The following is a 55426-nucleotide window of genomic DNA, read 5'->3' as shown; positions in this document are numbered from 1 at the left end:
AAATTTCAGGATGTCAGAAACCTCCCCCAGCGTTTCGCTACAAAGGATATTTTGCTGCCCGGAGATCAGCCTTTCATAATTTCTCAAAACGTCCAGAAAGATCTTTCCTTTTAGCTCCAATGTGGGGATAGGGGTGCCATCGGGGTGTTTTATTTCCTTGTCGTGTTCATAGACCACGTGGAGTATCACGCTTTCGTAGCGCCCATCTGTTTGATGTTCGTGGGCCAGCCAGTCTGAGGACTTTAAGTGGATTTCAATATGGCCATAATAGGTTAGCTTTCCGATGTCGACCTGAGCCTCAAGAAAATCCGGGCCTTCATGGAAGTTGTGAAACCCTATCTTTTTGATGGATAAAGGAATGCCCAAAGTGCTTCTTAGGTCATTTTTGTCAAAGTATTGGTATTTCCATACCAATTGGAGGAAGTTTTCTTGAAAAACCATATAAGAAAAAGTATAAAGGTTTGGTCTAAAAATCTGGTATTGAAACCTTTATAAAGATAAGTTTAAAAAATAAAGAATGGAAGGGCTTATCCCATATATTTTTCTATCAAAGCCGCCATCTCTTTTTGAAGGGATCGAGCCGCCTTCTGTGCCTTTTCGGCAAAATCTTTTCCGTTGGAGGCATATATTATTCCCCTTGAACTGTTTACCAATAGCCCGCAGTCCTTCGTCATGCCATATTCTGCCACTTCCTCAAGACTTCCGCCTTGCGCTCCTACACCTGGAACCAGGAAAAAATGGTCTGGCACTTCTTTTCTCACTTCCCCGATCTTTTCGCCGCGCGTTGCGCCCACTACGTACATGAGGTTGTCCTCATTGCCCCAGTTTTGGCTTGTTCTCAGCACATTTTTAAACAGTGGCGTCTCGTTCTTGTCAGTTAGCAATTGAAAATCCTGGCTGCCTACATTGGATGTCAAAGCCAATAAGATTACCCACTTGTCCTCAAATTCCAGAAAAGGCTCCACGCTGTCCCTCCCCATATAGGGAGCCACGGTGATGGAGTCAAAGTCCATTTGCTCAAAAAATGCTTTTGCGTAAAGTTTGGAGGTGTTTCCGATGTCTCCCCTTTTTGCATCAGCAATCGTGAATATTTCCTTTGGGATATAATCAAGGGTTTTTTTCAGGCTTGCCCACCCCTTTGGCCCCAAGGCCTCATAGAATGCGATGTTTGGCTTGTAGGCAACCGCAAACTCAGCCGTGGCATCTATTATAGCCTTGTTGAATTCAAAAATAGGGTCTTCTAGTTCTAAAAGATGTGCTGGGATTTTCTCCAAATCCGTATCTAGTCCTACACAAAGGAAAGAGGATTTTTGTTTGATCTGTGCAATAAGGTCGGCCTTGTTCATGATGCTGGGGTTTGAGGCAAAATTAGAAAAATTTGCCATACTCTCCAGTTTTGCCTGGCCAAATCCTGCGGAGGAAGATTGCTACTACCTCCTAGTAAAAAGTGTTTGATGGTTAATCAACCATCTATTTTTTCATTGTAAAGGTCCCAAATTGGAAAAATAAGATCATGATCGTTCCAATTGAGATTGCCGTCTACGATATCAAAGGCTGAGAATTCTTTTTCATTTAAATATTTCTTTATGGATGGATGGGTTGATTTACACAAAAACGCCTTAAAGTCAACTAGTTTTTCAGCCCCGTTATTAAACTTTAATCTAATCACATAATCTGCTAAATATTTGGCTGAAGAGATTTTCAATTGCTCTTGGCTTTGTACTTCATTTATATAATCAACAGAGATCTTCATGATATACGCTTTGTTATTTTCTCAAATTCAATTTCCTTATGATATACGAAATAGCTAACCCATTTATCAACTATTTCATAGGAGTATTTTTCCAAGAAAATTTTGAAATCTTTCAAATCTTTTCCCTTGAGCGGTTTGACTCCTTTAATATTTGTAATTTTTATCTCTTTAATTTCCCCATTCAATATATAGAACTCTGCTTTACTCTCATATCCTCCTTTTTTAGCATGGACATGAATTGGCTCATGCTCATTGGAGTAGAAAAAAGCAAAATCCCTAAGTATTCAAAAATTTTTGGCATCCTGAATTTTATTAATGTATCAATTTACAAAAAAAATACCAGTATTGGGTTGGAAATCAGGGTGCAAGTCTGTGATACTTGACAGGTTTGAGTCTCCTTTACCTTAGGCAAGGCTTTTACGAGTTACCATATTCTATAGGCCAGCTTCGCCCCTCCAGTAGGCAAAATGGTGCCTGAGCCAGCGTGGAAATCATTTAAATAGCCTACTCCAATCTTGACAGTATAAAATAGCCTTTCAGATAAATTTCGCTGGATGCCCCAGTGAATTTCCGCTATTACCACATCGTTTATGGCAGGGTGGGAGGGGGCAATGTCAAAATCTCCCGACCGCTGAATTAAACCGCTGCTCACGTATTTTAATTGGGCCCCAAAGAAATTTCCGGCATTGTTTGCAGAAAAATTCCTAGCCCTATTCAGGTTATAATACCTCCTGATTCCTGTAGCCAGATGAATGGACGGGAATTCTCTATAATGAAAAGAAACCTCATTGGAGGTGTTAAGATTGAAGCCGCCCCCAGCGTGCAGATTGAATTCACTCACCCAAGCATTGTTCAGAGGAAGCTCATAACCAATACCCAAACCATGGACTCCCACTTCAATTTTAGCGACTGGAGAGAGGAGGGTTTGGGAATAAGATTTTGTATGAAGGGAAAATGAAATACCTACAAGAATGAATAAAAATTTTAGTTTCATAAGAAAATGAGATTAGTTAAACAGATTGATTTGTCTAAACTAATAATTTTTTCCTTGTGAACTAGAATTGCTGGGTGTTTAAACCTGTTTTAAATAAAAAAAAGCCCTCTCTTTCGGGGGGCTTGTCATTTCTAGTGATGATAAAATCTCTTTTAAAAGCTATTCAATTTTTCTCCGCGATGAAGANAAACCTGTTTTAAATAAAAAAAAGCCCTCTCTTTCGGGGGGCTTGTCATTTCTAGTGATGATAAAATCTCTTTTAAAAGCTATTCAATTTTTCTCCGCGATGAAGAAAACTCCGTGAAACTCTCCCGATTCGCTTTGCTGCTCGGGACAGGCTGTGCTAAACTCTGTGAAACCCTAATAAAATTCAGTGTCCCCTTCTTTCCGCGATGAAGCTTTGTGCTACTTCTTTTAAACTTTGAGTCCTTTGTGGCCAATTTTTTTACTTATTCCGTCTCCGGTCTTCACCGCAAGTCTATAATCTCCACTCCCGGATGCTCTCCTTTGTGGAACACAAAGTGACTGTCCGGAAGATTGGCATCTGTTTTTAGGTCCTTAAACTGGTAATCCAAAACCCCACCAGAGTTGTCCCACATTTTCCAGCCTTGGATGTTGTTGTTGCCCTTATCTATATAAAGAATAATTCTCTGAAACTGGTTATTCTTGTTTTCAGCCGTCAGTTCAACCTCCTGCACACTCTTGCCATTCAGTTTTTTCTCATCTTTCAATTTGTAATTATATCCTTTTTTGTAAAGGTTATAAACATTGGAAGGGGTCAATTCATCGATGTCTCCATCCACCTCGCTTATGGTCACTTCTTGGAAGCCATCCGACTTGATCAAAGTCCAAGAGGTTTTTCCGTCGTTCCAAATCTCCTGATTGGGGAGCGTTAGGCGGTACATGTTGCCCTTCAAGGAAACCTTGCCTGAATTGGTTTGATCTATATCATCCTGATCATGGGTGAAAGTATATTCAAATTTACCCTCCATGCCATTCATGTTTTGATAGCGCTTACTCACCGCATCCAACAAATTTTTGGCTTGTTGGTCCTTTTGGGCAAAAGCCCCAAAGAAAATCCCGGCAAATAAAACAAATGTTAAGAAATTAAACTTTCGCATGGATAATATTTTTTATTTATAAACTGTTCAACAACTGTTCCAAACTTTGTTCGTCGTGAATCAGTACTTCTCTCGCTTTACTGCCTTCAAATGGCCCCACTATACCCGCTGCTTCAAGTTGATCTACTATTCTGCCGGCTCTGTTATAGCCTAATTTAAGCTTCCTTTGGATCAGGGAGGTACTTCCCTGCTGGTGAAGCACGATCAATCTAGCCGCGTCATCAAACATCGGATCACGGTCTGCCAAATCCACATCTCCAACACTGCTTTCTCCATCTTCTCCTACAAACTCAGGAAGGAGATAAGCATCGCTATACCCGTTTTGCTCCCCGATCCAGTCGCAGACAGCGTCTACTTCCGGAGTATCAAGGAAGGCACACTGGATTCTGGTCACTTCAGATCCAACCGAAAGCAGCATGTCACCCATACCAATCAACTGTTCTGCCCCGCCAGCATCCAAGATGGTCCTACTGTCAATCTTGGAGGTCACCCTGAAAGATAGTCTCGCCGGGAAATTGGCCTTGATAATACCCGTGATCACGTTTACCGATGGCCTCTGGGTGGCAACCACCAAGTGGATACCAATGGCCCTGGCAAGTTGCGCAAGTCGGGCTATTGGAGCTTCTACTTCCTTGCCCGCCGTCATCATCAAGTCTGCCAACTCATCGATCACCAAGACAATATAAGGCATGTAGCGATGGCCCTTATCAGGATTCAGCTTTCTTGCTACAAACTTCCCGTTGTATTCTTTCAAGTTTCTGCAACCTGCATCTTTTAGCAGATCATAGCGGTTGTCCATTTCGATACAAAGAGAGTTCAGCGTGTAGATTACTTTCTTTGTATCTGTAATAATAGCCTCTTCCGCATCCGGTAGCTTGGCCAGGAAATGCCTTTCTATTTTATTGAATAGCGTCAATTCCACCTTCTTGGGATCCACCAGCACAAACTTCAACTGGGAAGGGTGCTTTTTGTAGACCAAAGAAGCCAAGATCATATTTAGCCCGACAGACTTACCTTGTCCTGTGGCTCCTGCCATCAGCAAGTGGGGCATTTTGGCCAAGTCCATGACAAACACTTCGTTGGAAATGGTTTTGCCCAATGCTACAGGCAGCTCCTTGTCGCTTTTCATGAACTTCTCGGTACCTAGAACCGCACGTGCCGGCACGAGCTCCCTGTTCTTATTGGGAACCTCGATACCAATGGTGCCCTTGCCCGGAATAGGGGCAATGATCCTGATACCCAGTGCTGCTAAACTCAACGCAATGTCATCTTCCAAGTTCTTGATTTTGGATATTTTAACGCCCTTGTCCGGCACGATTTCATACAAGGTAACAGTTGGGCCAATGGTGGCCTTGATCTCCTGAATTCCGATCTTAAAGTTGACCAGCGTCTCTACGATCTTGTTTTTGTTTTCCTCAAGCTCCTGACGGGTTACCGTCACCTTCTGCAAATCATATTCATTGAGCAGGTCCAGGGTTGGGTATTGATAACGAGGCAGGTCCAGGGTCGGATCATAGGGATCCAGGTTTTGAACCTCTTCCTCAGTTTTTTCCTCTACGGGTTTTTCAATGCTGAATTTCTTCTCTTCCTCCTTTTCTTCGACTGGCTCGTCCTCTACTGCTCCCAAGGTGTCCTCAATATTGAAGGCGGGCTCGGAAGTAGGCTTGGTTGGCTTGGGCTTGTTTTCGTCCTTTACCGTCCAGCTGCTCCCATCATCGATAGCGTCATTCTCTTCTTCCAGACTTTCCTTGATCAGCTTATCCATCACTTCCTCTTCATCCTCAATTACCTCTTCCTCTCTCGACAATGACTTAATAGGAGCTGGTTCTTTGGCTGGAATTACCTCCTCGCCTTCAGCAGAAGAGGCATTGAATGCGGTGATATTAAAGTAAAAGATCACAAAGATCAGCAGCGATCCGAAAATCAGGATAAAGGTGCCCCAGCCCAGAAAATCATCGGCAAACTTGGCCAGCTCATAACCGAACCCTCCGCTCAAGAAACCCAAATAGGAATAATTATCGGCCAAATGGACCACATAACCCATCAGAAGACCCAGCCAAAAGATGAAAAACAGGGCAAATGTGCTGTAGCTCGAAAGGCTCATCAGGGATTTCTTGAAAGAAAGCTTAAAGCCCAAAAGAAACAGGTAGGGGGGCAACAGAAATGCAGCCAAGCCAAACCACCTGAATATCATGTAATGGGACACCATCGCGCCTGTGAAGCCCAGCCAGTTTCTGGCCTCGGCGGCATTTTCCCTAGATGCCATGTCCTCAGAAAGCACCACGCTCTGGTCGGCCTGCCCGCTGAAAATATAGGCCAAAAAGGCAAACAACAGAAACAACGCCACCATCATGAACACCACCCCAAGGGATAGCGCCAGTTTTTGGTCCTTAATAAACTTAAGTGAAAAATTGAACTTGGTCTTCTTCTTCGAAGCGGACTTATTGCTGTCCTTTTTCTTAAAAGTATTAGTCTTATAGGTATTCGTAGCCATTTAACCAGTTGGTTTTTTGATAAATAGAACTGAAATATAAAAAATCTCAGCCTTTGTAATAACGGAGCAACCCTTTTTTAATTTCCTTCACGATGCCCGGCCCCTCGTATATCATGCCTGAATAGACCTGCACCAACGATGCGCCAGCCTCCAACTTCTCAATGGCATCCTGGGCGGTAAATATGCCACCCACCCCGATGATAGGGAAAGCCTTCCCTGACTTTTCTACCAAATAGCGGATCACTTCTGTACTTCTGTTTTTCAAAACCTTGCCACTGACTCCACCTGCCCCTATGGATTCCACTTCGTTTTTGGAGGTTGTCAGTGCGGATCGGTCGATGGTGGTGTTGGTGGCTATCACACCGTCAATCTTTGTTTCTTTGACAATATCAACGATGTCGTCAAGCTGCCCATCCGTGAGATCAGGGGCAATTTTCAGCAGAATTGGTTTAGGGTGAGGTTTCTTGTCGTTGGCGGCCTTTACGGTGAGTAGCAGTTTTTTCAACGGCTCTTTTTCCTGCAGGTCACGCAAATTGGGGGTGTTTGGCGAGCTTACATTCACCACAAAGTAGTCCACGTAAGGATGCAATGCCTCTAGGCAGTACAGGTAATCCTTGTCAGCATCCTCGTTTGGAGTCACCTTGTTTTTTCCGATGTTGCCGCCGATGATTACGTCTGATTTGCGTTTTTTAAGTCTTAGAATTGCCTCGTCTACACCTCCGTTGTTAAAACCCATGCGGTTGATGAGGGCTTCGTCTTGAGGCAGGCGGAAAAGCCTGGGCTGAGGGTTGCCCTCCTGCGGTTTAGGCGTCAGGGTTCCAATCTCGATAAAGCCAAAACCCAGCATGGCCATTTCATCAATCAATTTGGCGTCCTTGTCAAACCCGGCAGCCAAGCCGATAGGGTTTTTGAACTTCAGTCCAAAAACCTCCCTTTCCAAAAGCTTGTCCTCCAAAGAATACTGGCTTTTGACCACCTGCTTGATTACCGGAAGGTTGAAAACCCTCTTGGTCAATGAAAACGTGAAATGGTGGGCTGCTTCGGGCTGTTTTCTGAATAAAATGGGCTTAATAAGGGATTTGTACACAATGCAAACGGGTTTATCTCTGACTCAAAATTTCGCCTTGCAAGTTAGGCCAAATTTAAAAGACTTCCATCATTCAACCCCACCAATATCCTTCTCCCGTCTTCGGTCCTTTTTTAAAAGTTTCTCGCAAAGACCGCCAAGGAATCGCAAAGATCGCAGTTTTCATTTTCTCCACCCCCTCTCTCTCTGCCTCGGAACCTTTGTGCTTTTTTTCTTTCGTCTCCGGTCTCCCTTCTTGGCGGGAAAGAAACTTTGTGTAACTTCTTTTATCCTTTGTGTCCTTGGTGACCCTTGTTTTTGCTCCGGTCCTGCCTCTGCCGAGTTAGGTTTACCTCCCCAAAGGGATGGCAGGCTTCCACCTCTTCCCCTAAATCTCCGGTTGAGAAATCATGATATATAAAAAGAAGGCCAATAGGGCAAGGATGACAAAGCCCAAAATGTAAAGTAATGGCTGGAATTTACGCTTATTGCTCATGGGTACGGTATGGTTGTTTGGTTAAAAAGTTTTTCCTCTCGGGTGGAATTCCGTCAATACCTGCCTCAAATAATCCCTGTCCAGATGGGTGTAGATTTCCGTGGTGGTGATGCTTTCATGACCCAGCATATCCTGCACGGCTCTCAGATCAGCGCCACCTTCTATAAGATGGGTGGCAAAAGAATGCCTAAAGGTGTGCGGACTCACGCTTTTGCGGATCCCGGCTGCTTCTGCAAGCTTCTTAATAATCAAAAATACCATCACTCTGGAAAGCTTCTTCCCCCGATTGTTCAAAAATACAAACTCCTCATGTCCCTTGGCAGGTGTGACTTCCTTTCTGCTGTGCTTCAAATATAGTTCCAAGTATTTCAAAGCCTCTTTCCCAATGGGGACCAGCCGCTCTTTGTTGCCTTTTCCGATAACGCGGAGAAAGCCAATGTCTTTATAAATGTTGCCCAGCTTCAGGTCGGTGAGCTCCGACACCCGCAGCCCGCTGGCATACAGGGTTTCGATCATGGCCCGGTTGCGGTGGCCTTCCTTTTCGCCAAGCTGTATGCATTCCAGCATTTGGGTGATTTCCTCATAACTGAGCGTCTCAGGCAGTTTTCGGCCCAATTTGGGTGCCTCCAGGAGTTGGGCTGGATCTTCGGTGATGAGGTCCTCATACATCAAAAACTTATAAAATGCCTTGATCCCGCTTATGATCCTGGCCTGCGTAAAAGCCGAAATGCCCATCTTTCCAAGCTCGATCGTAAAATCCTGCAGATGCCTGTACGTCAAGGTGAGGGGGGTGAGATCCGGGTAAAAATTTTCCGCAAAAGATTTCAGCTTGAACATATCCTGCTTATACGCCAAGACAGAATTCTTGCTCAATGACTTCTCGATCTTGAGATAATATTCAAATTGCTTTATTGCTTTTTCCCAGTTCATGGTGTAGTTAATAGTTGATAGTCCATAGTCCACAGACCACAGTCCACAGACCATAGTCCATGGTCCATAATATATTGTTCACGGTCCACAGACCATAGTCCATGGTTCACGGGAGCATGCTGTCACTCTTGATTTCAGTCAGCCCCTTTTTCCTTAATCAATTTTGCCGCGTGCAACTCTGCCTGGCCGCCGTCGCGGGCGTCCCCTTGCTATCCGCGAAGAAGCCTTTGTGTTCCTTCTTTTAAACTTTGTGTCCGTAGTGGCTAATTGCCTCCTCTAATACACGCATGTCACGTCCTAATTTTACATGTAACTTTTTTCTCCGCGAAGTGGCCTTTCCCGATCCGCTTCGCTACTCGGGACAAGTTGTGAAACTTCGTGAAAACCCTGACTGCCATCAGGCAAGTTTTGTGCACTTTGAGGCCATTTACCTCCGCGGAGAGAAAAACTCCGTGTAACTCCTTTTAAAAACTCTGCGAAACTCTGTGTCCCTTTCTTTCCGCGAAGAGCTCTTCGGTCTCCCTCCATTTTTTAATCTCCTTTCCAATCCCTAAATTTAACCTATGGAACGTTCCTAGTTTCAATCTTTTCACTTTTCTTTCAAACCGACCTAGCGCATTATGCTCAAAATCCTGATCATCAACGGGCCAAACCTCAATCTTTTGGGGACACGTGAACCGCATATTTATGGAAGCCAGACTTTCGAGGAGTTTTTCGAAACCCTCCAGGCTGATTTTGCAAATATGGAGCTTCACTATTTGCAAAGTAACATTGAAGGGGAGCTCATCAATAAAATCCATGAGGCAGGCCGTGATTTTGATGGTGTTTTGCTCAATGCTGGTGGTTATACGCATACATCTGTGGCCATATCCGATGCCATTGCGGGGATAAGCGTGCCCGTGCTGGAAATTCACATCAGTAACATTTATAAAAGGGAAACCTTCCGCCACAAAAGCATCATCAGCCAGGAGTGCGCAGGCATGATTTCTGGACTGGGGCTTCAAGGCTACCGTTTGGGCCTTCAATATTTTCAGGATCTAAAAAAATAAACCGATGATTTCTTTTTCCCCAGGACCTTCACAGGTTTTCCCCCAGCTGCCAAAATATTTTCAGGAGGCCTTTGTTAAGGACATCCTGAGCGCCAACCACCGCAGCCGGACCTTTATGAACATGTATCAGGAAGTGATACAGCTGTTCAAAGAAAAACTGCACATGCCCGATGATTATCAGCTGCTTTTTACCTCTAGCGCCACAGAAAACTGGGAAATCATCTCCCAGTCCTTGACCATCAAGGGCACCTTTCATTTGTATTCGGGAGCTTTTGGCAAGAAATGGTTTGATTATGCAAAGCATATCCATAAATCCACCGAAGGGATCAAATTTGATCCAGAGCAGGGCATCGAGCCTTTTAAGGTGGATATACCTCTGGACACGGACATTGTCTGTCTGACGCAGAATGAGACCAGCAATGCCTCCGAAGTGAATATGGAAACCCTGACGGAAATTAGGGAAAAGGCTGCAAATAAATTGCTGGCAGTGGACGCCACCAGCAGCATGGGCGGGATCGAGTTGGATTTCAGCTTGGCGGATATCTGGTTTGCCTCCGTTCAGAAATGTTTTGGCCTTCCTGCAGGCTTGGGGGTGCTGATCCTTTCCCCCAAGGCCGTACAAAAAGCCGAGCAGATCGGGGAAATCGGGCGGTACAATAGCTTGAATTTCATGCTCGAGAATGCCAGACAGTATCAGACCCATTACACCCCAAATGTGCTTGCCATTTACCTGCTCCAAAGAAGCCTGCAGGACCGTGAAGAAATCCAATTTACCGACAGGAAGCTGCGCGGCCGGATGCAGGAACTGGAAAACATCGTGGCCTCCAAGGATAAGTTTAGGTACCTGAACAAGTTTCCGGAACAGCGGAGCAGAACCGTCCTGGGCATTTCCGGGACCGAGTCCATGATCTCAGAAATCAAGGCTGCTGCCGAAAAGCAGGGGCTGGTCATGGGGAGTGGCTACGGAAGCCTAAAGAATATCAGCTTCCGAATCGCCAACTTCCCTGCTATCGATGATGAGCAGTTTGAAAAACTTAAGGGTTTCTTAAAAGAATTTTAATTTGCCTTGTTGGAAATATCAGAATTAAAAAAGTTAATTTCGCGCAAAATTTAAATTATGCTCGATTTTAAAGAAATTCTTTCGGTGACGCTGATCCTGTTTTCAGTGATCGACATCTTGGGTTCAATTCCCATCATCATAAATCTTAGACAGAAGGTCGGGCATATCCAGTCAGAAAAAGCCACCATTGCTGCAGGGGTCCTGATGGTTTTGTTTCTCCTGGTGGGGAAATCAATTCTGAACCTCTTTGGAATTGGGGTGGATGACTTTGCCATTGCCGGGGCCCTGATCATTTTTGCCCTGGGTGCCGAGATGATCCTTGGGATAGAAATCTTCAAGCCAGATCCTGAGGCTACCAACAGCGCATCGATTGTGCCCATCGCCTTTCCCCTGATTGCTGGTGCGGGGACACTTACCACTATTTTGACGCTCAAGTCGGAATATACCCAGCTCAATATCGGGGTGGGAATCGTGATCAACCTGATCATTGTCTACATCGTCCTGAAAAGCACCAACTGGCTGGAAAGAAAACTCGGAAAAACCGGGTTGGATGTGTTGAGAAGAGTTTTTGGCATTATTTTGCTATCCATTGCCATTAAGATTTTCAAGAGCAATTTATTTGAAGGAGTTTCCTTCTAAAGAAATATAACATGATCGTAATTTACACCGATGGAGCGGCCAAGGGGAATCCCGGGCCGGGAGGGTACGGGACAGTTTTGATGTACAAAGACCACCGCAAAGAACTTTCTGAGGGCTTTCGGCGGACTACCAACAACCGCATGGAGCTGCTGGCAGTGATCAAGGGGTTGGAGGAGCTAAAGGTGCAGGGCATCCCGGTGACCATCTATTCGGATAGTAAATACGTGGTAGATGCGGTCGAAAAGGGCTGGATCTGGTCATGGCAGAAAAAAGGCTTCAAAGACAAGAAAAACGTGGACTTGTGGAAGCGTTATATCCCACTACATCTGCGCTTCAAGCCAAAGTTTGTCTGGGTAAAAGGCCATGCGGGCAACAAGGAAAATGAAGTGTGCGACCAACTTGCCGTGGAGGCCTCCATGGGGCGGAATCTGCCGCCAGATGAAGGCTATGAAGCCCTGTCATGAAAGTAGCCAGGCCCTTCCGGTTTAAACAATTCACCGTAGAGCAGGACAGGTGTGCGCTGAAAGTGAATACGGATGCTGTTTTGCTTGGGGCACTTGCTTCTTTTGACCAACCTGAAAGAACCTTAGAAGTGGGGACGGGCAGCGGGGTGATCTCCCTGATGCTTGCCCAGCGGTACCCAAGCACTTTAATCACTGGGGTTGAAATCGAGGATGGCGCTTTTGAGCAGAGCAGAGGCAATTTCCAAAACTGCCCATGGTCGGATAGGCTTCAGGTTTTTCACCAGCCCTTCCAATCTTTTCGCCCTAAGGAGAAGTTTGACCTCATTGTCAGCAATCCTCCCTATTTTGAAAACCACCTGCAGAGTTCCAAAAAGAATCGCAACTTGGCCCTTCATACCAATAGCCTTTCTTTTGGGGAGCTATTGGACGGTGTGAAAGCCCATCTTTCCCAGCAGGGTAGATTTTTTTTGATCCTTCCGGAAAGGCAGATGGAGGAGCTGAATAGTCTTGCAGTTCAACTGGGATTCAGCCCAGTTTCCTCTACCTGGGTTTATGATAAGCCCGGTAGCCAGGCCCTCAGGGTTATACGTTCTTTTGGCCTAGGGGAAATTGGCAAGATTAATGAAGGCACCCTCACTATAAAAAATGCCGACAATGAGTACTCGCAGGAATATGCCTCCCTGCTGAAGGACTTTCTTTTGATATTTTGAGGTATATTAGAGGTAATAAATACTTTTTTTAGCCAATATGATCGTAAGCAGAAACCTGAAACCCGGACTGATCCTTCATTATACTTGGAGGCAGCTGTTGTATTATACCACCCTTTCCACGCTTATAGTGATCCTGCACGATGTGTATGAGATCGTGTTTTTCAACATCCCCTCTTACACCATCGCCGCCCTGGGGACTGCTCTAGCCATCTTTTTGGGTTTTAAAAATGATCACGCTTACGACAGATGGTGGGAGGCCAGGAAAATTTGGGGGCTAATGGTCAATTATAGCCGTGCCTGGGCAAGGCAGGTAATTACCATGATCATCCCACAGGATAACGCCGAGTATGCCGAGATGGCTGCTTTCCATCAAAAACTTGTCTATCGGCACCTCGCTTTTGTAAACGCATTGAGAGTGTTTTTAAGAAAGAGACATCTTTATAATGAGCCCCGACAGCGGGAGCTTTTTGAGGATGAGAACACTTATTTGGACGCAAAGCCTTTTTTGGAACCTGAAGAATATGCCGAGTTTGTCAAGAAAGATAACCCACCCAATTTTCTGCTTCAAAGACAAGGGGAGGACCTCAAATGGGCATTCCAAAAAGGCTGGATCAGTGATTACCGTTTTGTGAAAATGGAAGAAACCCTGGTGGACTTCAATGATATCCAGGGGATGAGCGAAAGGATTAAAAACACGCCATTACCAAGACAGTACACCTTTTTCTCCAGAGTTTTTGTTTTCATTCACTGTACCTTGCTTCCGATGGTCTTTATCAGCGAACTAGGCTGGAAAACCATTCCGGTGGCGTTGGCGGTTTCCTTCGTATTCTTGGCCCTTGATCTGATAGGGGAGAGAACTGAGGATCCGTTTGAAAACAGGCTTGAAGACACGCCAATGTCGAGTTTGAGTGTGGCGATTGAAATCAACCTGAGGGAGCAATTGGAGGAAAGTCAAAACAACTTCCCTCCAAAAGTAAAACCTCAAAATGGGATCGTATTTTAGGCAGGTATGGCCTCAGACTTTTCGTTGAAGACAATGCCATGCTTTTCGAGTTCCCCAAGGATTGGAAGATAGATTTCCGGTTTAATGGGCAGTTGTAGGCCCTTAATGTCAAGTTTTCCATCCATGAATAGATCCACTGCGATAGCTAAAGGCAGGCCTACAGTCTTGGCCATAGCCGTGTAATCCTGGTTTTGGCCTTTGATCACCAGACTGGAGGTGATCTTTTCCACCCCTTCGGCAGTTTTGACTTCAAATTGATGCTGCATCACGATCATGTCTTTGTCATCAGCTTTCAAAGCCCATTTTTCCTCCAAAAGCGTCTGTAGAATTTTGGCCGGACTTCCCTTGAAGATAGGCAGGGGCTCATCGGAAAACATGCCCAGCCACTTAATCTTATCGATCACCTCATCGTCAATCCATGGCAGGAGTTCATGCAGTTTGTCCTCCTCCATTCGGCTTTCATGATTGGGGAGAAAGCTGTTGAAAAACATCCTTTTGGTGAAATTATCGGGAAGGTCCATCTGGAAACTATCATCCGTTAAGCCCAGCTGTACAAACACGTCCCAGCTTTTGCAGAAACCTGCCCTTCTCAACGTTCCCCGCAGGATGGTAGGAATGTTTTCAAGGCCATAAGTTTTCCTGTAACTTAGGGAGTCCCGGTTAGGGTAGCCATCAAATTCCCCAACCTCATCAAAATGGATCGGCTCAGTCCTTCGGAACAGCATGTGGTAGGGGATAAACTTCAGCTTGCCGTTACGGATAAATCTGGACACCCCTTGCCCAGCCAATACCACATTTCTGGGGTTCCAGGTGAATTTATATTTCCAGGGGTTGTCTTCACTTTCTGGGGCCAATAGCCCGCCGGTAAAGCTTTTAAACATCGTAATCTCATGCCCCTTTTTCTTCTCTTCGTCAATAATCTTCATGGCCGACATGTGGTCAATTCCCGGGTCAAGGCCGCATTCATTCAAAAAGAGCAAGTTTTTATTTTCGATCTCCTCTGCCATGGCCCGGAGATCATCGGATTCATAGGATGCGGTGAAGAAATGCTTGCCAAATTTCAGGCAGTCCCTTGCCACCACCGGGTGTAAAAAGGCGGGCAACATGGAGATCACCAAATCTGCCCGTCGTACCAGCGCCTCCCGTGCTGGCTGGTCGTGGATGTCAAGTATGGCCGCCTCGGCATTGGGCTGCCCCTTGGTTTTCTTCTCGGCTAGTTCCAAAGAAGTATCGGCTAAGATGATTTTGCGGTTTTTTAAATTTGCTTTCTCTATTAAATAATCAATCAGAACCGTAGCAGATTTTCCGGCCCCGATTATGAGGATGGTTTGCATAATAGTTTGGTTAAAAGGATCAGCTTGAAGATGGCCAATAATTTGTACAGGAAAAAATAAATCACGAAAAATAAGCGCTATAGGCTCGATTTGTAAATTTTTTCGTTAATTGAATCCCTTTTGAAATTCACCTTTTTGTATGAGTAAGAAAATAGAAAAAACCGTTAGCCTGGAATCTTTTGAGTGGAATGAGCTGGATGAAAACATCCAGGATCTTGTGGAGCAGGCCCGCCTTTCAGCATTGAAAGCCTATGCCCCCTATTCCAAATTCCATGTAGGAGCCGCACTTTTATTGGATAACGGCAAACTGCTTTCTGCCAACAATCAGGAAAACGCCTCTTTTCCCGTGGGCAACTGTGCCGAAAGGGTAGTGCTGGGTTTTGCCCATGCCAACCACCCGGAAGCCAAGCCGCTCAAGCTGGCCATTGCTGCCAGAAAAGGGGATGAAAAGAAACCAGTCTCCGTGACGCCCTGCGGGTTTTGCAGGCAAACCATCACTGAGTATGAGCAGCGGTACGGGCAACCTATTGAGATCTTTATGTTGGCCGCTGATGGGAGCGTGCTCAAAGCGGCAGGCATAGACGAGCTCCTGCCTTTTGGTTTCAAAGACCTCAACGGCTGATTATTTCCCGCCCCTTGGCGGCGTACCATATCCCTCCCATTAAATGCTGGAGAAAAATCTGGCTCTGGTAGGCATGATTCACATGGCCAAGGGCGGTGTAAAATACCCTGCCGCCATCATATTCATGGTGCCAGGCTATTGGGTGGTGGGTGATGTTCTTATCGCCGGTATCATAGGATTCCGGATCCACTTCCAGAAGTACTTTTACGTCTTCATTGAAATTTTTGAAATTATACCACTCATCGGTCCATAGCCATTCAGCAGGCAGATGTAAAGTGGAGGCATGGCTGTTGTCCTTGGTTTTTACTTTGGCAGTCTGGATCTCCGGATGGCTGGAAAACTGTGCCCCAATCAACTTGGTAAACCATTCCCATTCATAAGCGGTGTCAGTGGCGCTGTGGATGCCTACTACGCCCTTGCCGTCTCGTACAAATTTCTTGAAACCCTCCTGGTGGGGTTCAAGAAAGATCTCCCCGGTAGTATTAAGCAAAATGATGACGTCATACTCATGGAGGCGCTCCGAGGCGAAAATGTCTATGTCTTCGGTATGATCCAGTAAGAAAAAATTTTCCTTGGCGAGCTTTCTCAAGCCTTCCACCCCTGATTCTATGGATTCATGGCGGAAGCCCTCCGTGGTGCTGATGGCGATGGCTTTAAACTGAAAGTGCTGGGCCATGCCCAACACCGGCAAAAGGGAGGTTAATAATAGGATAAAAAGCTTTCTCATAAAGGTATTATTCTACAATTTCAAATTTTTCTGCCGCCTGCTTGCGGGTATAGGCATTAAAATGCCACCACTCGCTGCCTATGCCGTGGAAGCCAGCCTGTTTCATCACCTCCCTCAGCAGGCGCCGATTTTCAATATGTTGTTTGGTGATTTTGCCTTCTCTGAGCATCTGATTCTCTCTGTCCGGATAGGCCGCATAGCCAAAATGATCATACTTGGTGCCCATGTCGAGTGGCTCGCCACTGTCTTTATGGGCCAAAGTGAGGTCAACGGCCACTCCATAATTATGCAACCCGCCAATTTTCGGGTCGGCCACATAAAGGGGCTTGAGGCTGTCAGGCTTGTCCAGGTTGTCCCAAAGGATCTGCTGAACCGCCCTAGGTCTTACGCCATCATAAACCAAAAACGTCAAACTGGAATCTTTTTCTTGTAGATACAGGAAAGCCTTTTCCATCATGTTCACCACTTCAGGCTGCAGGTAAGCGTTTTCCAGGTCATCATACACATCCCTTCCAAAGAAATTGTCGGTCGTGCTGTACTTAAGCTCAACCAGAATTTCCGGTATCTGCTCTTGTATGTTGACCAAGCCAGCATCCAAAAACCTTTCATCCCAGGCCGTAAGCTGATTTGCTTCCTCGGAGAAATCAAAGGATCTGGTAGATGACTCGTCCACCTCAAAAGTCGCCGGCCCCAAGTCGTCAGCGCTTATGTTGTCCTTTGGGTCAGAACAGGCGGCTGCTATCACAGCGAAAATTGGCCACAGGTTCTTCATAGGTCTTTCATTACAATGGTACTGTTTGCCTGGGCCGTGGGTAGCACCACGACATCAGCCAACACCACATGAGCAGGACGGGTAGCAGCAAACACGACGATATCGGCTATATCCAGGGCTTGCAAAGGTTCATACCCTTTGTAGACAGGACTGGCTTTTTCAGCATTCCCTTTAAACCTGACGAGGGAAAACTCGGTTTCTACCAGCCCTGGATGAATCCCCATCACCTTGATGCCATATGGATTCAGGTCAATTCGCATGCTCCTCGTCAGGGCATCCACGGCATGCTTGCTGGCACAGTACACGTTGCCATTGGGGTACACCTCTTTTCCCGCAATGGACCCAATATTTATGATCTGGCCCGACCTCCTTTCAGTCATGCCTGGGATCAAAGCTTTGCTTACATAAAGCAGCCCCTTAACATTAATGTCAATCATGGCGTCCCAATCATCCAAGTCGCCCGTTTGGATTGGCTCCAGCCCATGGGCATTGCCTGCATTGTTGACCAAAAGGTCGATGTCTTTCCATTCTTCCGAAAGGCCACTTATGGCGCTTGTCACCTCGATTTTGTCCCTGACGTCAAAAACCAGGTAAGTATATTTTACCCCCGCCGGCATTTCTTCTTGGAGGTTCTGCAATCTTTCTTCCCTTCTTCCGCAGGCGATGATGTCATAGCCGTTTTCAGCCAGTGCCAAGGCACAGGCTTTTCCGATTCCGGAGGTGGCCCCGGTGACAAAGGCAATCTTGTTTCCCATGAATGTGTGTAGTTAGGTTGGTTGTTAAGCTTACAATTTAAAGAATAATATGTATATCCGCAATTGCACCAGTAAGACGGTTAAAACTGCCTAATTCTTGTTCTGATGCAAGAATGGCCCTTGCTTCGGTCATCGGTCATCGGTCATCGGTCTTCCGTCCCCTCAGATAGAGGCTGGCATCATTGCGGATAATCATGAAGATTTAATACCAGTTGGGAAATAAAAAAGGCCCTCAATTGAGAGCCTGATCCATGTTATTGGAAATTGAGGTAGATGGTGATGGTCCTCATCCTGATGTCGGATATGGCCCCCGCGTAATTGGTATTGGTGTGGGATTCCTTGTAGAGGTTTCGCAAACCGTGCGAAAAGCGGATCTCGGGGGAGAATTTGAAGTATTCAAAGTAAATGTCAAACCCCATCCCAAATTCCAGGGCGATGTCACTTCCCAAAATCACCAGATCATCCTCATTGGCCTCGTCCTGCCCCTTTGTCCTGAATTGGGCATTTGCACCGCCGATAAAGAACATCCTGGTGTTGTTAAACCGCTGGGATTTGTATTTAAATAGTAAAGGAAATTCCACCAAGGTAGCCTCGGTAAATACATCTGTTGTAGTCAGAGGAATTCTATCCCCGCCAGGGGAGTAATCCGGGAGATCCGTTCGCCCATACGTATTGACAAGCGTTCTGTATTCATAGAAACCCACTTTGGGTGTGAACAGGACGTTGAACTGGTCGTGAAGCCTAAGCGTAGTCAGAAAGCCCAAGGAAAAACCCTGTGAGTGCACGGGCTGGATGCTATGGATAAAGTTATAAGGCCCGTTTGGATCCATATAAGCTTCCGAATATTTCAGCCGGAAAGAATTGGTATGGCCGGCTAAGAAGAAACCGTAGGAAATCAGGTCGTCATCCTGCCCGGCGGTACTCAGAAGTTTCTGCCCAAAGGAGTTTAAAAAAATGAAGGAGAAAAGGAAAGTTAACGCTACTTTTCTCCAATATAAATTGAGGCTATTCCAAATGTTAAAGGTTTGCATTGTGTGTTTTTAAAGCCTACTTTTCTCAGTACCTGCAGAAAGTCCTCCCCATCAGGGAATGCCTGTACCGATTCCGGTAAATATGTATAAGCAGAATTGTCCTTCGAAACAATTTTACCGATTTTAGGCAAAATGTGCTTAAAATAAAAATTATACAACTGTTTCATTGGAAACCTTTTGGGTTTTGAAAACTCAATAATGACGGTTTTCGCACCCGGTTTCAATACGCGGTTCATATCCGCGAGGCCTTTTTCAAGGTTCTCAAAGTTTCTTACCCCAAATGAAACGATGACAGCATCGAATTTATTTTCCTCAAACAGCAGCTTTTCGGAATCACCCAGCTGAAGTTCGATTTTATCCTCGAGCTTGCGCTTTTTAAGCTTTTTCCTTCCTTCGGCAAGCATGCCCTCGGAGATGTCCACGCCGATTACCTTGTCAGGATTCAGGGCTAGGGCCTCGATGGCAAAATCTCCCGTGCCGGTGGCGATATCCAGGATAAGCTTGGGTTGGTCGGCTTTGAGTAGCTTGACGGCCTTCTTTCTCCAGATGATATCAATTCCCATGCTAAGAACATGATTCAGCAAATCATATCTTTTGCTGATGTTGTTAAACATGGTGGCTACCTGAGCTTTTTTTCCTTCGTTTTGATCCTTGTAGGGTACTACTGCCATGGGGGTGATTTTTCAATTGAAGCGCAATATTACTAAGTAAACCCGAGCATTGGAAAAATGTTAATGATTAATTGAAGCATAGATGTTTTTAGGAAACCCTTACCTTTGTGAAAAATTAAGACTCAGATGATCAAAACAGCCAAATTCCTCGTCAGCAATACAGACCCTAACAAGTGTCCTGCACCTACCAAGCCGGAATTTGCCTTTATTGGTAGATCCAATGTGGGCAAAAGCTCCCTGATCAACATGCTTACCAATCACAAAGGCCTGGCCAAAACCTCCGGCAGACCGGGAAAAACCCAATTGATCAACCATTTTGTCATCGATGAGAAGTGGTTTATGGTCGATCTTCCCGGTTACGGATTTGCCAAGGTGAGCAAAACCCTGAAAGGGGAATGGGACAAGATGATCAAGGGATACCTGACCCAACGGGAAAACCTGGAGGCCATCTTTGTGTTAATCGACAGCAGGCTGGAACCCCAAAAGATAGATTTGGAATTTATCCTTTGGTGCGCTGAAAATGAGGTGCCCATCGTCTTGATTTTCACCAAGGCCGACAAGCTGAGCCATTCCAAGGTGCAGGGAAATGTGTCCAATTTCCTCAAGGCGGCCAAAGGAATCTTTGAGGAGACGCCCCTTTATTTTGTCACCTCTGCCGAATCGGCCAAAGGAAGGGAAGAGGTTTTGGAATTTATCGATGCGGTCACCGAAGATTTTTATGCAGAAAATTGAAATGGCATTGAGCTTTGAATATTGATGCAGTATATTTGCAACCCTACAAAAAACTATATACAAATGGAGTTTAAAGAATTAGCAACTGTTGCCGGGAAGCCGGGTTTATATAAGGTGGTGAAGCCAAGCAGAACTGGTGTGATCTTGGAATCTTTGGACGCCTCCAAAAAGAAACTTGTCGTGGGTGCTAACCACCGCGTTTCCGTCCTTAGCGAAATTTCCATCTACACCATGAACGAGGAAGGTGCCACGCCTTTGGAAGAGGTGATGAAGACCATCGATAAGGAGTTTGACGGTGATGTGGGATTGACCAGCAGCGCCGATGCCGATGAGCTTAGAAGCTTTTTGAAGCATGTGCTTCCTGAATACGACGAGGACAAAGTGTATACCTCTGATATCAAAAAACTGATCAGCTGGTACAACATCATCCGCAAAGAAAGCCCTGAGGCTTTGAAGGAAAAAGAAAACGGCCAAGAAAAAGCTGAAGACAAAAAAGAAGACTAAAATATAAGCCTGCATGTGATGTGCAGGCTTTTTTGATATGGAGCTTTCAATAGTCCAAGATACGGCCCACTTGCTCAAGAAGGAATTTGATAACCTTCCGGACAAGTTTTATGAAAAGCATGACCTGGTGGAGGCTTTGCGTCCTTTAATTCAGGAAATGCTCAACCGTGATGTTGAGCGTTTCCTCCAGCTGTGCTATCGAATAGACCTAGGAGAGGAAAAGCTCAAAAGGATTCTACACGAAAGCGAGCCGGAAAGGGTCGGTCTTGACCTGGCCGCCGCAATCGTAGACCGGCAAATGCTCAAAATCCAGCTCCGCCGCAAATACAGCACCTAAAAGAAAAAACCTCCGCTTGGAGGTTTTTTCGGTTATTGGGCTATTGTGTATTTAGAAGACGGTAGACCGAAGACCGAAGACGGGAGTTGGGAAACGGGAGGCGGAAATCGGCGCTTCGCGATTTCTAAACCCCTAAACCGTCCCGATGCGCAAGGCGCCAATCGGGACATTAAACTCCTAAACCCAATTCAGCCTTTCTGCACGCCAGCAGCCATATCCACTACTCTAGCTTCCTCGCTAAGGAAGGTTTTGGCTTCATCCACCAGTTTCTCCGAGCCAATGAACAAGGGGGTTCTCTGGTGAAGAGATGTCGGCATGATGTCCAGGATTCTCTCATGGCCATCCGTGGCTTTTCCGCCGGCCTGCTCTGCAATATAGGCCAAAGCATTGGCTTCATAAAGGAGTCTAAGTTTGCCATTGGGTGTTTTGGTGGTGCCGGGGTAAATATAGATCCCGCCTTTCAACAGGTTTCTGTGAAAATCAGCCACCAAGCTGCCGATGTATCTGGCGCTGAAGTTATTTTCTTTGCAGTGGTTGATATAAGACTGCAAGCCATTGCTCATTTGGTTGTAAAGGCCTTCATTTACACTGTAAATGTTCCCCGAAGCAGGGGCCTTCATGTCAGGGTGGGAAAGGAAATACTCGCCCAAAGACTGCTCATAAGTGAAACCGTTTACCCCGTGGCCGGTCGTATATACCAGCATGGTGGAGGAGCCGTAGAGCACATATCCAGCGGCCACCTGCTTGTTGCCCGGCTGCATGATGTCCTCAGGCTGTATCGGGCTGCCCAGTGGGGTCACCCTTCTGTAAATGCTGAAGATGGTTCCTATGGAGATGTTTACATCAATGTTGGAAGAACCGTCCAGTGGATCGATGGCTACCACGTATTTACCGCTGTTGTTTTGAAGGTCGATCACTTCATCATCCTCCTCGGATACCACGGCGCACACTTCTCCCCCTTTGGTAAGGGCGCGGGTAAAACGGATATTGGCTATTACATCCAGTTTCTGCTGCTCTTCCCCCTGCACGTTGGTCTGCCCAAAGGCGCCGCCGATATTGGCTAGACCTGCTCTATTGATTTCGCGATTCACTATCTTTGCGGCCAGGGCGATATCTCTCAATAGCTGAGAAAGCTCACCGGATGCAAACGGGAAGTCATCCTGTTTCATCTTGATGAATCGGTCGAGCGTGGTGCCCACCGAGTAGCCTAAAGCGGAATTGTCTGGAATGTAAGGTTTCGTACGCATATCTTAGAAAAATACTATTTGGGTTTATTGTCTACTTGAAATTACAACAATTATCAATATGTCAAAAGCAATTATTTTCAAATTTGGTGGGGCCTCAGTCAAAGACGCCCAGTCGGTGAAAAACCTTGCTAGCATTTTACTCAATCGTTTGCAAAACCCCTTTCTAATTGTGGTTTCGGCAATGGGAAAATCCACTAATTTGTTAGAGGAGATTTTGAAGGCAAAATTTTCTTTGGTTGACTATTCTTCGAATATTGCAATTCTGAAAGAGCAACACCTGCAGATTTGCCGTGAGCTGTTTGCTCCAGACCACCTGATTTTTGCCAAGATTGAAAATACCTTTCTTCAGTTGGAAAGGGAGCTGGCCATAAAAGTCGCTGACATATCCTATGATGAATACTATGATCAAATAGTGTGCTATGGGGAGCTGCTTTCCACAAAAATTGTCCAAGAATATTTGTGCAGCCAGCAGATCTTCTGCATTTGGCAGGATGCCAGGGAAATAATCTCCACCGATAACCGGCATCGGGTTGCCCAGGTAAACTGGGAGAAAACGGCTTTAAACTGCCGGAAACAGCTTTTGCCAAGCCTCTCCAAGTTTCCCATCATTACACAGGGCTTCATCGGAAGAGCCGACAATGGCAAAAGCACCACCTTGGGTCGGGAGGGATCCGATTTTACCGCGGCTATTCTGGCCAACTGTCTGGACGCGCGCAGCGTGACCATCTGGAAAGATGTGCCCGGAGTGCTGAACGCGGACCCGAAACTATTTCCCGATACCGTTCTTTTCCCAAAGCTTGCCTACAGGGAAGCCGCCGAGATGACCTACTACGGGGCCTCGGTCATCCACCCCAAAACCATCAAGCCACTGGCCAACAAAAATATCCCACTCATGGTCAAATCCTTCATCAATCCTGATGAAAAAGGCACGCTGATCACAGATTGCGAGCCCCAGCAGACCGTTCCCACCTTTGTACAGAAAGGGGATCAGATTCTGGTGACTTTTAGAGTGAAAGATTTCACCTTCGTAAATGAGGCCCGGATCCACCAAATCTATGCGGTGCTGGAAAGTCTGAAAATCAGGGTCAACCTGATGCAGACCTCCGCTATTTCCATTTCGCTATGTTTGGATAAAGAGTTTCTCAAGGTGGAAAAACTAATGCAGGCCCTTAAGACCCATTTTGAGATCAGGTACAATGAGGACCTCAAGCTGCTCACCGTTCTTCACCCCCAGCAGGAGGTGATCAGCAGGATGGAAGAGGGCAAGGAAATCCTGTTGGAGCAAAAGACCCGAAATACTTTTCAGATTGTCTTTAGGGAAGTCTCGACAGCAGGTGCTTGACAGTGCGCTGAATCGGGGGCAGATAGCTGCTTCCGAAAAGGTTTAGATGCACGAGCAGGGGGTAAAGGTTGTAGATCGGCACTCTTTCCTCAAAGCCGGGCTCCAAGGGGAAGGCTTCGTGGTAAGCATGGTAGAATTCCTGCTCAAATCCCCCAAAGAGCTTGGAAAAGGCCAGATCCACCTCCCTGTGGCCATAATAAACCGCGGGGTCTATCAAGGCGGGCTTCCCGGAAGCGGAAGGCATCACATTTCCCGACCAGATGTCCCCATGAAGCAGTGCAGGTATTTCTTTGGGGAAAATATCGTCAAACAAGGGGTAGACCAACCTGATTTCCTCCAAAAACCTCTGGTCAATCAAACCATCGTAAAGTGCTTTTCCGGCCATGGGCTCTAATCGCTGGTGTATAAAAAACTCCGGCCAGGATTTGCAGTAGGTGTTTGGCTGGGCAAGGGAGGCAATGTAGTTTTCCTCTTCAAGACCATAAGAATTATTGGTGGTGGCATGAAGCTGGGCCACTCCGGCCCCGAGTTCCTGCCAGTAATTCCCTGACAGACGTGCCGGGGCAATCCATTCCATCAGCAGGTAATTGATCTCCTCTTCATGGCCGGCGCCGTAAACTTCCGGTATCTTTAGCGGGCTATGCTTTGCCAGCATTTGTAAGCCTTTCGCCTCTTTGGGAAAAATATCCCTTCGGGAATCATAATTGGTTTTGAGCAAAAATTCCCCCTGGTCGGTGTCCAGGTAAATGGCTTGGTTGAGGTTGCCGGCAGCCACCAGGCGGGTTTGGGAAAATTGTGTCTCCCTGCCTAAAGTCTTGAAAAGTATGCGCTCAAATTTCTGGTTTTGATCAAACATTAATGTGTTCAGCTTCTATTTTGTCCAGCAGCTGCTCAATGGCCTCATCCAGGATTTCATAGACCTCCTGAAATTCCTTTTCCCCTCCATAATAAGGGTCCGGGACCTCATTGATTCCCTGAAAATCCGCAAGTTCACGAAGCATCAGGATGCGGTCATGGGTCACATTGTGTTGGGCCATGATAGCGTGGACGTTGTCATAATTCGATCTATCCATTACCAACAGGTAGTCGAAATGTTTAAAATCCAGGCGGTTTATCTGCCTTCCCCTATGGTTGATTGTGATGTTGAACTTTTCTGCACACTGTATGGTGCGCTCATCGGGAAGCTCGCCGATGTGGTAATCAGAAGTGCCGCAACTGTCAGCAGACAGTGCGTGGGACAGGTTCCTTTCCTTCACCTTGTGGTTAAAAATAGCTTCGGCTAGAGGCGAGCGGCAAATGTTGCCCAAACAAACAAACAGTACTTTAATCATAATCATCTAATTGAAAACCCCAGCCCAGCGGTGAGGATGTTGAATTCTTGGAAGGTGTAGTCGGCATTTAGGAAGATGGGCCCAAGATCCACTCTCACACCTACATTGCCCATGGCCCCGGCCACCGCATACCTGAGGCTGATGGGATCCACGATGGGGTTGGTGAAATTGGAGACGTTATAGGTGCCTAAAAGGTCAAAATCCGATGTGCCGGATATGTATCCCGCCGAACCATAAAAGGTAAAAACAGAAAGCTTTTTGCTGAGCAATAGTTGGTAAGTCCAGGTGTTGACCTGAAGTTCACCACGCCCATCGGTGATTTCTTCCAGGGCATATCCAGCCTTGAGACTGTTGAAGGCCACCAAGCCTGATAAATGAAAAGGAAGTTCTCTCAACCCTGGAATATGCTGCTTGATGTCATGCTGTATGCCCCCTCCAAGGATGCCAACTTCCACGCCTTCAATTCGAGTATTAGGCAGAAAGCGGAGCTTGATGTCGGTGCCGAATGGTAAGCCCAACCCGGCCTGCAGCACGGGCGCGGGGACATAATTCACGGGCATCCCGGCCCCGGGGAGTGCATCCACCTGGGCGGCTACGAACCCGTCTTCATAAATGTCCAGCGTTCTGCCAGGACTTTCCGAACCGAATAGCGTGGGGAGTTCGGTAGGGCCTGTTTCCCCAGAGACGCGTAGGTTGTTGTACTGGCTGGGGTCAAAGAGGAAGCTTTCCATCCTGGAGGGAACGGCCGCAGCACTGACACCGATTTTGAAATCAAATCCCAAAGTGCTGTGAGTTTTGGCAGTGTTGGCCCAGCCGGCACCCATGCTGTAGGCAAACCCTTCGGCAGCGGGCTGCACGTAGTGGTTTAGGTAGGTGTTGACATCCGCCACTCCCGATTGCAGGAGGGTTTCTATATCACTTCGGCTCTGGGAAAAGGCCGAAAAACTCATCAGACTCAGCGGAATGGCTACCGCTGCAATAATTTTTTTCATGTACATGGGCACTAACTCAATATAAAACTAATTAAAAAAGAGAAAAAATTATGCCCTCGGGTAGATTTTTGAGGAGTATTTTAAAAAAATGAAATTATTTCTACCTTTGCGGAACGATTCTTTGATGAGAATCATTCTTAGTGGGAAATGAATATAGAGGGAATCAAAAACATCATTACAAAAGGCGGATTGAAGTTTACGCATCAGCGCATGGTCATATACAATGCCATAGCCGAAGCCAAAAACCATCCCACAGCCGAGCATGTTTTTGAGCAGATCAAAAGTGACAATCCTTCTATCTCATTAGGCACAGTCTATAAAACCCTGGACACCTTCGTGACCGCGGGAATCATCCAGAAATTTGTGGACAATAAGGGAGTAATGAGGTTTGACGGTATTCTGGAAGCCCATAGCCACCTTTATTGTAAAAAGACCAACGAGATCAGCGATTATAAGAATGCTGAACTGGAAGCCTTATTGACCAAATTCTTTGACAAGAATCAGATAGAGGACTTTGATATCGATGAGATATCGATCGTGATCAAAGGCCAAAAGCTATAATTCAATCATTAATAACAATAATTTACTTAACCAAAAATCAATTTAATATGTCTTTAGTAGGAAAAAAAGCACCTTTATTCAAAGCACCAGCAGTAGTGGACGGAGAGGAAATCGTAGAAGGATTCTCTTTGGAGCAATACATTGGCGAAAAGGATGTGATCTTCTTCTTTTACCCAAAAGATTTCACTTTCGTTTGCCCTACTGAAATCTTGGCTTTCCAAGAAAAGTTGGCTGAGTTTGAAAAAAGAGGCGTTGCCGTAGTTGGCGCTTCCACTGATACCGAAGAGTCTCACCTTGCATGGTTGGGTCTTCCTAAAGCTCAAGGCGGTATCCAAGGTGTTACTTATCCGATCGTTGCCGATCCTGCCAAAACCATCGCCCATAACTATGGCGTGTTGGCCGGTGAGTGGAATTACAACGAAGAAGGTGAATTGAACTATGAAGGTGCTCCAGTGGCATACAGAGGTTCTTTCTTAATCGACAAGAATGGTGTGGTAAGACACGAAACCATCAACGACCTTCCTCTAGGTAGAAACATCGACGAGATGATCCGTCTGGTAGATGCCCTACACCACGTAGAGAAGCACGGTGAGGTTTGTCCTGCCAACTGGGAAGAAGGAAAAGAAGCTATGGCAGCTACCAAAGAAGGCGTTTCGGCTTACCTAGGTAAGAACTAAGATTCGCTTTTAAATAAAGCCTTTAAAAAGCCCTGCCGTAATGATGGGGCTTTTTTGTTGTATTAGGCACTAAGTTGGTTTAGGAGTTTATTTCCCGGTGCTGCGCAAGGCGGGAGGTTTAGGGGTTTAGTCGCAATGCGAGGCGGAGGGATGCAGGTGGGGCGCTGGGCACTGAGCACTGAGCACTGAGCACTGGGCACTGAGCACTGGGCGCTGAGAAAAGGGCGCGCCCCAGGTCATCTGGTTCCATGTGGCCTCCCTTGGCGATTATGGTTTAAAGTTTAAGGCTTAAGGATGATCCAGTGTCATAAACTATAAACGCTCCGCAGGAGCCATAAGCCATAAACCCCGCAAATGAGGCTTATGGTTTATGGTTTATGGTTTGAAGTTTAAGGCTTATGGCATGAAGATGGTGTATCCGGGAGGCCTTCTTTACCTAAACTTCTAAACCGTCCCGATGCGCGTCAGCGCCCATTGGGGCATTAACCTCCCAAACCATTACGTTTCATCAGCTTTATATTTTCTCGTTAATTATTATGGTAGCTAGATAATTTTGGTTAATAAGGTTCAAGAGAAATCATATTTGTTTAATTTTAATAGCATTACTTTTTAATCCAAAAACCGTTGAACTATTTTGTAAACTTACAGGTTTATTTATGAGAGTTGTTAGTGTAATAGAGCGATCATATGGAAGTCTTTTTGCAGTGAAATTTGAAGGGTATGATAAAGATTCGTTAGAAATTATTCAAGAACAATGGTCCAGTGTCTTATACTTAAGATCGTTTTTCAAGCAATACCAGAAAGATTATTTATCGTTTTATCCCAAGGTGAAGATTAATCAAATGGTAATCAAAGCGATTGATGATGCGGATTGCCTATTTGAAAAGCTGTTTGATCTAGCAAATGATATTAGCGGGGCATCTTTAGCTGATTTTTTTAAACCTTTGGATAATAAAGAGGAGGAAATCTCCTATGAGCTTCAGGCTCTCAAAGCTTATGGTGTGCAGAGTTACTCTTTTTTAAGAATTTACGCAGTAAAGTTTGGACAATCATTTGTAATCACTGGAGGAGCAATCAAATTGACTAGGCGGATGAAAGATAGGCCGCATACGAAATTAGAACTTCAGAAGCTGGAATGGGTGAAGGAGTATTTAAGTGGTGGCCATGAGGCGGCATTTGTGTATTTAGATATTAAGGGTGATGAATAAAATTGAGAAAAAACTTAAGAGTCTAGCAGAGAAGGAACCTTCCTCTAATTGGAAGGAAAAAGTTTCTTTTAGAAAAGAGAATAAAGCTTGGTTAAAAAAATCAGTGCAGATCTCTTTGAGGATATTGGATGTGCTCGAAACTAAAGGCTGGACCCAGGCTCAGTTAGCCCATGAGTTGGGGGTTTCTCCTCAACAAGTAAGCAAATATCTACATGGGGAAAATGACTTTAAGCTTTCCACCCTTGCCAAAATTGAAGATGCCCTAGGTATAGAACTCCTTCAAATCTCAGAGGAAAACGTATCCCAAAGCATCAAAATACCTGAATAGGTTTAGGAGTTTATTTCCCTGTGCTGCGCACAGCGGGAGGTTTAGGTGTTTAGTCGCTATGCGCGGCGGAGGGATGCAGGTGGGGCACTGGGCACTGAGCGCTGGGAAAAGGGCGCGCCCCAGGTCATCTGGTTCCATGTGGCCTCCCTTGGCGATTATGGTTTAAAGTTTAAGGCTTATGGTTTGATCCATTGTCATAAACTATAAACGCTCCGCAGGAGCCATAAGCCATAAACCCCGCAAATGAGGCTTATGGTGTATGGTTTAAAGTTTAAGGCTTATGGTTTGATCCGTGTCATAAACGATAAACGCTCCGCAGGAGCCATAAGCCATAAACCCCGCAAATGAGGCTTATGGTGTATGGTTTAAAGTTTAAGGCTTATGGTTTGATCCGTGTCATAAACGATAAACGCTCCGCAGGAGCCATAAGCCATAAACCCCGCAAATGAGGCTTATGGTTTATGGTTTAAAGTTTAAGGCTTATGGTTTGATCCGTGTCATAAACTATAAACGCTCCGCAGGAGCCATAAGCCATAAACGGATTAAATTCCTTAATTTTGTCCGAATGAAACGGTTATACGATCTATCCATGCAGGCTTTCGAACTGCTTTTTCCCTTGGTGGGCAGGACCAATGCAAAGCTGCAGGCAATGGCCGAGGGAAGGAAAGGTGTATTCGGCAAACTCGCAGCATTCAAGTCCCAACATGAAAAGGTCATCTGGTTCCATGTGGCCTCCCTTGGCGAATACGAGCAGGCCAAACCCGTGATGGCCAAGCTTAAGGAAAAATCGGATGCCGCCATCCTGCTGACTTTTTTCAGTTCCTCCGGGTATGAAAACGTGATCAGGAAAAAACAGCCCTCCGTCGACGGGATCTTTTACCTGCCCTTTGATACCGTTGCCAATGGGGATCGGTTTGTGAAAGCCATCCAGCCAAAACTAGCCCTTTTTGCCAAATATGATATTTGGCCCAACTATATGAAAGCCTTGCAAAAGCACAAAGTGCCCGCATACCTTTTTTCCGCGGCCTTCAGGGAGGAGCAGTCGTATTTTAAAAAGGACAGTTTTCTTCGGGAAGCCCTGAAAAGCTTTTCCCATATTTTTACCCAAAACGAAAAATCCCTAGAGCTCCTCAAGCAGATTGGCTATCAATCGGCCAGCTTTACAGGCGATACCAGATTTGACAACGTAAAGGCTCTTAGCGAAAATCCCCAACGGTTCCCGGTGCTAGAAAAGTGGATAGGGGAGCAGCCTGTTTTGGTGGTAGGCAGCGCTTGGCAGGAGGACATGGATTGCCTCATTCCGTTTATCAACAAAAACAGAAAGTATAAATACATCATAGCTCCCCACGAGATCAAGTCGGAGAAAATGGGGGCCTGGCGTAAGGCTATTTCCAAACAATCCGAGCTTTACAGCAATTTTAAAGGGGATGAGCTGACCAAAGTGGTCATCATTGACAACGTGGGCATGCTTTCATCTTTGTACCAATATGCCGAAATTGCCTATGTGGGCGGGGCTTTTGGCAAGGGGCTGCACAACATTTTGGAACCCATCGCCTATGGCATACCGGTTCTTTTCGGAAAACTGAAGAAAGTCGGCAAATTCCCCGAAGCAGCTATCAGTCAAAAGTATGGGTGTGGGTTTGAGGTTAGTGGTGCCGAGGACTTTTTAAATAAGGTGATGTTTTTGCAGGACGAAGAGGTGTATAAATCCGCCCAGTCAGCTGCCAAAAAAATGGTGGAGGAAAACCTGGGCAGTGCCCAAAAAATAGTAGACCATATCATGAAAGAAATAAAAGGATGAAAGGTAGGGTAATCAAATCAACAGGCAGCTGGTACATGGTGCAGGTCGGCGACAAACTCCTACAGTGCCGCTTGAGGGGCAAGTTTAAGCAGGATGACCTCAAACTCACCAATCCCATTGCCGTGGGCGATTACGTGGAAATGGAACAGGAACAGGATCAGGATACCGCCGTCATTACCGAAATCCTGCCACGGGAAAATTACATCATACGGAAGTCTACCCGCAAAACCCATTTTTCCCACATCATGGCCTCCAACATTGACCAGGCCTTTTTGGTGGTTACCCTGAGAAACCCCCGCACATCATTGGGCTTTATCGACAGGTTTTTGGTCAGTGCGGAGAGTTTCCGCATTCCCACCACTATTGTGGTCAACAAAATGGACCAAAAGCATACCGATAAGGACTGGGCTTTTTTGGAAGACATCATGGAGATCTATGAGCCCCTTGGCTATCCGGTAATCCCCATGTCTGTGCTGGTGGATGAGGATGTGGAGGAAAAGTTAATGCCCTTGCTTCAGGGAAAAACCACCCTGCTTACCGGTCATTCCGGGGTAGGGAAGTCCTCTTTGCTGAATAAAATTGTGCCAGAAGCCACCCAGGCAATCAAGGACATTTCCAAATTTACCACCAAAGGCGTCCACACCACGACCTTTGCCGAGATGTTTCCGATCAAGGACGGCGGCTACATCATTGATACGCCTGGGATCAAGGAATTTGGCATTTTGGATATTGACGACAATGAGCTTTCCCACTATTTTGTGGAAATGCGGCAATACCTTGGTCAATGCAAATACAACAACTGCAAGCACCTCAACGAGCCTGGATGCGTGGTGTTGGAAAAACTGGAGAAGGGATACATCCACCCATACCGCTACGACAGTTACATCCGCATCCTTCACGAGGAGGACAGTTACCGATAAGAGACATTTAATTTTGAAACCTAAAGCAATTGCTTTAATTTTCCTTTTCAAAAGCCCCGAAAACTAATATGGCAGAGACAAAAACCCTGGTGCTTAACCATAAGCAGATTGAGCAGAAGATTACCCGCATCGCCTATGAGATCTACGAACGCAACCTCTCTGAAGAAGGGGTGGTATTTGCAGGCATAGCCGGGATGGGCTACAGACTCGCAAAAATGCTTTCGGACAAGCTCAAGGAAATCTCTCCCCTGCCCGTGGAACTGATGGAGGTGAAGTTGGATAAAAACGCGGTGGTGCAGGGAGAAGTGACGCTTTCCGCGGATCTGAATTTGGGAAACAAGAGCCTTATTTTGGTGGACGATGTGCAAAACACAGGTAAGACACTTGCCTATGCCCTGAAGCCTTTTTTGGAAATGCCCTTAAAGAAAATGGAAATTGCCGTGTTGGTCAACAGAAGCCACAAGCTTTTTCCCGTCACGCCGGATTATACCGGTTTTGAACTTTCCACAACTTTAAACGAACACATTGAGGTGGACCTGGAGTCTGCCCAAAACACCGTACACCTTCACTGACATGTCAATTCACCAATCTTCGAATATCAAACGAATCACTACCCACACCCTTCAGGAGATGAAGAACCGAGGGGAGAAAATTTCTATGCTCACTGCCTATGATTTTTCCATGGCGGGAATTGTCGATGCCGGAGGTGTGGACATCATTTTGGTGGGTGATTCAGCCTCCAACGTCATGGCGGGCCACGAGACCACCCTGCCGATCACGTTGGACCAGATGATCTATCACGCCACCTCAGTGGTGAGGGGCGTCAAGCGTGCATTTGTGGTGGTGGATATCCCTTTCGGTAGCTACCAGGGCAACAGTTCAGAGGCCTTGCGATCCGCTATTCGGATCATGAAGGAATCCGGAGCCCATGCCGTAAAGGTGGAGGGTGGCGCCGAGATCAAGGAATCGGTAGTCCGTATCCTGAGTGCAGGCGTACCTGTGATGGGCCATTTGGGATTGACTCCCCAGTCGATATACAAGTTTGGAACCTACACCGTAAGGGCCAAGGAGGATGCAGAGGCGCAAAAGCTCATCGAAGACGCGAAGATCTTGGAGGATTGTGGCTGTTTTGCCTTGGTATTGGAAAAAATCCCGGCTGCTTTGGCCAAAAAGGTAGCGCAAAGTGTGTCCATTCCCGTGATCGGCATAGGCGCTGGTCCTGATGTTGACGGGCAGGTCCTGGTAGTCCACGACATGCTTGGCATCACCCAGGAATTCAAGCCCCGCTTCCTCCGCCAATACGCCGACCTGCGCACCCAAATGCTCAAGGCGGTGGAGAATTACATTGATGACGTGAAGTCGAGGGATTTTCCGAATGAAAAAGAAAGTTATTGAGGGAGGTATGTTTTGGTACGAAGTACAAGGTACCAAGTACCAAGTACTCTTAGGACGAAGGCTTTATAGGCCAAATTTATCGTGGTTAGATCATTTGCCCGTCGGACTTCGTCCTCTATGTGTAAATCGGATGTAAAGAACTGCTGGGCAAATCGCCGCCTCGCGCTTAAACCCCTAAACGAGTCCCGATGCACGCCAGCGCCAATCGGGACCTAAACCCTTAAACCACCTAGTTTCTATTCATCCACGCCTCAGCCTAGTATCAAACTTAAACGCCTTGACTTCTTTTATCTTTAGTTTGGAATGCAGCTTATGTGCGCAGTTGATAATATAATTGTGCGAGGTGTCAATAATTGCGCTAGGTACTTTTAAGGCAAGAGAATCCTTGCTCACTATCCATTCTTCGGTAATTTCAGCTAAAACACTAGGTGCAGGGTAGTCTCGCCAGTTAGGAGGAAGGTCAGAGAATTTAAGTTCTATGATGGAATTGGAGGGTATCTGCAAAGTTATCATATCCATTTCAGGAAGGACCATTGGTGGTATATTTACCAAGGCTTCCAGTAGAGCTATTTCCCTACTTTCCCCGGTATATAAAACAGGGGAACCTTTTTTGTTCCACCGACCCCCGAATAAAGAGGATCCTGTGCCAGAAAGATCCCGAGAATATTTAGTAGAGGCTAATCGGAATACAAGCATACCCTAGCTATAGACTCCGTGCTCGATTCTGCCAAGCAAATCCTTCACCTTGGCCACACCTCCGGGCATTTCTATCAATTGCTCGGGCTGTTTTCCTCCCAAGGCTGTATTGGGCAATTGCATCCATTGGATGAAGTTAGCTTTATCCTGAAACACCTCCACTCCATTGAGATAGAGGTCAGCCAATTCAAAAAGCTTGACCCCATGATATTGATCAAGCTCCTTATCAGCCTTGATCCAGCGATACAAAGTAGGTTCCGAAACGTGTAACATGGAGGCTGCTTGGGATTTGGACAGCTCGAAATATTCCCTGAAATTCTCGATAGCCTGCGAATGCAAACCTTTGGCAGCAATCTCTATAAAATCAAATGGACTCTCAATCTCCCCTCCGACATACTCTTCCCCCAGCACCTTGATCAGCTTCTCAAAATGCCCCGCCACTCTTTTACCGTATTTGCCCGTATCCTCCATAGTCTATCAAATGAAAAATTATATTATTAAATTTACGAAATAAAAGCCAGTATGTTTCCTCATCCGACATATTTCAGACTCGGGATTGCGTTATAATTTAACCGCAAAGATTTTTTTGTAATAAAAGCTTTGCGCTTCTTTGCCTCTTTGCGGTGGACTTTCTAGCGTTCAAAATTTAACCACAAAGGTCACGAAGAAGCGCTAAGTGGATTTGGTGAGAAGTGAGAAGTGGGTTTTCGCTCGATAAATAATCCGATGGCTTTAGCCACGATTCCAACGCTGAGAATTACGGCTAAAGCCAGAAACCTCCCCCTGCCCCCAGGACCTCCAACTGAAGTTGGAGGCAAGTAATTATTCACTGTCTCGAAAGTACGGTTGAATCTCACCGCAAAGTTTTTAAAGGAGCGCTAAGTTTATTTGGAATAATGGCTTTGCGCTTCTTTGCCTCTTTGCGGTTGTTAATTACAGTTGTTTAAATTATGAGGACCATCCTGACATCAACTCGTTCTTATTAAAGTGTCAAAATGTTTTGGTCTGTCTTTAAAAACTTCTTGATTAATGCTGTCTTTGATTGAAGTAGGGTGATTATTTCCTTATTTGAGCAGTTTCCTGTAGTAATCCAAATTAATTTGGGCGGAGGAATTGATCCAACCGCCTTGTAATAAAAATCTTTGCCTTTACTAAGTATGGCGTCAAATCCTTTTTGAGCAAACTCCCAGATTTCTGAATCACTAGCGGTATGAAGTCCTAACTGGTAGACGTGTTTACTCCCAGGAAAATCCTTTTCTAGAAGGATTATTAAATTAACTGAAAGGTTGTTGTCAATTAATATTTTTGACATATTAGTTCAGCTAACTGTAACTTTCCTTTCTGTATCCGCTGCATATGCCAGGCAAGCAAGAATATCTTCTCTATTTAGCATAGGGAAATTTTCTAGAATCTCTTCAATTGTATCCCCTGAGGCCATGTAACTTAGGATATCATATACAGTTATTCTCATGCCTCTTATACAAGGCTTGCCAGAGCGCTGCTTTGGATCAATAGTAATATGTTTTGTATAGTCAATCATAGCGTTTAGTAATATACGATATAAAAAAGCATAAAGATTAGTTTATCGTACAAAATAACAGCTAACCTATTAAAGTAGCTCGAAGTTTTTTATATAAAAGCTTTGCGGCTCTTTGCCTCTTTTCGGTGGACTTTCTAGCGTTCAAAATTTAACCGCAAAGGTCACGGAGAAGCGCTAAGCGGATTTTGTGAGAAAACATAATGTGGAGTCAGCGAAGAGGAAACTCTGAGAAACTCTGTGAAGAACTCTGAGAAACTCTGTGTCCCTTTTCTTTCCGCGAAGACGTGTACGTGGCTTCCCACTTCGTACTTCCCCTACGCGTCCTTCTTAGGCTCGCTATCGCTGCTGGCCATATTATCCACCTCTTGCTCACTGTCCGCTATTGCGTGGGGTGGGGTGATGGGGTAGAGGAAGTCCTGGAGCTCTTTGAGGAAGCCCAGGCTGCCGTTAGACAGGTTGCTCAGCACGATGATGGTGCTGTGGTCTTTTGGGTTGCGCAGCATGTAGGTGTTGTAGCCATGCCATAGACCTGCATGATAGTGGACAATATCGCCATTCTTAAGTTCCTTGATTCTCCAGCCATAGCCGTAATCCTCATTATCCCTTCTTTTGCGTACCCGGCTTCCCATCCAGGCCTCTTCGAGGGTTTCCTTGGATACCAGCTTCTCGGTGTACAACGCCTGGTCCCATTTATACAGGTCGTCAAGGGTGCTATAAAGCCCCTTGTCGCCCAACACGTAATCGAGATAGTCTGGATTTCTCTTCCTTCTGTTGCGCTCATGGCCAGGTACGACCAGGTCTGTAGGAAGGTTGTCGCTATAGGTGAAGGTGTGCTCCATGTCCAACGGCTTGAATATCCTTTCCTGAAGGAAATCCGAGAAAGCCATCCCGGAGGCCTTTTCCACTATAGAAGCCAACAGGAAGTATCCCGTGTTGCTATAATCAAACCTGATATTGGGTCTGTAATACACGGGGGGCTGATGCGCATACATGAGGTCGATCACATCGTTGTTGAATATCGGCAAAGACCTGTCGGGCCAAAGCTCATCGCTGAAATACGTGTAGTTTGATAAGCCAGATCGATGGGTGAGCAATTGCTTGACGGTAATGTCAGGGTAGGGGAATTCCGGAAAGAACTCCTGAATCACATCCTCATAATCCAGCTTGCCCTCTTCCTTGAGCATCATCACGGCCATGGCGGTAAACTGCTTGGAGACTGATGCCAGTTGAAAAGCTTTATCCGTGGTCATGGGCTCCCTTTTGGCAAGGTCGGCATACCCAAAGGCACTTTTAAAAATAACCTGATCATATTTGGTGACCATCACGGTGCCGTTAAATCCCCTTCTTTTATGGTAATAATTGAAAAGGGAATCCAACTGCCCTTCCAGTTCCCGAGCAGACTCCTCTGTAAAGGTTTCCGGTATCTCAATTCTCTCCCGCCCATCATCCTCTAGGGCGGCCATGACATTGACCAGCGGGTCCTCATGAAAGGGGATGGAAGATCCCACCCGCTGCTCTGCCTGGGGCTCCTGGCAGGCATAGCCAATGATCAGCAGGATCGGTAAACTCAAAAACTTAATTATAGGTAATCTTTTGGGTAATAAGGGCATGTATGCTGTATTTTTCTTGCTAGGGAATCTACAAACTTAACGGAACAACTTAAAATACCAACAAATAATTCAACTTATTTTGAATTGGGTTTAGAAGGTTATCGTCCCTGCGGGACCGTTTAGGGGCTTAGATTAAAGACCTAAACATCTAAACCTCCCGATCCGCGAAGCGGCTATCGGGAAATAACCTCCTGACCCCACTCATACAAATTCTGCGGTGTTATACTTTTTCTTGGCTACGGGATACGGTTTGCCGGCTACGAACTTGAAAAACTCTATGCCCAGCATACATACCTTGTGGGGGAAAGTCTCGCCTTCAAATTCCAGGGTAAAAGAAAGATCGCCGGGGTTGAGCTCCATGGGCAAATAATCGCTTTCCGTTCTGACGCCGTCTGCTTCCTCAGCCTCCAGTTCCACGGCGGCGGCCTCTGCAAACAGCCGGAAATGGGTGGCGTTGCTTGGGCCCCTGAATTCCTGGGGCTGCAGCTCCTCGAAAGTGAATTGCACTGCCCTGTCGGTTTTACTTACCTCATAATAACAATTCAGGGTGCTTTTGAGGGACCTGGCTTTGTTGGCTCTGAACCCTTTTAATATAGCGAGGTTCTCAGGAGTGAGCACCCTGCTCCCACGGTCGCTCACGGGGTCGTTTTTGACTGCTTCTGAAAGGATGGATATAAACCTGGAGTGAAAGGTGCTGTCGGGTACGCGGATCAGGGAGTCCCTGACAGCATGTTTGAGTAGAAGCGCCATGTGGGAAGCGGTGCCAAATTCCTGCATGTTTTCCCGGGTACGCTCGTATTTGGGATCGTTCATGATCCTCGACTTGGTGACACCGCCTTTTTGCCGGGCCCGCGGACCTTCCGAGGTGTTATAAAACGTCACCCCACCGATAGTGCCGGTGAAAGTAACCATACTGGTTTGTTTTGCCATAGGTTTTAAAATTAGGAATTAGGAATTGGGAATTGGGAATTGGGAATGAGGAATTGGGAATTAGGAATGAGGAATGGGGCTGCGTCAATTCTTCATTCCTAATTCACCATTTTTAATTATCTAAACTTTTCCCAAATACACTGTCCTCGACACTTCATATTTGCCGTTGCGCGGGTTTTTGAAGGTGAAGAAGGCGTAGGCGTGTAGGTTTCCGCGGTAGCGGTCGGGGTTGCTTACGGGGATCTCCTGCATCTCCATGGACCTGGGGTTGCCTTCGGTGCAGTGGAAGGAGCGGATCTTGACCGTGTCGTAGAGCAATACCGAAACCTTATCGCGGTTGGCCGCATTCCCCTCCCCGGCGTTGTTCTGCCATTTGACCAGGACGGTCTTTTCATCCTTCCATTCCACGCTGCCCTCAGACATCCCGGTAAGGTCGCCTCCGCTTACCTGCAGCAGGCCTGGAACGGGTTCGGGTTCGCCCTCCTTGAAGGCCGTTTTGAGGAATTTGCTCAGTCCCACTTTTGCCGGTGAGCGCATGCCCGTTTGATAGTTGATGAAGCCCAAGCGGAAGATCTTGGTCAGGGGCTTTACAAACTGGTTTGCCATGTAAAACCTGTCCCAGCCCATGGTCTGGAGTTCTGAGGGGGCAGAATGGTCCGGAACCACATAGGTCCTTACATAAGTGATGCCGTTGACGGTGTAGTAGACTTTGTCGCCGTGGCGGCCATTGAGGCCCTGTTCGTGTAATGGTGCTCTTGCCATACGAATTAGTTGTGCGTGAAAAAGGGACACAGAGTTTCTCAGAGTTTTACCCCGATAGCTATCGGGGGAGTTCCACAGAGTCCTCTTCGCGGAAAATTGTTGATAATTTTAAATGAATATTTGAATGGCTAGAAAAAAAACACCATAAATGCGTAAATTTGGCCTTAAATTTGTTGCGGTAAAAAAGCTACTCGAAATTAAAAATTTTGAAGGTCTCAGCCTTACCGGAAGGATTTCCATGTGCGGAATCCCATGAGCCAGAGAAGCCGCTGAATACTCAAAATCGGCTTCCGGTCCCCACTACATAACCTCGATAAATACCAAGGCTAGGTCATTTCCATATCAATGTGGTATTAAATTAATTATTGCTGCAATACAAAGCAAACATTTAGTCATATTTTATTTATAACCAGTCCGTTAGCACCCAGACTCTACCCCGCATAGACTCCCAAGCCACCCTGTCAAAATACGGAGAGGGTACGGAGTGGGTCCCGAGTGGGATCGGAGTGGATACGGAGTGGGTTAACCGCGGATTTGCTTCAATGTAGGCATTGGGTCCTAGCTGCCTTAGCTAAAACTCAAGTAAGCCATAAATGGGATATGGGCAGTGACAGGGTAAGTGTCCGGCTAACGAGGAGAGTGAAAAAGCCGAAAGACCGAGTGGTGATTTCGGAAAGGAAAATAGGGTTTAATTACCAGTAAACATGTACCAAATATTGATCCAATTTTTTAGCCTGGCAAATGAGGGTGCGGGAAATGGGGCGTTTAGCGTATTTTGGCTGGGTGGCACATAAGTCTGCACTTGATTAACCGAGGAGTAGTTAGCATGGTTTTGACTTGAAATAGCCACTAATGCACTGATGAAACCAGGCATTAGTGGCTGTTATTTTTTAATAATGAAATTGGTTTATTACCTCACAAAGGTATAGGTCCCCTGGATTTCATTGGTAGTTTTCATTTCCCCTTGGTTGGTTTCCGTTATATGATCAAAATCCATGATCAGAATGCGATCGGTGATTTCCCGGATAATGGCTTCTGAAGGTTCTGATCCCTCTGCATGCACCCTGATCACGTTGTCGCCTACAATTTCCCAGTCTCCAGACTGCATAAAGCCTTCAAGCCTGTAAGAAACCTCACTGGGAAACATTTCTTCCCTATCGATACCAAAAAAATCCGAATCAAAGACATCATCCATACCCCCGTAATCTACTTTCATGTCTATAATATAGCTGCCGCTGGTGTGGTAGCCATTGGGGTTTTGTTGAAACTCGATGATGACATCCAGGTCTCTTCCTTCTCCTACGGTAGTTGTCGTGCTTGTTTCACCATAAGCGCTTACAGAGGAAACGGCTGTGTAATTCATCTCCTCTAAATTCCAGGTACCCATAAATTCTTCAGGCTGGTTCCATTCTTCATCATTTGAACAGGAGAAAAATGCAAGTAAGGCCGTTGCCATAAACAACAATCGTAAATTTTTCATCATAAAAAGGGTTTTGGTGTAAAATAAATTAAGGGTTTTGGTATAAAATAATTAAAGTAGTTTTCCGCAGCGGTCTATTCCGTCATAGGCAGTCCCCAAAAGGAAGTCCACTGTATAAAATACAGGAGTAGCGTATAGTCAAAGGTATGGTAAGAGTTCAATTGCCAATTTTTCTTAGGCGAAGGCTGAAAGAAATGCCCCCTTTCGGAAAAATAAATATGATGCCGGCTGGTTAAAATCAAATATAAGCAAGTTAAAAGTCTCAGAACAATAAATTTTGTAGGTTAAATAGTGTTATTGCCGTGGCAAACTAATAAAATATTTTTAAAACACCTAATTTTGGTTTTTGATACCCCGTATTTAAGGGCAAACTGCTCCCTTTTGGAAAAGTTACGGGGGTTGTAGTTGGAAATCACAGACAAGGAGCTGGACAGGGATATCCGCAATCTATCCATTCCATGGGAAGACCAGCATATACCCTATGTTCCACTGGAAGAAATGGACTGTTATTCTGAGGAGGGTAAAGAAATATTTCGGCAATCCAGGCTAAAGCGCCAACGGGAAGCCGGAATAATTTAGACGGAAGACCGAACAACGAAGACGGAAGACGCTGTAAATGGGCCACAAAGGCCACCAAGTTTTCACGAAGTTTCACTACTTGTCCCGAGTAGCGTAGCGGATCGGGAAAGGCCACTTCGCGGAGAAAAATTTAAAAGTTTGAGAAAAAAGTGTCAAGTAAATTTAGGACGTGACACGGAAGACGCCTGCCTTAGGGCAGTCGGGGGGGCGGAGAGGGGCAGCGAAGCCGGGCATCCCTTTGGGAAGGTACACCTCTTTAAATCAGGGCCATCATGCCGGGATTCTGGCCTGGATGTGCAGTTGCAAATAACATTAACCTATATTTTTATTACTTGAGCCTTATGGAGAAATTAGTCACAAAAGATTCATGGAAGAACTCGCCAATAGATCAACCTAAACGGATTGAAATGGAGTTGCCCCTTACTGAGGGGCAGTTTGAAAAGCTGAAAAGAGGGTTTGTGCCCAAGCAAATGGAAGACAAATGGTTTGTTTTTTATGAGAAAGGCTGGATTTATTTCCACCGCTCCTGGACAGGATACGGGATTTTCAGGGCGGAAATCAAAAATGTTAAGGGGAAGTTTTCCATAACTGAGTTTTATGCGGAGAGAAACCCGGCGAAATACAACAATCAGGAAGACCGGGAGGATATCAGGATGATCAAATTGCTTATAGAACAGGATCTTATGGCTGAGTGCTGAGCAGGGAGCGCTGAGCAGGGAGTTCCTCCTCTGTTAAACCTTTAATCCCTTAAACTTTTACTCTTTTTCGGACCATTTTTCTGCAGCGAATTTTCGTTGGCTTTCAAGGCTTATAAATCCTCCAGCCAATCCTTTGCTGTGTCAGCCTTACCCCTATGTTACCCAAAATTGACACAAGGTGTCGTGTTTTTTGCCATTTATAGGCAAAAATACCGTGATCGGGGTATTGTCTCTTAAGTATTTAAGCCTTAAACTGCAGGTGTTAAATAAAAAAAGCCCCACAGAAGTATGCAGGGCAGAGAATTTCTTCGGCTTATAGCCTTGTTGTGAATTGTCTTTCGTCACGAATATAAAAAATTATTTTGATATGGAAAAAATTTTTGGAATTGATTTAGGTACTAATTCTTTTGGTGGAGTCTTGAGAGAAGGCGGTGAGTTTCCTTGGTATGGGGTATGTACCTTTAAAAAGGGAGTAGGGAATAAAGAGGGAAAGGAGTATTCCTATGCAGGGGAAAGGACGAAGAATAGAGCCACCAGAAGACTGTATAATGCGAGAAGGTACAGGAAATGGGCCACCTTACAATTCTTGATAAGCAATAATTATTGCCCCTTGGCACAAGAAAAACTAAATGAGTGGAGATATTATTCCAAGGATACAGGAAGGACATTTCCTGTAGATGATGATAGTTTTAATTCGTGGATTAAACTTGATTTTAATAAAGATGGTTTTCCCGATTATTCAAGTCCATATCAACTTAGGAGAGAGTTATTGTTTACCAAGCTTAACCTTAATGAGCGTTCAGATCGATATAAGCTTGGAAGAGCATTATATCATATCGCTCAACGAAGAGGATTTAAAAGTAGCCGAAAAAATGGAGGGACTGAAAAAGTCGCAATTTATAAGGGAAGTTCTAAGACAGCAACGATTGGTAGAAATGAATACGAACAGTTAATCCTTGACCATAAGACATTAGGAGCAGCTTTTGCTTTTTTAGAAGATAGTGGAATTAGAATTAGGAATAGGTACACCCTAAGGGCTGATTATGAGCAAGAAGTGGATATCATTTGTTCATTCCAAGAGCTTGAGCGAGAGAAATTTTTAGACCCGATAAAAAAAGCAATTTTTTATCAGCGGCCGCTAAGGTCTCAGAAGGGATTAGTCGGGAAATGTACATTAGAACCAAAAAAGCCTCGCAGTCCTGTCAGTCATCCTGCTTTTGAAGAATTTCGTGCCTGGAGCTTCCTTAATAATATTAAATACTTTGAATCCCATACAGGTAAATGGGAGCCAATTCCTTTGGCCTTAAAAGAAGAGGTACTTAAAGAGAAGTTTTTTTTTAAAAATGATAAGGAATTTGAATTTTCAAGGTTAAATAAGCATTTGCAAAAAATAGGCAATAAAAAATGGAAATTTAATTTCAAGGATGAGACAAGTGTGCCGGGTTGTCCAGTTTCTGCAAGATTGAGGTCTCTATTTGGTGAGGATTGGATGACTTTTGAGAAAACAAAACAGACTTTTAAATATGGTAAGCCCAAAACCATAACCTATACCATTGAAGATGTTTGGCATGTGCTATTTTCTTATGAGGATGAGGAAATCATGCAGGATTTTTTTTTAACTAATTTTGAGTTTAATGAAGAGCAGTTAATAGAAGTGACTGCTTTGTGGAATTCTTTCCCAGATGGGTATGCAAGTCTTAGTTTGAAAGCCATCAATAACATTTTGCCATTCTTGAGAAAGGGATTGACTTATACAGAAGCAGTTCTAATGGCAAAAATCCCGGACTTAATGGGTGTGGAGGCTTTTGCCCAGAACCAGGACTTTGTTACCACCCGAATTATTCAAGAAATAGAGGATAATAGAAAAGAGAAAAAGGCGATAGGTATAGTAAATAAACTCATAGCCGATTATTTCTTGGAGGAATATAAACAAGGTTTTAATGATCCTTCTTATAAATTAGATGCTGATGATAGGAGTGACATCCAAAAGGCAATATCTGCTCATTTTGGAGAAGAAGCTTGGGATAAGGAAATAAACCAGCAATTTTATATTTCAAGGGTTGAGTCTCTATATCAAGATTTTTTTGCAAGTCGGGTCAGAAAGCATTTTCTCCAACCGAATTTGTTAGATCAGGTAAAGAAAGTCCTAGAAGATGAATTCCATCTTGAGGAAAAGATGCTGTCAAAACTTTATCATCCCTCCCAAATCGATATTTATTCACCTGCAAAAATGTCTGATGATGGAAAAATATACCTCCCATCTCCTAAAACCGGGGCTTTTAAAAATCCAATGGCTTATAAGGCGCTGTATCAATTACGCCGGGTCATGAATAACTTAATTGCAACTGGTAAAATTGACGAAGATACCAGGATTGTTGTTGAAATTGCAAGGGAATTGAATGATGCCAACAAAAGGTGGGCGATTGAAGCCTATCAAAGGCAAAGGGAAAATGAAAACAGGGAAATTGCCTTTGCCATAACCCAGTTATTACGGGATCCTGAATTTAGAGGGAATGCAAATCCCGACAACCAAACCGATAAAGAAAAGCTGCGACTCTGGACAGAACAAAGTGACAACCCAGAGGAGTTTTGGAAAGAGGTTTTGGCAACAAAGGATGATGTCAAGAAATATAGGCTTTGGAAAGAGCAAGGATGCATATGTTTCTATACTGGTAAAGTTATCCGTTTTACCCAATTATTCGATCCAAATATCATACAGTTTGAACATACCATTCCAAGAAGCCAATCTTTTGATAATTCATTGGCTAACCAAACGGTTTGCTATACTCATTATAATCATGATGTTAAAAAGAACAGACTTCCAGTTGAGTTACCAAATTATGAAGAAGATACGAACGAAGGAAAAGCGATAAAGCCACATTTAATAAATTGGGAAAAGAAAATTGATTCTCTTTACAAACTCATCCAAAAAGCTAAAGCAAGTTCCAAATATGCGCAGGATAAAAGCCAAAAAGATGCTGCAATTAGAAAAAGGCATCTTCTTCAGATGGAATATAACTATTGGAAAAATAAGATTGACAGATTTACAAGGAAAGACGTTCCCTCTGGATTCAAAAATAGCCAATTAATCGACTCCCAACTAATTTCTAAATATGCCTTCCATTATTTGAAAACTGTTTTTAATAGGGTGGATGTACAAAAGGGAACCGTGACTTCCATCTTTAGGAAAATTTATGGAATACAATCCAAAGAGGAAGAGAAAGACCGTTCTAAACATTACCATCATGCCATTGATGCGGCTGTACTTACGTTAATTCCCAAAGCTGCAGAGCGGGAAAGGATTTTAAAGGAATACTTTGAAGATATGGAGGAGTGCAGAAAACAGAAGTATCCTCTCCAGCCATTTGATGGTTTTTCAAATAAAGTATTTGAGGAGATAAAAGAAAATATTCTAATCAATAATATTCCGAACAAAGACCAAGCTTTTTCTCCTGGGAAGAAGGTGGTTAGAAGAAGGGGTAAGGTGGTTTTTCTCAGAGATTCGGGTGGTAAATTAATTTTAGACTGTAATGGGAATAAGGTGCCGAAAATTGCCCAGGGGGATTCAATTCGGGGACAATTACATGAGGATAAGTTTTACGGGAAAGTTAAGGTTGTTAAAAGGGATCCGGAAGGGAAACCATTGAGGGATGTTAAAAATAATTATATTTTTGAAGAGAAGGAAGATGGATTTAGGTTTGTCATCAGGCGGCCTATTGAAGAAATAACAGATCTTAAAAAGATCGTTGATCCTCATTTGGCTAGAATGATAGAGGCTCAAATAAATGGCAGATCCTTGTCAAAAGCTATCAATGATGGCGTGTGGATGATTAACAAGCTTGGAGAAAAAGTTAATAAAATTAGGAGAGTAAGGTGCTGGACTGGTGAAAAACCTCTTGCAATTAAAAGTCAAACATATAAATCTAGACATGATTATAAAAATTATTATTATGCTAGTAATGGGGAAAATTTTGCCTTTGCTATGTATTTAGGAGAAGATGGGAAAAGGTATATGTTTTCCAAAAGCTTATATGAGGTAAGGAATTTACAAAATGACAATAGTTTTGAATTACGAATTGAAATACCGAAAGGTAAAAGTCTCATCCCCGCATTTTTATTTCATGTGTTTAAGGTAGGTCAAAAAGTCCTTTTTTACGAGAAGCACCCTGATGAAATTGAAATATCTAATAAAATTGATATTTCTAGAAGACTTTATTATGTTGAAAGATTATACGATTCCACTAGGGGGAACATTAGATTCCGGCACCATTTGGAAGCGCGATCAGATGACCAGTTATTGATTGATTTTCCTGAAAAAGAATTTGGCAAAAAAGGGAAAAATGGGTTTTCTAAATTTTCATCTGAACAAATTTGGCCAAGATTGCTTCTGAGCCATGGTAATATGAACTTCTTAATTGAAGGAAAGGACTTTAGTTTTGGGATTGGGAGAGAAATAGTTTTAATTTAATTCTTAAATTAATGATTAAGAGAACTCTTTTTTTTGGAAATCCAGCCTATCTCAGTACAAAAAATGAACAACTATTGGTTTCTTTTCCGGATGAAAAGCCTGACAAATTCGTGCCAATTGAGGATATAGGAATAATTATTCTCGAAAATCAACAAATAACCATTACAAACGGACTTCTGGCTAAATTGACTAGCCAGAAGGTGGCCGTAGTGTCATGTAATGCCCAGCATTTGCCGAACGGGCTACTGCTTCCAATGCATGGACATACCGAGCAGACGGAAAGAATCAGGCACCAACTAGGAGTTTCTGTTCCCTTAAAAAAGAATTTGTGGCAGCAGACTGTAAGTTCCAAAATCCGGAACCAGGCTGGTCTACTCTCCGAAAAGGGCAAGCCAAACCAAAAACTGTTGTACTTGGCCAAAAACGTCAGTTCAGGAGATGTCGGTAATCATGAAGCTCTGGCCGCTGCTTACTATTGGCAGAACCTTTTTAGTGTTTCTGAATTTTCGAGGCATCAAGGCGGCATACCGCCTAATAATTTACTCAATTATGGGTATGCTATTTTACGAGCTGTCATTGCTAGGGCGCTCGTTTCTTCCGGCTTACTGCCCAACGTAGGAATCTGGCATAGAAACAAGTACAATGCCTATTGCTTGGCTGATGACATCATGGAGCCCTATCGGCCTTTTGTTGATTTAGTTGTTTCGCATATTGTAGAAACAGAAGATGATATTGCCGAGGTGACTCCTATTCTTAAAAAAGAACTGTTACAGATTCCTGCTTTAGATGTTAGGATAGACGGGCAGAAGAGTCCCTTGATGGTGGCGGCGAGTAGAACCACTAGTTCTTTATATGATTGTTATTTAGGAATAAGTAGAAAGATTATATATCCGGAGTATGGATGAAAAATATTTTTCAAGGTTAAACCAATATAGAAGTTTGTGGGTACTAGTATTTTTTGATTTACCAACGGAAACAAAGAAAGACAGAAAGATTGCATCTGGCTTTAGGAAAAAGTTGCTGGACGATGGTTTTTCCATGTTCCAATTTTCCATATACATGCGCTTTTGTGCCAGTCGAGAAAATGCCGATGTCCATATCAAAAGAGTTAAGAAGAACCTGCCACCCAAGGGCAAAGTGGGAGTTATGTCTATTACGGATAGGCAGTTTGGTATGATGGAAATATTTCAGGGGACAAAATCAGTGGAAACAGAAGCTCCTCACCAGCAGTTAGAGCTTTTTTAATTCTCGATTAAGAAAAATGACTTATATTTAGCTGACATTCAAAAGAATACAATTGTTTTTTTTATTCTAAAAAGCAGTGTAAAAAACAGCATACCAGCCACTTACGTGGAGGTATGCTGTGATTCCTATCCTAAGATAGCTGGTTGAAAGCAATTCACAACAGTTTTTTGGTGTTTCCTGTGGTTTCGGCGCTGTGATTCCTATCCTAAGATAGCTGGTTGAAAGCAATTCACAACCATTGGCTTTTATAAATACCAAATTTATTCGCTGTGATTCCTATCCTAAGATAGCTGGTTGAAAGCAATTCACAACTTGTGCAAAAGTTTGGTGCCCTCATACGGAGCTGTGATTCCTATCCTAAGATAGCTGGTTGAAAGCAATTCACAACTGCTGGCCACTATTGCTATCAGCATCTTCAGCTGTGATTCCTATCCTAAGATAGCTGGTTGAAAGCAATTCACAACTTACCTTGTCTGACCCTAGTAATATATAATGCTGTGATTCCTATCCTAAGATAGCTGGTTGAAAGCAATTCACAACGGGGGAGGTGGCAAAAGCTCCTCATCATCCGCTGTGATTCCTATCCTAAGATAGCTGGTTGAAAGCAATTCACAACGTTAAGCTGTAGCTGTAGTTTTGTTAGATGCTGTGATTCCTATCCTAAGATAGCTGGTTGAAAGCAATTCACAACACCAAAATAATTGCGGTTTTGGGCGTCCTGCTGTGATTCCTATCCTAAGATAGCTGGTTGACAGCAATTCACAACACCAAAATAATTGCGGTTTTGGGCGTCCTGCTGTGATTCCTATCCTAAGATAGCTGGTTGACAGCAATTCACAACACCAAAATAATTGCGGTTTTGGGCGTCCTGCTGTGATTCCTATCCTAAGATAGCTGGTTGAAAGCAATTCACAACACCAAAATAATTGCGGTTTTGGGAGTCCTGCTGTGATTCCTATCCTAAGATAGCTGGTTGAAAGCAATTCACAACAAAGCCCGTTAACGTTTGGTTTGCCGTTTGCTGTGATTCCTATCCTAAGATAGCTGGTTGAAAGCAATTCACAACTGGTTTGGGATGGTTTTGTTGAGATTGACGCTGTGATTCCTATCCTAAGATAGCTGGTTGAAAGCAATTCACAACAAAGCCCGTTAACGTTTAGTTTGCCGTTTACTGTGATTCCTATCCTAAGATAGCTGGTTGAAAGCAATTCACAACAAAGCCCGTTAACGTTTAGTTTGCCGTTTACTGTGATTCCTATCCTAAGATAGCTGGTTGAAAGCAATTCACAACAAAGCCCGTTAACGTTTAGTTTGCCGTTTACTGTGATTCCTATCCTAAGATAGCTGGTTGAAAGCAATTCACAACTAAGTATGTCAATGGGTTCGGAAGCGTTAGGCTGTGATTCCTATCCTAAGATAGCTGGTTGAAAGCAATTCACAACAAGGAAAGCAATTAACTTTATTCTGAAATGGCTGTGATTCCTATCCTAAGATAGCTGGTTGAAAGCAATTCACAACTTGGTCTTCGTAGGCTTGATAGTCGCTGGGCTGTGATTCCTATCCTAAGATAGCTGGTTGAAAGCAATTCACAACTTCGGCCCCCTTGTCAAAAACGACGGTTAAGCTGTGATTCCTATCCTAAGATAGCTGGTTGAAAGCAATTCACAACTTGGTCTTCGTAGGCTTGATAGTCGCTGGGCGGTGATTCCTATCCTAAGATAGCTGGTTGAAAGCAATTCACAACTTGGTCTTCGTAGGCTTGATAGTCGCTGGGCGGTGATTCCTATCCTAAGATAGCTGGTTGAAAGCAATTCACAACGTGACCAGCTATGCGGCTGTGGCGAAGAGGCTGTGATTTTATCCTAAGATAGCCGGTTGAAAGTAATTTACAACCAAGTATAGGTTTTGCTTTTCTTCTTTTCAGCTGTAATTCCTATTGAATGGGAGTGATCAGTCATTCAGCTGCATAGGCAATTCTTTTGAACAGGAATTCTGACCTAGTCAATTGAAAGGTGAAGGATCTTTTTCTACCAGAATGACACAATTATTTAATATCTTTCTTACATGAAAAGAGGCATTACCCCCCAACAGCCAATTAAGTTGAAGATTTCCTTAGAAGGACTGCCCTTTCGGGTGACCCGAAAAGTTCTGGTTCCACATAATACCAACCTGATACAATTGCACGTCGTTTTGCAATATGCTATGGGCTGGATGGGTGGCCACCTGTTCCAGTTTCGTGACCGGCGAACCTACCCGGGAGTCATCGCGTCCTATGCCGACGACCCTGAGTTTTTCATAGATGAAGTGGAGGAAACGCCTGCCCATCGAGTGAAACTGCACAGCCTTTACAATTTCCGGCAGGGCTTGCCTTTTTGGTACTGGTATGATTTTGGGTACGATTGGTGGCATAAGGTTTCCTTTTTGGTTCCCTCAAGGAGAGATTTGGGGCTTTTTGAGCTGTTTGGCGAACAGCCGCTATGCGTGGAGGCGGAAGGGAAATGTCCTCCAGAGGATGTGGGAGGCGTGTTTGGGTTTGAGCAATTTTGCCAAGTCATCAATGACCCAAACCATGAAGAATACCAGAGTTACCGCCATTGGCTCGGGCTGGATATGGATGCTCCCTATGATTTGATGCAGGTTGATGTATTGGCTATCAACAACTCCCTCAGGGATTTTTTCAATAGCGATAGGTGGAAGTGGGAATCGGATAGGTTTTTCAGGGAAGGCTTAATTTGACCTTGCGTTTCGATCTCCATTTATTTTTCCTATATTCAATTATACTTTTCGTTTAACCTTATTCTTTAGCCATGCGATCTATTTTCCGATTCCTTGTTTTTGCCTTCCCGCTGGTGTGCGGGGTATATGCCTGTGATTCAAAGCCCGAAGAGGGCGTCACCATTATTTCTATAGATCCGGATAAGTCCGGAAGGGTCAGTTTGTCGGAGCATTTTGGGGGTGTGGAGTATGTGTTGCTGGATTATCCGGACTCGATGCCCATCGTTAATGCTTACAACATGTTCTTTGCCGATGATAGGATTTTGGTGGAGAGCAGGGAGACGGCGGCATTGTTTGTTTTCGATGGCAAGGGGAAACTGCTGAATGTGATCCGGAGTTTTGGGGAGGGGCCCGGGGAGATCGTGCATATTGATGATTTTCATATTGAGGGTGATCGGATAGTGATTACTGGCAGGCCGTGGAAGCAGTTGGCTTTCGATTTTGATGGCAACCTGCTGGAAGAGGTTAGGCTGGAGCCAGGGTACAACAGGAACTTCAAGGGGGAAGATTTCAGCCTCTTCCATTACCAATATGGGGAGGGCGAGGATAAATGGACTTTCCAGCGGGTAGCGGATGGGGAAGTGGAAGGGTATATCCCGCTTAAGGATGGTTATGAGACTTTCATTAGAAGGGGTTATCCTTGGGGCTTTAGTTTTGACCCGTTCAGAAAACAGCTTTATTTTACAGAAACCAATACCTATAATGTTCAGATTTTTGATGACCAGGGATATTGGAAAGACAGTGTGACCTTTGATTTTGGCAGGTATTCCCTTGATCCCAAAAAACGGCTGGAGCTGGCCCAGGACCATCAGCAAAGAAGGACCTATCTGGAAGATAATCCAAGAGTGGAAGTCCTGACGACTTTCAATGGGTATAAGGGTTTCAGGATGTTAACCTTTCATCTCCCCGGGCATGGAAACCATGCGGTGTTTTTGGATGATGACTATCAGGTGCTTTCACAGGTAAAGGAGTGGGAGAATGATATCGACGGCATGAAGATCTACAATTACCATTGGGCTTTCACTGAGGATGAGGTCATCTACCAGCTTAATTCCCGCAAGTTCTATCAGGATTACACCGAGACTTTCAATGGGAAAAAGGTGGAGGTGAGACCAGGGAACGTTCATGATTTCTTTGAAAAAAACAAGGAGAAGCTGATGGAGGAGAAGATTGTGCTGGTGAAGTTGAGGGTGTAGGCTCGTGGATCCTTTTAGTACTCGTACTTAGTGATTGGGTACCAAGTACCAGGTACCACGTACCAAGTATTCAAGCATCAGATGTTGGCTAGCAGCCATTTGGCGCGGCTGAGGCAATTCGCCGTCTTTACTCTCGTGGCCCTCCCTCGAGCTGCGCTCTTCGGATGGGGTGTCATGGTAACGAGGATTACATTTTTTCAGCATTCATCATTAACCAAACGTGGCTGCACTGTGAACCGGTTTGTACCTCGTACTTCTAATTTTGTACTTACGAATGGGTACCAAGTACCAGGTACCACGTACCAAGTATTCAAGCATCAGATGTTGGTTAGCGGCCATTTGGCCCGGCTGAGGCAATTCACCGTCTTTACTCTCGTGGCCCTCCCTCGAGCTGCGCTCTTCGGATGGGGTGTCATGGTAACGAGGATTACATTTATTCAGCATTCATCATTAACCAAACGTGGCTGCACTGTGAACCGCATTGTACCTCGTACTTCTAATTTTGTACTTACGAATGGGTACCAAGTACCAGGTACCACGTACCAAGTATTCAAGCATCAGATGTTGGTTAGCGGCCATTTGGCCCGGCTGAGGCAATTCACCGTCTTTACTCTCGTGGCCCTCCCTCGAGCTGCGCTCTTCGGATGGGGTGTCATGGTAACGAGGATTACATTTATTCAGCATTCATCATTAACCAAACGTGGCTGCACTGTGAACCGCATTGTACCTCGTACTTCTAATTTTGTACTTACGAATGGGTACCAAGTACCAGGTACCACGTACCAAGTATTCAAGCATCAGATGTTGGCTAGCAGCCATTTGGCCCGGCTGAGGCAATTCACCGTCTTTACTCTCGTGGCCCTCCCTCGAGCTGCGCTCTTCGGATGGGGTGTCATGGTAACGAGGATTACATTTATTCAGCATTCATCATTAACCAAACGTGGCTGCACTGTGAACCGCATTGTACCTCGTACTTCTAATTTTGTACTTACGAATGGGTACCAAGTACCAGGTACCACGTACCAAGTATTCAAGCATCAGATGTTGGCTAGCAGCCATTTTGCCCGGCTGAGGCAATTCGCCGTCTTTACTCTCGTGGCCCTCCCTCGAGCTGCGCTCTTCGGTTGGGGCATCAGTGTACTGAGAATACATTCTGTCATCATTCATCATTCAAAATTCATTTTTAACCGAACGTGGCTGCACCGAGAGTTGCTTAGTATTTCGTGCCTCGAACTTCAATTCACCTTTTGTAATTTACCTTTAGTAAATTACTTTTTGTAAATTACTTTTTGTAAATTTGGGTATGAAGCTTAAGATACCAGCCAATCCGTTTCCCACCACGGGGTATTATGGTCCGGAGTATTTTTGCGACCGGGAGGAGGAGAGCAATAAAATCAGCCAACTGTTGCAGAATGGGCAGTCCTGTCTGTTGATGGGCAATAGAAGGTTGGGTAAAACGGCTCTCATCCACCATGTCCGGCAAATGTTGCCCAAGAATTGGGGCTTTATCTATTTGGATATCCTTTCCACAGAAAATGAGCAGCAACTGCTTAATGCCCTGGGGGCGGCCCTGCTGCAGGGGTTTCCCGAGAAAAGCAAGGTCGGGAAAAGGGTTTGGGACTTTATGAAAAGCCTGCATCCCACCATCAGCTTTGACCAACTCAGCGGTATCCCGCAAGTAAGCATCCATAGTGCCCATGTCGAGAAACCGATTAAGAATATCCTGGAGTTTTTGGCCCAACTCGAACAACCCACTGTAGTGGCCATTGATGAATTTCAGCAGATTGCGCATTACCCGGAAAAGAATACGGATGCCTGGCTAAGGACGGTCATTCAGCGTTTGCAGAATGTCTATTTCTTGTTTTCGGGAAGCCGGCAGTCAATCCTGAATGAACTGTTCAGCGATCCTTCAAGGCCATTTTTCAGAAGTGCTTCCCCCCTGAAGATCGGCAAGATAGGACAGGATGATTATCGGGAATTCGTGGTGAGGCATTTCAAAAAAGGAGGCAAGACAATAGAGGAGGCTTTGGTGGATGAGATTTTGGAATGGGCCAAATGTCATACTTACTATGTGCAACTCTTATGCAACAGGCTTTATCAAAAACCAATTAAGAAATATGTGCGGGAAAATTTGCAGTCTTGCGCTGACGAGATACTTCAGGAGCAGGAGGCGTTCTTCATTCATTACCGCACCCTGCTCAGCCCCCAACAGTGGAAACTGCTTTCAGCCATTGCCCGCACCGGGACAGTCTATGCCCCTACATCAAAGGCTTTCATGTCTTCCAATCACCTAGGCAGCCCAGCCACCGTGTTCAAATCACTTGATGCCCTGCTGGACAAGGAGATGATCTTCAAGGAATATGGACCGGAAGGGGAGCCTTATTATGAGGTGTATGACGTGTTTTTTGAGAGGTGGATGCAGGTGAGGGGGTTATGAATTAAGAATTAAGAATTCAAAATTAGGAATTGAACCTTGTGTGCCCAATTCATCATTCCTAATTCCTCATTCTTCATTTTCCATTTCACTCCTCCATCTCCCCAAACCACACTACAGCATATTCCTTGTAAATCCCCACTCCCATGGCTTTCCAGTCGGCGTCTTTGAAGGGGCCGAGGTTGGCCAGGACGGAGTGGTGGCCGGGGCTTTTGATCCACACTTCCAGGGCATGGTCGGGTTGGGCTTTGGCGGAGTGCCAGTAGGCGATCTCGTAGCCGGGGCTTTCATAGCCGGCGATCTCCTTGGGCTTGTCCCACATGCATTCGGGGTTTTTGTGGTTGTCGGTATAGCAGCAGCCTTTCCAGTCCCCTTTCTTGGACCAGCTGTGCATGTTGCAGCGGTTGCTCCGCTGATAGTTTTCCTGTAAATCCCTGGCGTGCGTCTGGGCCACCTTGCTCAGTTTTTCGGAGTAGGCGACCGGCGGCAGGTTTCGGGTCTGTCGGTAATCGTTGATGATATCGTAAAGGGTCTGTTCCTCGGCGGTCGGTGACGTAGGAGAAGTCCATGCCTGAGAAAAAACGAGGAGCAGGGACAATATAAGGGAGTAATGCATTTGTTTAAGTTTGACTTTCTTTTGTTAACGGGGGCTTATGGTTTATGGTTTGAAGTTTAAGGCTTATGGTTTGACGATGTCATAAACCATAAACGCTCCACAGGAGCCATAAGCCCCACGAATCCTTTTCTTAAACCATAAACGCTCCGCAGGAGCCATAAGCCATAAACCCCGAGAATCCATTTCATAAACCATAAACTTTCCGTAGGAGCCATAAGCTTTAAACACCGTATCACTGGTACGCAAAGCGATATGCCTTGCTCTTCTATCAGATTGTTCTGCAGCAGACAACTAGAATTGATGAAATTTAGTTATATTGAATGGGCATTCCCCAAAAGTTATGGAACATAGAATAACTATATCGACAGAGGACAAAATATTGATTGAGAAGATTTTATCTTTAGTGAAAGATGAGGATGCGGTTGTGAAATTGGAACATTACCCCTCTCCTGAAAATGATAAAATTGTTGATCTTATGAATAAATTGTCTAAAGAGTTAGAGAAATCTACTATTCAGGATCCGGTGAGTTGGCAACGCAAAATTAGGAAAGATCGAAAACAACCTTTTCGCGGCCAATGATATTGCTCGATAGTAATATTATTATTTATTGTTTGCATCCCGAATTTCAGGGGGTAAGGGATTTTTTAAAAGGTAAAGTTTTAAGTTGTTCAATTATAAGCAAGATTGAAGTTCTCGGTTATTATAAATTAAACCATGCCGAAAAATCTGCTTTTGAAATGCTGTTTTCCCAAATTCAAATTATTCCACTATCCCAAAATGTTGCATTTGAAGCCATTAAGTTAAGGCAGCAACAAAGAATTACATTAGGTGATTCTATTATTGCAGCCACAGCTCTTCTGGCGGGCGGGGCTTTAATTACTGCTAATGTGAAGGATTTTAAGAGGATTAGTAATTTGAATATTATTAATCCTTTATAACCCAGCAATGGTTTAAGGTTTGAAGTTTAAGGCTTATGGTTTGACGATGTCATAAACCATAAACGCTCCGCAGGAGCCATAAGCTTTAAACACCGCGAATGAGGTTTATGGTTTATGGTTTGAAGTTTAAGGCTTATGGTTTGACGATGTCATAAACCATAAACGCTCCGCAGGAGCCATAAGCTTTAAACACCGCGAATGAGGTTTATGGTTTAAGGTTTGAAGTTTAAGGCTTATGGTTTGACGATGCCATAAACCATAAACGCTCCGCAGGAGCCATAAGCTTTAAACACCGCGAATGAGGTTTATGGTTTAAGGTTTGAAGTTTAAGGCTTATGGTTTGACGATGTTATAAACCATAAACGCTCCGCAGGAGCCATAAGCTTTAAACA

Annotated in this window: 59 protein-coding genes and 1 CRISPR repeat array (1 of these 60 cut by a window edge); of the genes, 28 read left to right on the top strand and 31 right to left on the bottom strand. The window is 44.8% G+C overall.

Annotated features, from left to right (window positions below):
* The 9 genes from KI659_RS16270 to xerD form a co-directional block, all read right to left on the bottom strand.
* Nucleotides 1–441, bottom strand: partial view of a DUF2851 family protein gene (locus KI659_RS16270; protein ID WP_213946432.1) — the 5' portion only. 864 nt of this gene lie to the left of the window's left edge; 441 of the gene's 1305 nt are visible here — the first part of the coding sequence; the start codon lies at nt 439–441; the stop codon falls past the left edge of the window.
* A gap of 86 nt (nt 442–527) precedes the next feature.
* Nucleotides 528–1346, bottom strand: coding sequence for an orotidine-5'-phosphate decarboxylase (gene pyrF / locus KI659_RS16265; protein WP_213946442.1), 819 nt, complete (start codon nt 1344–1346; stop codon nt 528–530).
* A gap of 116 nt (nt 1347–1462) precedes the next feature.
* Nucleotides 1463–1753 (bottom strand): DUF2442 domain-containing protein, encoded by a 291-nt coding sequence (locus tag KI659_RS16260; RefSeq protein ID WP_213946431.1) that lies wholly within the window; start codon nt 1751–1753, stop codon nt 1463–1465.
* The gene (locus tag KI659_RS18790) at nt 1750–1992 is read right to left on the bottom strand and encodes a DUF4160 domain-containing protein (protein ID WP_394370094.1); all 243 of its coding nucleotides are present in this window, start codon (nt 1990–1992) and stop codon (nt 1750–1752) included. The genes KI659_RS16260 and KI659_RS18790 overlap by 4 nt, the downstream gene beginning before the upstream one ends.
* Nucleotides 1993–2177: 185 nt before the next feature.
* Nucleotides 2178–2747, bottom strand: coding sequence for a hypothetical protein (locus KI659_RS16250; protein ID WP_213946430.1), 570 nt, complete (start codon nt 2745–2747; stop codon nt 2178–2180).
* A gap of 467 nt (nt 2748–3214) precedes the next feature.
* Nucleotides 3215–3868 carry a LolA family protein gene (locus tag KI659_RS16245; RefSeq protein ID WP_213946429.1) on the bottom strand — a complete coding sequence of 218 codons (654 nt, stop codon included), beginning with the start codon at nt 3866–3868 and terminating at the stop codon, nt 3215–3217.
* A gap of 16 nt (nt 3869–3884) precedes the next feature.
* Nucleotides 3885–6362 (bottom strand): DNA translocase FtsK, encoded by a 2478-nt coding sequence (locus KI659_RS16240; RefSeq protein ID WP_213946428.1) that lies wholly within the window; start codon nt 6360–6362, stop codon nt 3885–3887.
* A gap of 46 nt (nt 6363–6408) precedes the next feature.
* Nucleotides 6409–7449 carry a quinone-dependent dihydroorotate dehydrogenase gene (locus KI659_RS16235; RefSeq protein ID WP_213946427.1) on the bottom strand — a complete coding sequence of 347 codons (1041 nt, stop codon included), beginning with the start codon at nt 7447–7449 and terminating at the stop codon, nt 6409–6411.
* A gap of 496 nt (nt 7450–7945) precedes the next feature.
* On the bottom strand, nt 7946–8854 hold the full coding sequence (gene xerD / locus KI659_RS16230; protein WP_213946426.1) for a site-specific tyrosine recombinase XerD: 909 nt from the start codon (nt 8852–8854) through the stop codon (nt 7946–7948).
* A gap of 620 nt (nt 8855–9474) precedes the next feature.
* Between xerD and aroQ the strand changes: the two genes are divergently transcribed.
* Genes aroQ through KI659_RS16200 form a run of 6 tightly spaced genes read left to right on the top strand, consistent with a single transcriptional unit; the run spans nt 9475 to nt 13779 of the window.
* Nucleotides 9475–9903 carry a type II 3-dehydroquinate dehydratase gene (aroQ, locus tag KI659_RS16225; RefSeq protein WP_213946425.1) on the top strand — a complete coding sequence of 143 codons (429 nt, stop codon included), beginning with the start codon at nt 9475–9477 and terminating at the stop codon, nt 9901–9903.
* Nucleotides 9904–9907: 4 nt separating this feature from the next.
* Nucleotides 9908–10963, top strand: coding sequence for an aminotransferase class V-fold PLP-dependent enzyme (locus KI659_RS16220; RefSeq protein WP_213946424.1), 1056 nt, complete (start codon nt 9908–9910; stop codon nt 10961–10963).
* A gap of 57 nt (nt 10964–11020) precedes the next feature.
* Entirely contained in the window at nt 11021–11602 is a 582-nt protein-coding gene (locus KI659_RS16215; RefSeq protein ID WP_213946423.1) for a MarC family protein, read from the top strand.
* Nucleotides 11603–11613: 11 nt separating this feature from the next.
* The gene (gene rnhA, locus KI659_RS16210; protein WP_213946422.1) at nt 11614–12066 is read left to right on the top strand and encodes a ribonuclease HI; all 453 of its coding nucleotides are present in this window, start codon (nt 11614–11616) and stop codon (nt 12064–12066) included.
* Complete coding sequence (locus tag KI659_RS16205) at nt 12063–12776, top strand: tRNA1(Val) (adenine(37)-N6)-methyltransferase (RefSeq protein ID WP_213946421.1); 714 nt, start codon at nt 12063–12065, stop codon at nt 12774–12776. The genes rnhA and KI659_RS16205 overlap by 4 nt, the downstream gene beginning before the upstream one ends.
* Before the next feature lie 37 nt (nt 12777–12813).
* Nucleotides 12814–13779, top strand: a complete 966-nt coding sequence (locus KI659_RS16200) for a bestrophin family protein (RefSeq protein ID WP_213946420.1) — start codon at nt 12814–12816, stop codon at nt 13777–13779.
* Here the strand turns inward: KI659_RS16200 and KI659_RS16195 are convergent.
* Nucleotides 13776–15113, bottom strand: a complete 1338-nt coding sequence (locus tag KI659_RS16195; protein ID WP_213946419.1) for a saccharopine dehydrogenase C-terminal domain-containing protein — start codon at nt 15111–15113, stop codon at nt 13776–13778. The two genes, KI659_RS16200 and KI659_RS16195, sit on opposite strands and share 4 nt — an antisense overlap.
* 139 nt (nt 15114–15252) lie before the next feature.
* On the opposite strand from KI659_RS16195, the gene KI659_RS16190 reads away from it, so the two are divergent.
* The gene (locus KI659_RS16190) at nt 15253–15735 is read left to right on the top strand and encodes a cytidine deaminase (RefSeq protein ID WP_213946418.1); all 483 of its coding nucleotides are present in this window, start codon (nt 15253–15255) and stop codon (nt 15733–15735) included.
* On the opposite strand, the gene KI659_RS16185 is transcribed toward KI659_RS16190, so the two are convergent.
* The 5 genes from KI659_RS16185 to ubiE form a co-directional block, all read right to left on the bottom strand.
* Nucleotides 15725–16462 (bottom strand): ThuA domain-containing protein, encoded by a 738-nt coding sequence (locus KI659_RS16185; protein ID WP_213946417.1) that lies wholly within the window; start codon nt 16460–16462, stop codon nt 15725–15727. The two genes, KI659_RS16190 and KI659_RS16185, sit on opposite strands and share 11 nt — an antisense overlap.
* Before the next feature lie 7 nt (nt 16463–16469).
* A complete protein-coding gene (locus tag KI659_RS16180) occupies nt 16470–17234 on the bottom strand; it encodes a M15 family metallopeptidase (RefSeq protein WP_213946416.1) in 765 nt (254 codons plus the stop codon).
* A complete protein-coding gene (locus tag KI659_RS16175; RefSeq protein WP_213946415.1) occupies nt 17231–17989 on the bottom strand; it encodes an SDR family NAD(P)-dependent oxidoreductase in 759 nt (252 codons plus the stop codon). The genes KI659_RS16180 and KI659_RS16175 overlap by 4 nt, the downstream gene beginning before the upstream one ends.
* A 254-nt stretch (nt 17990–18243) precedes the next feature.
* Nucleotides 18244–19020: a type IX secretion/gliding motility protein PorT/SprT gene (porT, locus tag KI659_RS16170; RefSeq protein ID WP_213946414.1), complete on the bottom strand. Its 777-nt coding sequence runs from the start codon at nt 19018–19020 to the stop codon at nt 18244–18246.
* Nucleotides 18969–19691 carry a bifunctional demethylmenaquinone methyltransferase/2-methoxy-6-polyprenyl-1,4-benzoquinol methylase UbiE gene (gene ubiE, locus KI659_RS16165; RefSeq protein ID WP_213946413.1) on the bottom strand — a complete coding sequence of 241 codons (723 nt, stop codon included), beginning with the start codon at nt 19689–19691 and terminating at the stop codon, nt 18969–18971. Before ubiE ends, porT begins: the two co-directional genes overlap by 52 nt.
* Before the next feature lie 126 nt (nt 19692–19817).
* Between ubiE and yihA the strand changes: the two genes are divergently transcribed.
* The 3 genes from yihA to KI659_RS16150 all read left to right on the top strand — a co-directional run bounded on the left by yihA (nt 19818) and on the right by KI659_RS16150 (nt 21264).
* Entirely contained in the window at nt 19818–20423 is a 606-nt protein-coding gene (gene yihA, locus KI659_RS16160; protein WP_213946412.1) for a ribosome biogenesis GTP-binding protein YihA/YsxC, read from the top strand.
* A 63-nt stretch (nt 20424–20486) separates the two neighbouring features.
* Nucleotides 20487–20927 carry a DUF5606 family protein gene (locus KI659_RS16155; RefSeq protein ID WP_213946411.1) on the top strand — a complete coding sequence of 147 codons (441 nt, stop codon included), beginning with the start codon at nt 20487–20489 and terminating at the stop codon, nt 20925–20927.
* 37 nt (nt 20928–20964) lie between these two features.
* Nucleotides 20965–21264 carry a hypothetical protein gene (locus KI659_RS16150; RefSeq protein WP_213946410.1) on the top strand — a complete coding sequence of 100 codons (300 nt, stop codon included), beginning with the start codon at nt 20965–20967 and terminating at the stop codon, nt 21262–21264.
* 188 nt (nt 21265–21452) lie between these two features.
* Here KI659_RS16150 and fbp read toward each other — a convergent pair whose 3' ends face one another.
* A complete protein-coding gene (fbp, locus tag KI659_RS16145; protein WP_213946409.1) occupies nt 21453–22511 on the bottom strand; it encodes a class 1 fructose-bisphosphatase in 1059 nt (352 codons plus the stop codon).
* A gap of 58 nt (nt 22512–22569) precedes the next feature.
* Here fbp and KI659_RS16140 point away from each other — a divergent pair, with 58 nt between their 5' ends.
* Nucleotides 22570–23853: an aspartate kinase gene (locus KI659_RS16140; protein WP_213946408.1), complete on the top strand. Its 1284-nt coding sequence runs from the start codon at nt 22570–22572 to the stop codon at nt 23851–23853.
* Here KI659_RS16140 and KI659_RS16135 read toward each other — a convergent pair.
* Genes KI659_RS16135 through KI659_RS16125 form a run of 3 tightly spaced genes read right to left on the bottom strand, consistent with a single transcriptional unit; the run spans nt 23825 to nt 26176 of the window.
* On the bottom strand, nt 23825–24709 hold the full coding sequence (locus KI659_RS16135; RefSeq protein WP_213946407.1) for a fructosamine kinase family protein: 885 nt from the start codon (nt 24707–24709) through the stop codon (nt 23825–23827). The genes KI659_RS16140 and KI659_RS16135 overlap by 29 nt on opposite strands.
* A complete protein-coding gene (locus KI659_RS16130; protein ID WP_213946406.1) occupies nt 24702–25184 on the bottom strand; it encodes a low molecular weight protein-tyrosine-phosphatase in 483 nt (160 codons plus the stop codon). Before KI659_RS16130 ends, KI659_RS16135 begins: the two co-directional genes overlap by 8 nt.
* Before the next feature lie 2 nt (nt 25185–25186).
* Entirely contained in the window at nt 25187–26176 is a 990-nt protein-coding gene (locus tag KI659_RS16125; RefSeq protein ID WP_213946405.1) for a DUF6588 family protein, read from the bottom strand.
* 147 nt (nt 26177–26323) lie between these two features.
* Here KI659_RS16125 and KI659_RS16120 point away from each other — a divergent pair, with 147 nt between their 5' ends.
* The 8 genes from KI659_RS16120 (at nt 26324) to panB (ending at nt 33066) form a co-directional block, all read left to right on the top strand.
* Complete coding sequence (locus KI659_RS16120) at nt 26324–26737, top strand: Fur family transcriptional regulator (protein WP_213946404.1); 414 nt, start codon at nt 26324–26326, stop codon at nt 26735–26737.
* A gap of 47 nt (nt 26738–26784) precedes the next feature.
* On the top strand, nt 26785–27414 hold the full coding sequence (locus tag KI659_RS16115) for a peroxiredoxin (RefSeq protein ID WP_213946403.1): 630 nt from the start codon (nt 26785–26787) through the stop codon (nt 27412–27414).
* A 656-nt stretch (nt 27415–28070) separates the two neighbouring features.
* Nucleotides 28071–28622, top strand: coding sequence for a hypothetical protein (locus tag KI659_RS16110; RefSeq protein ID WP_213946402.1), 552 nt, complete (start codon nt 28071–28073; stop codon nt 28620–28622).
* Entirely contained in the window at nt 28615–28950 is a 336-nt protein-coding gene (locus KI659_RS16105) for a helix-turn-helix domain-containing protein (protein WP_213946401.1), read from the top strand. Before KI659_RS16110 ends, KI659_RS16105 begins: the two co-directional genes overlap by 8 nt.
* A gap of 565 nt (nt 28951–29515) precedes the next feature.
* Nucleotides 29516–30751: a 3-deoxy-D-manno-octulosonic acid transferase gene (locus KI659_RS16100; protein WP_246535446.1), complete on the top strand. Its 1236-nt coding sequence runs from the start codon at nt 29516–29518 to the stop codon at nt 30749–30751.
* The gene (gene rsgA, locus KI659_RS16095; protein ID WP_213946400.1) at nt 30748–31671 is read left to right on the top strand and encodes a ribosome small subunit-dependent GTPase A; all 924 of its coding nucleotides are present in this window, start codon (nt 30748–30750) and stop codon (nt 31669–31671) included. Before KI659_RS16100 ends, rsgA begins: the two co-directional genes overlap by 4 nt.
* Before the next feature lie 68 nt (nt 31672–31739).
* On the top strand, nt 31740–32243 hold the full coding sequence (locus KI659_RS16090) for a phosphoribosyltransferase family protein (RefSeq protein ID WP_213946399.1): 504 nt from the start codon (nt 31740–31742) through the stop codon (nt 32241–32243).
* A gap of 1 nt (nt 32244) precedes the next feature.
* Complete coding sequence (gene panB, locus KI659_RS16085) at nt 32245–33066, top strand: 3-methyl-2-oxobutanoate hydroxymethyltransferase (protein WP_213946398.1); 822 nt, start codon at nt 32245–32247, stop codon at nt 33064–33066.
* 240 nt (nt 33067–33306) lie between these two features.
* Here panB and KI659_RS18785 read toward each other — a convergent pair whose 3' ends face one another.
* The 8 genes from KI659_RS18785 to KI659_RS16045 all read right to left on the bottom strand — a co-directional run bounded on the left by KI659_RS18785 (nt 33307) and on the right by KI659_RS16045 (nt 40087).
* Nucleotides 33307–33762, bottom strand: a complete 456-nt coding sequence (locus tag KI659_RS18785) for an RES family NAD+ phosphorylase (RefSeq protein WP_213946397.1) — start codon at nt 33760–33762, stop codon at nt 33307–33309.
* 3 nt (nt 33763–33765) lie between these two features.
* Nucleotides 33766–34233 (bottom strand): type II RES/Xre toxin-antitoxin system antitoxin, encoded by a 468-nt coding sequence (gene parS / locus KI659_RS16075; RefSeq protein WP_213946396.1) that lies wholly within the window; start codon nt 34231–34233, stop codon nt 33766–33768.
* A 511-nt stretch (nt 34234–34744) separates the two neighbouring features.
* Complete coding sequence (locus KI659_RS16070; protein WP_213946395.1) at nt 34745–35074, bottom strand: DUF5615 family PIN-like protein; 330 nt, start codon at nt 35072–35074, stop codon at nt 34745–34747.
* Nucleotides 35075–35080: 6 nt separating this feature from the next.
* Complete coding sequence (locus KI659_RS16065) at nt 35081–35302, bottom strand: DUF433 domain-containing protein (protein ID WP_213946394.1); 222 nt, start codon at nt 35300–35302, stop codon at nt 35081–35083.
* Between the two features lie 314 nt (nt 35303–35616).
* A complete protein-coding gene (locus tag KI659_RS16060) occupies nt 35617–36873 on the bottom strand; it encodes a serine hydrolase domain-containing protein (protein ID WP_246535445.1) in 1257 nt (418 codons plus the stop codon).
* Nucleotides 36874–37113: 240 nt separating this feature from the next.
* Complete coding sequence (locus KI659_RS16055; RefSeq protein WP_213946392.1) at nt 37114–37842, bottom strand: hypothetical protein; 729 nt, start codon at nt 37840–37842, stop codon at nt 37114–37116.
* Nucleotides 37843–37962: 120 nt separating this feature from the next.
* On the bottom strand, nt 37963–38604 hold the full coding sequence (locus KI659_RS16050) for a DUF6266 family protein (RefSeq protein WP_213946391.1): 642 nt from the start codon (nt 38602–38604) through the stop codon (nt 37963–37965).
* A 910-nt stretch (nt 38605–39514) separates the two neighbouring features.
* On the bottom strand, nt 39515–40087 hold the full coding sequence (locus KI659_RS16045) for a hypothetical protein (protein WP_213946390.1): 573 nt from the start codon (nt 40085–40087) through the stop codon (nt 39515–39517).
* 917 nt (nt 40088–41004) lie between these two features.
* Between KI659_RS16045 and KI659_RS16040 the strand changes: the two genes are divergently transcribed.
* The 6 genes from KI659_RS16040 to KI659_RS16015 all read left to right on the top strand — a co-directional run bounded on the left by KI659_RS16040 (nt 41005) and on the right by KI659_RS16015 (nt 51045).
* Entirely contained in the window at nt 41005–41361 is a 357-nt protein-coding gene (locus KI659_RS16040; RefSeq protein WP_213946389.1) for a hypothetical protein, read from the top strand.
* A 367-nt stretch (nt 41362–41728) separates the two neighbouring features.
* Complete coding sequence (gene cas9 / locus KI659_RS16035; RefSeq protein ID WP_213946388.1) at nt 41729–45829, top strand: type II CRISPR RNA-guided endonuclease Cas9; 4101 nt, start codon at nt 41729–41731, stop codon at nt 45827–45829.
* Between the two features lie 11 nt (nt 45830–45840).
* On the top strand, nt 45841–46734 hold the full coding sequence (gene cas1 / locus KI659_RS16030) for a type II CRISPR-associated endonuclease Cas1 (RefSeq protein ID WP_213946387.1): 894 nt from the start codon (nt 45841–45843) through the stop codon (nt 46732–46734).
* On the top strand, nt 46727–47074 hold the full coding sequence (gene cas2, locus KI659_RS16025) for a CRISPR-associated endonuclease Cas2 (RefSeq protein WP_213946386.1): 348 nt from the start codon (nt 46727–46729) through the stop codon (nt 47072–47074). Before cas1 ends, cas2 begins: the two co-directional genes overlap by 8 nt.
* Nucleotides 47075–47189: 115 nt before the next feature.
* A CRISPR array of direct repeats spans nt 47190–48893; the repeat unit is 46 nt; unit sequence GCTGTGATTCCTATCCTAAGATAGCTGGTTGAAAGCAATTCACAAC.
* 245 nt (nt 48894–49138) lie between these two features.
* On the top strand, nt 49139–49810 hold the full coding sequence (locus KI659_RS16020; RefSeq protein ID WP_213946385.1) for a plasmid pRiA4b ORF-3 family protein: 672 nt from the start codon (nt 49139–49141) through the stop codon (nt 49808–49810).
* A gap of 71 nt (nt 49811–49881) precedes the next feature.
* A complete protein-coding gene (locus tag KI659_RS16015) occupies nt 49882–51045 on the top strand; it encodes a 6-bladed beta-propeller (protein WP_213946384.1) in 1164 nt (387 codons plus the stop codon).
* A gap of 450 nt (nt 51046–51495) precedes the next feature.
* On the opposite strand, the gene KI659_RS16010 is transcribed toward KI659_RS16015, so the two are convergent.
* Genes KI659_RS16010 through KI659_RS16000 form a run of 3 tightly spaced genes read right to left on the bottom strand, consistent with a single transcriptional unit; the run spans nt 51496 to nt 52215 of the window.
* The gene (locus tag KI659_RS16010; protein WP_213946383.1) at nt 51496–51729 is read right to left on the bottom strand and encodes a hypothetical protein; all 234 of its coding nucleotides are present in this window, start codon (nt 51727–51729) and stop codon (nt 51496–51498) included.
* A gap of 6 nt (nt 51730–51735) precedes the next feature.
* Nucleotides 51736–51969, bottom strand: a complete 234-nt coding sequence (locus tag KI659_RS16005; RefSeq protein WP_213946382.1) for a hypothetical protein — start codon at nt 51967–51969, stop codon at nt 51736–51738.
* 6 nt (nt 51970–51975) lie between these two features.
* Nucleotides 51976–52215: a hypothetical protein gene (locus KI659_RS16000; protein ID WP_213946381.1), complete on the bottom strand. Its 240-nt coding sequence runs from the start codon at nt 52213–52215 to the stop codon at nt 51976–51978.
* A gap of 133 nt (nt 52216–52348) precedes the next feature.
* Between KI659_RS16000 and KI659_RS15995 the strand changes: the two genes are divergently transcribed.
* A complete protein-coding gene (locus tag KI659_RS15995) occupies nt 52349–53482 on the top strand; it encodes an AAA family ATPase (protein WP_213946380.1) in 1134 nt (377 codons plus the stop codon).
* An 85-nt stretch (nt 53483–53567) separates the two neighbouring features.
* Here the strand turns inward: KI659_RS15995 and KI659_RS15990 are convergent, their stop codons facing one another.
* Nucleotides 53568–54095 carry a CAP domain-containing protein gene (locus tag KI659_RS15990; protein WP_213946379.1) on the bottom strand — a complete coding sequence of 176 codons (528 nt, stop codon included), beginning with the start codon at nt 54093–54095 and terminating at the stop codon, nt 53568–53570.
* A 340-nt stretch (nt 54096–54435) separates the two neighbouring features.
* Here KI659_RS15990 and KI659_RS15985 point away from each other — a divergent pair, with 340 nt between their 5' ends.
* Nucleotides 54436–54675 (top strand): hypothetical protein, encoded by a 240-nt coding sequence (locus tag KI659_RS15985; RefSeq protein WP_213946378.1) that lies wholly within the window; start codon nt 54436–54438, stop codon nt 54673–54675.
* Nucleotides 54672–55034, top strand: a complete 363-nt coding sequence (locus KI659_RS15980) for a type II toxin-antitoxin system VapC family toxin (RefSeq protein ID WP_213946377.1) — start codon at nt 54672–54674, stop codon at nt 55032–55034. The genes KI659_RS15985 and KI659_RS15980 overlap by 4 nt, the downstream gene beginning before the upstream one ends.
* Nucleotides 55035–55426 lie beyond the last annotated feature (392 nt).

Source organism: Litoribacter ruber (genome assembly GCF_018449405.1).
Lineage (GTDB): Bacteria > Bacteroidota > Bacteroidia > Cytophagales > Cyclobacteriaceae > Litoribacter > Litoribacter ruber.
The sequence above is the reverse complement of the archived record's forward strand: the minus strand, read 5'-3'. Positions and strand labels throughout refer to the sequence as shown.

Excerpts from the sequence above, each read along its gene's own strand:
- KI659_RS15980 (WP_213946377.1), top strand. The coding sequence starts at position 54,672 with ATGATATTGCTCGATAGTAATATTATTATTTATTGTTTGCATCCCGAA.
- KI659_RS16140 (WP_213946408.1), top strand. The coding sequence starts at position 22,570 with ATGTCAAAAGCAATTATTTTCAAATTTGGTGGGGCCTCAGTCAAAGAC.
- porT (WP_213946414.1), bottom strand. The coding sequence starts at position 19,020 with ATGCAAACCTTTAACATTTGGAATAGCCTCAATTTATATTGGAGAAAA.
- KI659_RS16190 (WP_213946418.1), top strand. The coding sequence starts at position 15,253 with ATGAGTAAGAAAATAGAAAAAACCGTTAGCCTGGAATCTTTTGAGTGG.
- rnhA (WP_213946422.1), top strand. The coding sequence starts at position 11,614 with ATGATCGTAATTTACACCGATGGAGCGGCCAAGGGGAATCCCGGGCCG.
- KI659_RS16155 (WP_213946411.1), top strand. The coding sequence starts at position 20,487 with ATGGAGTTTAAAGAATTAGCAACTGTTGCCGGGAAGCCGGGTTTATAT.
- KI659_RS16215 (WP_213946423.1), top strand. The coding sequence starts at position 11,021 with ATGCTCGATTTTAAAGAAATTCTTTCGGTGACGCTGATCCTGTTTTCA.
- KI659_RS16135 (WP_213946407.1), bottom strand. The coding sequence starts at position 24,709 with ATGTTTGATCAAAACCAGAAATTTGAGCGCATACTTTTCAAGACTTTA.
- KI659_RS16070 (WP_213946395.1), bottom strand. The coding sequence starts at position 35,074 with ATGTCAAAAATATTAATTGACAACAACCTTTCAGTTAATTTAATAATC.
- KI659_RS16125 (WP_213946405.1), bottom strand. The coding sequence starts at position 26,176 with ATGAAAAAAATTATTGCAGCGGTAGCCATTCCGCTGAGTCTGATGAGT.
- xerD (WP_213946426.1), bottom strand. The coding sequence starts at position 8,854 with ATGAACTGGGAAAAAGCAATAAAGCAATTTGAATATTATCTCAAGATC.
- KI659_RS16220 (WP_213946424.1), top strand. The coding sequence starts at position 9,908 with ATGATTTCTTTTTCCCCAGGACCTTCACAGGTTTTCCCCCAGCTGCCA.
- KI659_RS16260 (WP_213946431.1), bottom strand. The coding sequence starts at position 1,753 with ATGAAGATCTCTGTTGATTATATAAATGAAGTACAAAGCCAAGAGCAA.
- KI659_RS16245 (WP_213946429.1), bottom strand. The coding sequence starts at position 3,868 with ATGCGAAAGTTTAATTTCTTAACATTTGTTTTATTTGCCGGGATTTTC.
- KI659_RS16015 (WP_213946384.1), top strand. The coding sequence starts at position 49,882 with ATGCGATCTATTTTCCGATTCCTTGTTTTTGCCTTCCCGCTGGTGTGC.
- KI659_RS16250 (WP_213946430.1), bottom strand. The coding sequence starts at position 2,747 with ATGAAACTAAAATTTTTATTCATTCTTGTAGGTATTTCATTTTCCCTT.
- KI659_RS16180 (WP_213946416.1), bottom strand. The coding sequence starts at position 17,234 with ATGAAGAACCTGTGGCCAATTTTCGCTGTGATAGCAGCCGCCTGTTCT.
- KI659_RS16045 (WP_213946390.1), bottom strand. The coding sequence starts at position 40,087 with ATGATGAAAAATTTACGATTGTTGTTTATGGCAACGGCCTTACTTGCA.
- cas9 (WP_213946388.1), top strand. The coding sequence starts at position 41,729 with ATGGAAAAAATTTTTGGAATTGATTTAGGTACTAATTCTTTTGGTGGA.
- KI659_RS16055 (WP_213946392.1), bottom strand. The coding sequence starts at position 37,842 with ATGGCAAAACAAACCAGTATGGTTACTTTCACCGGCACTATCGGTGGG.
- KI659_RS16040 (WP_213946389.1), top strand. The coding sequence starts at position 41,005 with ATGGAGAAATTAGTCACAAAAGATTCATGGAAGAACTCGCCAATAGAT.
- KI659_RS16195 (WP_213946419.1), bottom strand. The coding sequence starts at position 15,113 with ATGCAAACCATCCTCATAATCGGGGCCGGAAAATCTGCTACGGTTCTG.
- KI659_RS16065 (WP_213946394.1), bottom strand. The coding sequence starts at position 35,302 with ATGATTGACTATACAAAACATATTACTATTGATCCAAAGCAGCGCTCT.
- KI659_RS16090 (WP_213946399.1), top strand. The coding sequence starts at position 31,740 with ATGGCAGAGACAAAAACCCTGGTGCTTAACCATAAGCAGATTGAGCAG.
- KI659_RS15990 (WP_213946379.1), bottom strand. The coding sequence starts at position 54,095 with ATGCATTACTCCCTTATATTGTCCCTGCTCCTCGTTTTTTCTCAGGCA.
- KI659_RS15995 (WP_213946380.1), top strand. The coding sequence starts at position 52,349 with ATGAAGCTTAAGATACCAGCCAATCCGTTTCCCACCACGGGGTATTAT.
- fbp (WP_213946409.1), bottom strand. The coding sequence starts at position 22,511 with ATGCGTACGAAACCTTACATTCCAGACAATTCCGCTTTAGGCTACTCG.
- yihA (WP_213946412.1), top strand. The coding sequence starts at position 19,818 with ATGATCAAAACAGCCAAATTCCTCGTCAGCAATACAGACCCTAACAAG.
- KI659_RS16100 (WP_246535446.1), top strand. The coding sequence starts at position 29,516 with ATGAAACGGTTATACGATCTATCCATGCAGGCTTTCGAACTGCTTTTT.
- aroQ (WP_213946425.1), top strand. The coding sequence starts at position 9,475 with ATGCTCAAAATCCTGATCATCAACGGGCCAAACCTCAATCTTTTGGGG.
- KI659_RS16130 (WP_213946406.1), bottom strand. The coding sequence starts at position 25,184 with ATGATTAAAGTACTGTTTGTTTGTTTGGGCAACATTTGCCGCTCGCCT.
- parS (WP_213946396.1), bottom strand. The coding sequence starts at position 34,233 with ATGGAGGATACGGGCAAATACGGTAAAAGAGTGGCGGGGCATTTTGAG.
- pyrF (WP_213946442.1), bottom strand. The coding sequence starts at position 1,346 with ATGAACAAGGCCGACCTTATTGCACAGATCAAACAAAAATCCTCTTTC.
- KI659_RS16120 (WP_213946404.1), top strand. The coding sequence starts at position 26,324 with ATGAATATAGAGGGAATCAAAAACATCATTACAAAAGGCGGATTGAAG.
- KI659_RS16205 (WP_213946421.1), top strand. The coding sequence starts at position 12,063 with ATGAAAGTAGCCAGGCCCTTCCGGTTTAAACAATTCACCGTAGAGCAG.
- KI659_RS16185 (WP_213946417.1), bottom strand. The coding sequence starts at position 16,462 with ATGAGAAAGCTTTTTATCCTATTATTAACCTCCCTTTTGCCGGTGTTG.
- KI659_RS16050 (WP_213946391.1), bottom strand. The coding sequence starts at position 38,604 with ATGGCAAGAGCACCATTACACGAACAGGGCCTCAATGGCCGCCACGGC.
- KI659_RS16010 (WP_213946383.1), bottom strand. The coding sequence starts at position 51,729 with ATGCTGAATAAATGTAATCCTCGTTACCATGACACCCCATCCGAAGAG.
- KI659_RS16150 (WP_213946410.1), top strand. The coding sequence starts at position 20,965 with ATGGAGCTTTCAATAGTCCAAGATACGGCCCACTTGCTCAAGAAGGAA.
- KI659_RS16110 (WP_213946402.1), top strand. The coding sequence starts at position 28,071 with ATGAGAGTTGTTAGTGTAATAGAGCGATCATATGGAAGTCTTTTTGCA.
- KI659_RS16020 (WP_213946385.1), top strand. The coding sequence starts at position 49,139 with ATGAAAAGAGGCATTACCCCCCAACAGCCAATTAAGTTGAAGATTTCC.
- KI659_RS16175 (WP_213946415.1), bottom strand. The coding sequence starts at position 17,989 with ATGGGAAACAAGATTGCCTTTGTCACCGGGGCCACCTCCGGAATCGGA.
- KI659_RS16240 (WP_213946428.1), bottom strand. The coding sequence starts at position 6,362 with ATGGCTACGAATACCTATAAGACTAATACTTTTAAGAAAAAGGACAGC.
- KI659_RS16105 (WP_213946401.1), top strand. The coding sequence starts at position 28,615 with ATGAATAAAATTGAGAAAAAACTTAAGAGTCTAGCAGAGAAGGAACCT.
- KI659_RS15985 (WP_213946378.1), top strand. The coding sequence starts at position 54,436 with ATGGAACATAGAATAACTATATCGACAGAGGACAAAATATTGATTGAG.
- KI659_RS16200 (WP_213946420.1), top strand. The coding sequence starts at position 12,814 with ATGATCGTAAGCAGAAACCTGAAACCCGGACTGATCCTTCATTATACT.
- cas1 (WP_213946387.1), top strand. The coding sequence starts at position 45,841 with ATGATTAAGAGAACTCTTTTTTTTGGAAATCCAGCCTATCTCAGTACA.
- KI659_RS16115 (WP_213946403.1), top strand. The coding sequence starts at position 26,785 with ATGTCTTTAGTAGGAAAAAAAGCACCTTTATTCAAAGCACCAGCAGTA.
- KI659_RS18785 (WP_213946397.1), bottom strand. The coding sequence starts at position 33,762 with ATGCTTGTATTCCGATTAGCCTCTACTAAATATTCTCGGGATCTTTCT.
- KI659_RS16005 (WP_213946382.1), bottom strand. The coding sequence starts at position 51,969 with ATGCTGAATAAATGTAATCCTCGTTACCATGACACCCCATCCGAAGAG.
- cas2 (WP_213946386.1), top strand. The coding sequence starts at position 46,727 with ATGGATGAAAAATATTTTTCAAGGTTAAACCAATATAGAAGTTTGTGG.
- panB (WP_213946398.1), top strand. The coding sequence starts at position 32,245 with ATGTCAATTCACCAATCTTCGAATATCAAACGAATCACTACCCACACC.
- ubiE (WP_213946413.1), bottom strand. The coding sequence starts at position 19,691 with ATGGCAGTAGTACCCTACAAGGATCAAAACGAAGGAAAAAAAGCTCAG.
- KI659_RS16000 (WP_213946381.1), bottom strand. The coding sequence starts at position 52,215 with ATGATGAATGATGACAGAATGTATTCTCAGTACACTGATGCCCCAACC.
- rsgA (WP_213946400.1), top strand. The coding sequence starts at position 30,748 with ATGAAAGGTAGGGTAATCAAATCAACAGGCAGCTGGTACATGGTGCAG.